At 62.3% G+C, this 57,671-nt stretch carries 49 protein-coding genes and 2 pseudogenes (2 of these 51 cut by a window edge); 35 read left to right on the forward strand and 16 right to left on the reverse strand.

From position 1 onward, the window contains the following. The 4 genes from HCN58_RS02840 to HCN58_RS02855 form a co-directional block, all read right to left on the reverse strand. Positions 1 to 299: the beginning of an MFS transporter gene (locus HCN58_RS02840; RefSeq protein ID WP_171577833.1), read on the reverse strand. The gene continues 931 nt to the left of window position 1, outside the view; only the first 299 of its 1,230 coding nucleotides appear in the window; the start codon lies at positions 297 to 299; its stop codon lies off the left edge, out of view. Positions 300 to 419: 120 nt separating this feature from the next. Next, positions 420 to 911 (reverse strand): cupin domain-containing protein, encoded by a 492-nt coding sequence (locus HCN58_RS02845; protein WP_171577834.1) that lies wholly within the window; start codon positions 909 to 911, stop codon positions 420 to 422. A 133-nt stretch (positions 912 to 1,044) separates the two neighbouring features. Then, positions 1,045 to 2,406: a dihydrolipoyl dehydrogenase family protein gene (locus HCN58_RS02850; protein WP_171577835.1), complete on the reverse strand. Its 1,362-nt coding sequence runs from the start codon at positions 2,404 to 2,406 to the stop codon at positions 1,045 to 1,047. 56 nt (positions 2,407 to 2,462) lie between these two features. Then, on the reverse strand, positions 2,463 to 2,954 hold the full coding sequence (locus HCN58_RS02855; protein WP_171577836.1) for a DUF302 domain-containing protein: 492 nt from the start codon (positions 2,952 to 2,954) through the stop codon (positions 2,463 to 2,465). A 232-nt stretch (positions 2,955 to 3,186) separates the two neighbouring features. Between HCN58_RS02855 and HCN58_RS02860 the strand changes: the two genes are divergently transcribed. Both HCN58_RS02860 and HCN58_RS02865 read left to right on the forward strand, forming a co-directional pair. Next, a complete protein-coding gene (locus HCN58_RS02860; protein ID WP_171577837.1) occupies positions 3,187 to 3,471 on the forward strand; it encodes a hypothetical protein in 285 nt (94 codons plus the stop codon). Between the two features lie 81 nt (positions 3,472 to 3,552). Next, positions 3,553 to 4,272: a peroxiredoxin-like family protein gene (locus tag HCN58_RS02865; protein WP_235983310.1), complete on the forward strand. Its 720-nt coding sequence runs from the start codon at positions 3,553 to 3,555 to the stop codon at positions 4,270 to 4,272. An 88-nt stretch (positions 4,273 to 4,360) separates the two neighbouring features. Here HCN58_RS02865 and HCN58_RS02870 read toward each other — a convergent pair whose 3' ends face one another. The 3 genes from HCN58_RS02870 to HCN58_RS02880 form a co-directional block, all read right to left on the reverse strand. After that, the gene (locus HCN58_RS02870; RefSeq protein WP_171577839.1) at positions 4,361 to 4,930 is read right to left on the reverse strand and encodes a NuoB/complex I 20 kDa subunit family protein; all 570 of its coding nucleotides are present in this window, start codon (positions 4,928 to 4,930) and stop codon (positions 4,361 to 4,363) included. A 168-nt stretch (positions 4,931 to 5,098) separates the two neighbouring features. Then, positions 5,099 to 5,428: an antibiotic biosynthesis monooxygenase family protein gene (locus HCN58_RS02875; protein ID WP_171577840.1), complete on the reverse strand. Its 330-nt coding sequence runs from the start codon at positions 5,426 to 5,428 to the stop codon at positions 5,099 to 5,101. A gap of 807 nt (positions 5,429 to 6,235) precedes the next feature. After that, positions 6,236 to 7,138 (reverse strand): LysR family transcriptional regulator, encoded by a 903-nt coding sequence (locus tag HCN58_RS02880; RefSeq protein ID WP_171577841.1) that lies wholly within the window; start codon positions 7,136 to 7,138, stop codon positions 6,236 to 6,238. 188 nt (positions 7,139 to 7,326) lie between these two features. On the opposite strand from HCN58_RS02880, the gene HCN58_RS02885 reads away from it, so the two are divergent. After that, positions 7,327 to 8,151, forward strand: a complete 825-nt coding sequence (locus HCN58_RS02885) for a 3-hydroxybutyrate dehydrogenase (protein ID WP_171577842.1) — start codon at positions 7,327 to 7,329, stop codon at positions 8,149 to 8,151. Between the two features lie 27 nt (positions 8,152 to 8,178). Further along, the gene (locus HCN58_RS02890; RefSeq protein WP_171577843.1) at positions 8,179 to 9,333 is read left to right on the forward strand and encodes a DUF3734 domain-containing protein; all 1,155 of its coding nucleotides are present in this window, start codon (positions 8,179 to 8,181) and stop codon (positions 9,331 to 9,333) included. Here the strand turns inward: HCN58_RS02890 and glgA are convergent. Next, on the reverse strand, positions 9,311 to 10,768 hold the full coding sequence (gene glgA / locus HCN58_RS02895) for a glycogen synthase GlgA (protein WP_171577844.1): 1,458 nt from the start codon (positions 10,766 to 10,768) through the stop codon (positions 9,311 to 9,313). The genes HCN58_RS02890 and glgA overlap by 23 nt on opposite strands. Positions 10,769 to 10,964: 196 nt before the next feature. Between glgA and HCN58_RS02900 the strand changes: the two genes are divergently transcribed. From HCN58_RS02900 to HCN58_RS02935, 8 genes are all read left to right on the forward strand, one after another. Next, positions 10,965 to 12,146: a CaiB/BaiF CoA transferase family protein gene (locus HCN58_RS02900; protein WP_235983312.1), complete on the forward strand. Its 1,182-nt coding sequence runs from the start codon at positions 10,965 to 10,967 to the stop codon at positions 12,144 to 12,146. Between the two features lie 174 nt (positions 12,147 to 12,320). Beyond that, on the forward strand, positions 12,321 to 13,865 hold the full coding sequence (locus HCN58_RS02905; RefSeq protein ID WP_171577845.1) for an ABC transporter substrate-binding protein: 1,545 nt from the start codon (positions 12,321 to 12,323) through the stop codon (positions 13,863 to 13,865). A 6-nt stretch (positions 13,866 to 13,871) separates the two neighbouring features. Continuing rightward, complete coding sequence (locus tag HCN58_RS02910; RefSeq protein ID WP_171577846.1) at positions 13,872 to 14,822, forward strand: ABC transporter permease; 951 nt, start codon at positions 13,872 to 13,874, stop codon at positions 14,820 to 14,822. Then, positions 14,809 to 15,681: an ABC transporter permease gene (locus tag HCN58_RS02915; protein WP_171577847.1), complete on the forward strand. Its 873-nt coding sequence runs from the start codon at positions 14,809 to 14,811 to the stop codon at positions 15,679 to 15,681. Before HCN58_RS02910 ends, HCN58_RS02915 begins: the two co-directional genes overlap by 14 nt. Continuing rightward, positions 15,678 to 16,673: an ABC transporter ATP-binding protein gene (locus HCN58_RS02920; RefSeq protein WP_171577848.1), complete on the forward strand. Its 996-nt coding sequence runs from the start codon at positions 15,678 to 15,680 to the stop codon at positions 16,671 to 16,673. The genes HCN58_RS02915 and HCN58_RS02920 overlap by 4 nt, the downstream gene beginning before the upstream one ends. After that, positions 16,670 to 17,650, forward strand: a complete 981-nt coding sequence (locus tag HCN58_RS02925; RefSeq protein WP_171577849.1) for an ABC transporter ATP-binding protein — start codon at positions 16,670 to 16,672, stop codon at positions 17,648 to 17,650. The genes HCN58_RS02920 and HCN58_RS02925 overlap by 4 nt, the downstream gene beginning before the upstream one ends. Positions 17,651 to 17,769: 119 nt before the next feature. Further along, on the forward strand, positions 17,770 to 18,840 hold the full coding sequence (locus HCN58_RS02930; protein ID WP_171577850.1) for an alcohol dehydrogenase: 1,071 nt from the start codon (positions 17,770 to 17,772) through the stop codon (positions 18,838 to 18,840). A 134-nt stretch (positions 18,841 to 18,974) separates the two neighbouring features. Further along, positions 18,975 to 20,057, forward strand: a complete 1,083-nt coding sequence (locus tag HCN58_RS02935; protein ID WP_171577851.1) for an isocitrate/isopropylmalate dehydrogenase family protein — start codon at positions 18,975 to 18,977, stop codon at positions 20,055 to 20,057. A gap of 127 nt (positions 20,058 to 20,184) precedes the next feature. Here the strand turns inward: HCN58_RS02935 and HCN58_RS02940 are convergent, their stop codons facing one another. Both HCN58_RS02940 and HCN58_RS02945 read right to left on the reverse strand, forming a co-directional pair. Further along, entirely contained in the window at positions 20,185 to 21,006 is an 822-nt protein-coding gene (locus HCN58_RS02940; RefSeq protein WP_171577852.1) for an enoyl-CoA hydratase, read from the reverse strand. 388 nt (positions 21,007 to 21,394) lie between these two features. After that, positions 21,395 to 21,790 carry a helix-turn-helix domain-containing protein gene (locus HCN58_RS02945; RefSeq protein WP_028347342.1) on the reverse strand — a complete coding sequence of 132 codons (396 nt, stop codon included), beginning with the start codon at positions 21,788 to 21,790 and terminating at the stop codon, positions 21,395 to 21,397. 899 nt (positions 21,791 to 22,689) lie between these two features. Between HCN58_RS02945 and HCN58_RS02950 the strand changes: the two genes are divergently transcribed. The 3 genes from HCN58_RS02950 (at position 22,690) to HCN58_RS02960 (ending at position 25,601) form a co-directional block, all read left to right on the forward strand. After that, positions 22,690 to 23,688: a TRAP transporter substrate-binding protein gene (locus HCN58_RS02950; protein ID WP_171577853.1), complete on the forward strand. Its 999-nt coding sequence runs from the start codon at positions 22,690 to 22,692 to the stop codon at positions 23,686 to 23,688. A gap of 81 nt (positions 23,689 to 23,769) precedes the next feature. After that, on the forward strand, positions 23,770 to 24,285 hold the full coding sequence (locus tag HCN58_RS02955) for a TRAP transporter small permease (protein WP_171577854.1): 516 nt from the start codon (positions 23,770 to 23,772) through the stop codon (positions 24,283 to 24,285). Next, positions 24,282 to 25,601, forward strand: a complete 1,320-nt coding sequence (locus HCN58_RS02960) for a TRAP transporter large permease (RefSeq protein ID WP_171577855.1) — start codon at positions 24,282 to 24,284, stop codon at positions 25,599 to 25,601. The genes HCN58_RS02955 and HCN58_RS02960 overlap by 4 nt, the downstream gene beginning before the upstream one ends. Here HCN58_RS02960 and HCN58_RS02965 read toward each other — a convergent pair whose 3' ends face one another. Both HCN58_RS02965 and HCN58_RS02970 read right to left on the reverse strand, forming a co-directional pair. Beyond that, positions 25,602 to 27,110: a sensor histidine kinase gene (locus HCN58_RS02965; protein ID WP_171577856.1), complete on the reverse strand. Its 1,509-nt coding sequence runs from the start codon at positions 27,108 to 27,110 to the stop codon at positions 25,602 to 25,604. A gap of 282 nt (positions 27,111 to 27,392) precedes the next feature. Beyond that, positions 27,393 to 28,667 (reverse strand): serine hydrolase domain-containing protein, encoded by a 1,275-nt coding sequence (locus HCN58_RS02970; RefSeq protein ID WP_171577857.1) that lies wholly within the window; start codon positions 28,665 to 28,667, stop codon positions 27,393 to 27,395. 136 nt (positions 28,668 to 28,803) lie between these two features. Here HCN58_RS02970 and HCN58_RS02975 point away from each other — a divergent pair, with 136 nt between their 5' ends. From HCN58_RS02975 to HCN58_RS03005, 7 genes and pseudogenes are all read left to right on the forward strand, one after another. Then, complete coding sequence (locus HCN58_RS02975; RefSeq protein WP_171577858.1) at positions 28,804 to 29,718, forward strand: intradiol ring-cleavage dioxygenase; 915 nt, start codon at positions 28,804 to 28,806, stop codon at positions 29,716 to 29,718. Positions 29,719 to 30,045: 327 nt separating this feature from the next. Further along, positions 30,046 to 31,362, forward strand: a complete 1,317-nt coding sequence (locus HCN58_RS02980) for a CmpA/NrtA family ABC transporter substrate-binding protein (protein ID WP_171577859.1) — start codon at positions 30,046 to 30,048, stop codon at positions 31,360 to 31,362. A 62-nt stretch (positions 31,363 to 31,424) separates the two neighbouring features. Next, positions 31,425 to 32,333 (forward strand): nitrate ABC transporter permease, encoded by a 909-nt coding sequence (gene ntrB / locus HCN58_RS02985; RefSeq protein WP_171577860.1) that lies wholly within the window; start codon positions 31,425 to 31,427, stop codon positions 32,331 to 32,333. An 11-nt stretch (positions 32,334 to 32,344) separates the two neighbouring features. Next, complete coding sequence (locus HCN58_RS02990; RefSeq protein ID WP_171577861.1) at positions 32,345 to 33,139, forward strand: ABC transporter ATP-binding protein; 795 nt, start codon at positions 32,345 to 32,347, stop codon at positions 33,137 to 33,139. Positions 33,140 to 33,227: 88 nt separating this feature from the next. Further along, positions 33,228 to 33,653 carry a globin family protein gene (locus HCN58_RS02995; RefSeq protein ID WP_171577862.1) on the forward strand — a complete coding sequence of 142 codons (426 nt, stop codon included), beginning with the start codon at positions 33,228 to 33,230 and terminating at the stop codon, positions 33,651 to 33,653. 13 nt (positions 33,654 to 33,666) lie between these two features. Next, a pseudogene (locus tag HCN58_RS03000) lies at positions 33,667 to 34,883 on the forward strand (NAD(P)/FAD-dependent oxidoreductase). 13 nt (positions 34,884 to 34,896) lie between these two features. After that, positions 34,897 to 37,598: pseudogene (locus HCN58_RS03005) on the forward strand (nitrate reductase). Between the two features lie 251 nt (positions 37,599 to 37,849). On the opposite strand, the gene HCN58_RS03010 reads toward HCN58_RS03005, so the two are convergent. Together HCN58_RS03010 and HCN58_RS03015 are read right to left on the reverse strand one after the other, a co-directional pair. After that, positions 37,850 to 38,779 (reverse strand): response regulator, encoded by a 930-nt coding sequence (locus HCN58_RS03010; protein WP_171577863.1) that lies wholly within the window; start codon positions 38,777 to 38,779, stop codon positions 37,850 to 37,852. After that, positions 38,769 to 42,140: a hybrid sensor histidine kinase/response regulator gene (locus tag HCN58_RS03015; protein WP_171577864.1), complete on the reverse strand. Its 3,372-nt coding sequence runs from the start codon at positions 42,138 to 42,140 to the stop codon at positions 38,769 to 38,771. The genes HCN58_RS03010 and HCN58_RS03015 overlap by 11 nt, the downstream gene beginning before the upstream one ends. Before the next feature lie 172 nt (positions 42,141 to 42,312). Between HCN58_RS03015 and urtA the strand changes: the two genes are divergently transcribed. The 11 genes from urtA (at position 42,313) to HCN58_RS03070 (ending at position 53,674) form a co-directional block, all read left to right on the forward strand. Then, the gene (gene urtA / locus HCN58_RS03020) at positions 42,313 to 43,572 is read left to right on the forward strand and encodes an urea ABC transporter substrate-binding protein (RefSeq protein WP_171577865.1); all 1,260 of its coding nucleotides are present in this window, start codon (positions 42,313 to 42,315) and stop codon (positions 43,570 to 43,572) included. A 127-nt stretch (positions 43,573 to 43,699) separates the two neighbouring features. After that, entirely contained in the window at positions 43,700 to 44,626 is a 927-nt protein-coding gene (gene urtB / locus HCN58_RS03025) for an urea ABC transporter permease subunit UrtB (RefSeq protein ID WP_171577866.1), read from the forward strand. Positions 44,627 to 44,643: 17 nt separating this feature from the next. Further along, positions 44,644 to 45,789, forward strand: a complete 1,146-nt coding sequence (gene urtC / locus HCN58_RS03030) for an urea ABC transporter permease subunit UrtC (RefSeq protein ID WP_171577867.1) — start codon at positions 44,644 to 44,646, stop codon at positions 45,787 to 45,789. A 10-nt stretch (positions 45,790 to 45,799) separates the two neighbouring features. Then, positions 45,800 to 46,555 (forward strand): urea ABC transporter ATP-binding protein UrtD, encoded by a 756-nt coding sequence (urtD, locus tag HCN58_RS03035; RefSeq protein ID WP_171577868.1) that lies wholly within the window; start codon positions 45,800 to 45,802, stop codon positions 46,553 to 46,555. A 68-nt stretch (positions 46,556 to 46,623) separates the two neighbouring features. Continuing rightward, complete coding sequence (gene urtE / locus HCN58_RS03040) at positions 46,624 to 47,313, forward strand: urea ABC transporter ATP-binding subunit UrtE (protein WP_171577869.1); 690 nt, start codon at positions 46,624 to 46,626, stop codon at positions 47,311 to 47,313. Between the two features lie 36 nt (positions 47,314 to 47,349). Beyond that, on the forward strand, positions 47,350 to 48,579 hold the full coding sequence (fmdA, locus tag HCN58_RS03045) for a formamidase (protein WP_171577870.1): 1,230 nt from the start codon (positions 47,350 to 47,352) through the stop codon (positions 48,577 to 48,579). A gap of 84 nt (positions 48,580 to 48,663) precedes the next feature. Further along, positions 48,664 to 49,005 carry an FmdB family zinc ribbon protein gene (locus HCN58_RS03050; RefSeq protein ID WP_171577871.1) on the forward strand — a complete coding sequence of 114 codons (342 nt, stop codon included), beginning with the start codon at positions 48,664 to 48,666 and terminating at the stop codon, positions 49,003 to 49,005. Positions 49,006 to 49,041: 36 nt separating this feature from the next. Next, complete coding sequence (locus HCN58_RS03055) at positions 49,042 to 50,082, forward strand: aliphatic amidase (RefSeq protein ID WP_171577872.1); 1,041 nt, start codon at positions 49,042 to 49,044, stop codon at positions 50,080 to 50,082. A gap of 217 nt (positions 50,083 to 50,299) precedes the next feature. After that, the gene (locus tag HCN58_RS03060) at positions 50,300 to 51,142 is read left to right on the forward strand and encodes an aldo/keto reductase (protein WP_171577873.1); all 843 of its coding nucleotides are present in this window, start codon (positions 50,300 to 50,302) and stop codon (positions 51,140 to 51,142) included. A gap of 397 nt (positions 51,143 to 51,539) precedes the next feature. After that, a complete protein-coding gene (locus HCN58_RS03065; RefSeq protein WP_376701139.1) occupies positions 51,540 to 52,481 on the forward strand; it encodes a DMT family transporter in 942 nt (313 codons plus the stop codon). Positions 52,482 to 52,591: 110 nt separating this feature from the next. Further along, on the forward strand, positions 52,592 to 53,674 hold the full coding sequence (locus HCN58_RS03070; protein ID WP_171577875.1) for a zinc-binding dehydrogenase: 1,083 nt from the start codon (positions 52,592 to 52,594) through the stop codon (positions 53,672 to 53,674). 138 nt (positions 53,675 to 53,812) lie between these two features. On the opposite strand, the gene HCN58_RS03075 is transcribed toward HCN58_RS03070, so the two are convergent. Further along, entirely contained in the window at positions 53,813 to 54,961 is a 1,149-nt protein-coding gene (locus tag HCN58_RS03075) for a DJ-1/PfpI family protein (protein ID WP_171577876.1), read from the reverse strand. A 208-nt stretch (positions 54,962 to 55,169) separates the two neighbouring features. Here HCN58_RS03075 and HCN58_RS35525 point away from each other — a divergent pair, with 208 nt between their 5' ends. Then, positions 55,170 to 55,748 (forward strand): FAD-binding protein, encoded by a 579-nt coding sequence (locus HCN58_RS35525; protein ID WP_235983314.1) that lies wholly within the window; start codon positions 55,170 to 55,172, stop codon positions 55,746 to 55,748. Beyond that, positions 55,705 to 56,607, forward strand: a complete 903-nt coding sequence (locus HCN58_RS35530) for a hypothetical protein (protein WP_235983316.1) — start codon at positions 55,705 to 55,707, stop codon at positions 56,605 to 56,607. The genes HCN58_RS35525 and HCN58_RS35530 overlap by 44 nt, the downstream gene beginning before the upstream one ends. Positions 56,608 to 57,566: 959 nt before the next feature. Here the strand turns inward: HCN58_RS35530 and HCN58_RS03085 are convergent. Continuing rightward, a protein-coding gene (locus tag HCN58_RS03085; protein WP_065730768.1) for an Lrp/AsnC family transcriptional regulator crosses the window boundary here: on the reverse strand, positions 57,567 to 57,671 show its end. Its footprint extends 357 nt past the window's final position; 105 of the gene's 462 nt are visible here — the last part of the coding sequence; the start codon falls outside the window, past its right edge — the gene reads right to left on this strand; it ends in the stop codon at positions 57,567 to 57,569.

Below are 57,671 nucleotides of genomic sequence, written 5' to 3' on the forward strand. Positions count from 1 at the left end.
GCGAGCACGACCAGGCTGACGAGAATGCCGAGCCGGCGATCGATGTGTGGGCTCAGGAAGCCGACAACGAGGCCGGCGACGGCCATACCGATGGTGCTGGCATTGACCGCAATACCCATGGCGGCCGGCGTTACATTGTAGTGCCGGGTCAGCGAGGGAAGAATCGCCTGTGTCGCGAACAGATCGACCACCGTCAGGAAGGCCGTGAGACCAATAACGAGAGATCGCAGGACCATGCCGGGTGACTGACCGTGCATTTCCGTCGCTTCCGATTTCATTTGCGCGGTCGTGTCGGTCATGGCGCTTCTTAATGCTCTTGAAGAAAGAGGATGTGACGGCCCCGGGCATGTGGGGCGACACGGGGACTCCCAGGCCGTCACATCCAGCAATGAGACGTCGGTGGCGCTCGTTACAGCTCCTTACATGTTGTGATCGTGCGGATCCTTGCGAACGTCGCCGACATAGAGAATGACGGTCTCCTTGCCGAGATTCTTCCACCAGTGCGAGGTGCCGGCGACTTCCGGCCTGATCTCGCCGGCCTTGTGCACGATCGGCTCCGAGCAGTTGCTGGCGTATTCGACGATCTCGCCCTGCTGGATGTAGATCAGCGCAGGCCGGTCGTCATGGCTGTGCCAGGGCACGACGCCGCCGGGCTCGATGGTCAGCTTGCGGAAACGCAGCTCGCGATCCCTGATATTGGCCGGCTGCTTCTCGAGGTTGATCGAGCCGAGCGTGACGTCGGTGACGCCGACCGGCTTGTGGTCGACCATCGGGCGGACGTTCGCCTGCATCTTGCCGGCCGGGCATTCGCCCGCCACGGCGCTTGAGGCGGTCGCGACCGAACCTGCGATGATGCCGGCAAGGGCGAGGCCCTGCCAAACCGTGTGTGACGTGACGTTGGATATGGACATGTCGTTGGTCTCCTCTGTTTGTGTCTTGCCTTGGCCTCGAATGGTCCGGCCGGCTACGTCACGACAATCACGGAAATTGCACACGAGAGGAAATGCCGGTTAGCTTTTGACTCGATAGCTCGGCGCTATGCGGCTAACCGTGGCCGAGCATGTGTTTGATGTCGGAGGAGAACGTCGGATAGGCGTAGACATTGTCCCGGATCTGGGTGGCCGTGATGCCGAACCGCATCGCCAATCCGAAGATGTTCACCAGTTCCTGCCCCGAATGCCCGACGAAATGAGCACCAAGGATGCGGTCCGTGGCCCGATCGACGATTACTTTCGACCACGCCACGGTTTCGGCATAGGTTTTCGCGGAGAACCAGTCGAGCATGTCGTTGACGTGGACGTCGATCGCAAACCCCGTCTGCCGCGCGGCGGTCTCCGTCAGACCGACCGAGGCGAGCGGCGGCACCGTGTAGACAGATGTCGCCATGCTGGCGTAGTCCGGGGTGTATTTTGGGCCTTCGACGATGTTGCGGCCGACAATGTCACCCTCATAGGTCGCGATTGGCGACAGTTGCGGCGAAGTCGGAACGGCATCGCCGCAAACGGAGACACTGGGGTTAGAGATCGAGCGCAAATGTCTGTCGATCGCGACGCGACCATTGGCGTGCTCGACCTGGCCCGCGGCGAGATCCAGTGTATCGACGTTGGCGACGCGTCCCGCGCCGTTGACGATACGGTCAGCCTCGGCCGCATGCTCGGCGCCGTCATGGCTGAAGACGATGCGCAGTCGGCCGTTCGCCTTTTCAATTCGTTTGACGCTCACAGAGGTCCTGGCGCGCATGCCGATGCGTTCGCTCTCTGCCTGCAGACGCGCGACGGCCTCGGCATCCATGGCGGGCAATAATTGCGGCAGCGCTTCGAGAACCGTGACTGCAGCGCCGGAGCGGGCATAAATGTGGCCGAATTCCAGCGCGATGACGCCGCCACCGACGAAGATTACCGAGCCGGGCAGTTCGCGCTCGCTCAGCATTTCGTCCGAGGTGATCATCAGTTCGGCTCCCGGAATGGGTAGCGGCCGCGGCTTCGATCCCGTCGCGATCACGATGTGCCGGGCCTCGAGTTCGCGGTCTCCGACCCGGATGGCATTCGGACTTGCAAAGGCGGCATGGCCCTTGATGACCTCGACATGGCGCCTCGCCATCGCGCGGGTGAGATTGGCGGGGATGTCCTTGATCATGTTCTTCTCGCGGTCGATCAGCGCCGCCCAGTCGAGTTTCGGCTTGCAGACGCCAATGTGATGAATGGATGCGCGTTCGATCTCATGCAGCGCGTGACCGGCTGCAACCAGCACCTTCTTCGGCGTGCAGCCCCGGTTCGGGCAGGTGCCGCCGAGCAGATCGGCCTCGATCATTGCGACCGACATGCCGGCGCGCCTGACCGGTCCGGTGACGCCGATGCCGGCATTGCCGCCGCCGAGAATGACCACGTCAAATTTCTCCGGTGTCATCGAACTAAATCCTCTGTTGGCAACGCCTGACGCTAACGGCAAGCAGGCCGTCACCGTTACTTGGTCGTGATGGTCGAGGTGATCGAGCTCACCACTTTGGTAGCCATTTCGAACTGCGCGACACGATCCCTGATCTTGTGGCGCCTGGCGATCCAACTGAAATCGGTCCAGACTGCCCAGACGTCGCCATTGTCGTCCTTCGTCAGCAACAGCCGGACCGGCCAGTCGAGCCCGGCGTTCGGGTTCGATGTGATGAACTGCGTCCCGAGCGGCGGATTGCCGAACACCAATAACGTCGAGGGACGCAGCTTGATGCCGGCGTCGGCCGCGAGTTTCGACTGGTCGATCTCGCTGAAAAACTTGATGCCCTTCGCAGCGATGTCGGCCTTGATGCGGCTGATCGCCTCCGCCATCGGCACCGCGCTCTTGACGCGAACGATGCCATCGTCGCCGTCGGCCCGTGCCGCCGAGACGACGGACAGGACCAGCAAGGCCAGAAGCAGCAAAGCGCAGAAATTTGCAACGCGGTTCGTCAAATGAGCTATCATCGGAAATCTCCTGTTGATGGGCGCATGCCTTCGACGACAGGATGAAGGCTCAGCCGGCCGATATGAAATGCGCATTCGCTCTGAAGTCGATAGCGCTTCGCTATTGGCCATCTCTCAATACGTCGCGGCTATCGAACCGATTGTGAAACGGCATTTCTCATTCAGCTCAGGCGGTCCTCTGATGGGACAGCGCCCGATTGGCGGGCGTCACCACCATCCAGAGGAATCCCCCATGAAAAGCTTTTCCAAGACCCTGATTGCCGCTGCGGCATTTGCCGCCATTGCCACTACGGCCTTCTCGCAAGTTCCCTGGGAATTCAATCCGGGCATGGCCTACATGTATGCCGGCCCCGGGAAGATGTCGGCGATGGCCATGGCGGCGACGCCAAAGAATCATGACGCGATGATGAAGAACGCCAAGAAGGTGCCTGATAACACCGTGTTCTTCATGGACAAGGGCCAGCTCTACTCGACCTCTGGCATGCTCGACCCGACCGGCAATTTCTATCTGCCCTGAAGCGGGAGCGCTGTCAGCGCTCGAGCCGCCCTTGCGCGGCGGCCCGGGCCGGAAAATAATACGGAGATGCCGGAGCAAGCCATGACGACAACGCTATCGCCAGTCAACGCCGAACGCCTCAAGGAGGCGTTCCAGCAATGCCGCGACATGGAAGGTACCTTGCGCGAGCAGCTCGAGGCCTATGCCGCGGCGGGACGGGAGATCTTTCCGGCCTATGGCGAAGCGGTCGACCGGCTGGTGGCGCGGCTCAATGAGAACGGCGGCGGCGAGAACGCGCCGAGACCGGGCGAGATGATGCCGCCGTTCCTGTTGCCAGACGAGACCGGCCGGCTGGTCAGCCTGAAATCGCTGCTCGAGCAGGGACCCGTCGCGGTGATGTTCTACCGCGGCCATTGGTGCCCCTATTGCCGGCTGAATGTGCGGGCGGTGATCCAGGCCCAGGACCGGATCAGGGCATTGGGTGCGCAGACGGTTGCGATCATGCCGGAGACGCAGGCCTATGCCGAGAAATTCAAATCCGACGCCAACGCGCCGTTCCCGGTGTTGACCGATCTCGACAACGGCTACGCGCTGTCGCTCAATCTTGCGATCTGGCTCGGCGCTGAAATCCAGCGGCTGCTTTCCTACCAGGACATGGCGGGTTTCCAAGGCAATGACGGCTGGGTGCTGCCGATCCCGGCCACCTTCGTGGTTGGCCGTGATGGATTGGTAAAAGCCCGCTTCGTCGATCCCGATTTCCGCAAGCGCATGGAGATCGACGACCTGATCGCCGCGCTGAAGCGTGCAAGCGAAGAGCGATAGCAGAAATCCGCTCGCCGGCTTGCGGATCGCGCCCAGAGCATTTTCGCGCGAAGTTCCGGCAAGGTTCCCGTTTTCCGGGCGTTCGACGTCAGCGTTCGATGGTGCCTGAACGCCGAATCTTCTGCTGCAGCAACAGCACGCCATACAGCAGCGCTTCGGCAGTCGGCGGGCAGCCCGGAACGTAGATATCGACCGGAACGATGCGGTCGCAGCCACGCACGACGGAGTATGAATAGTGGTAATAGCCGCCGCCATTGGCGCACGAACCCATCGAAATCACATATCGGGGTTCGGGCATCTGGTCATAAACCTTGCGCAGCGCAGGGGCCATCTTGTTGCACAGTGTACCGGCCACGATCATCACATCCGACTGCCGTGGACTGGCACGCGGCGCAAATCCAAACCGCTCGGCGTCGTAGCGGGGCATCGCCATTTGCATCATTTCGATCGCGCAGCAAGCGAGGCCAAATGTCATCCACATCAACGATCCGCTGCGGGCCCACGTGATCAAATCATCGGCGGCGGTAACGAAGAAGCCTTTATCGCTGAGCTCATCGTTCAATCCGGCAAGAAAGTAGTCGTCACTTATGGGAGCTCCGGTCCCGGGATCCAGGATTCCCCTCCCGGAGGGCGTGATCAAAGGTCGAGAGCCCTGCATCAGATTGTTCCCACTGGTTCAGCCAGGCCGCAATCGCGTTCGGATTACCTCGCCGGTCCTGACATTCGTCGCGGTCGCTGATTTCAGCATCACTGGATCGGCTCTGTTATGGTACACCTGCACCCGTTCCCCATCGAAAGCGGTGATGCGTGTAGGGACGGAGCTGCGTTATTTAGCTCCCCCGTCGATGACTGCCGAAACTTCATAGAGATGTGGATCGATCTCGCTCGTGATTTCGTCAAAGTGGCCCCACTGCCTGCGAAACTCCGGCGATTGATGGGCCGATCGCAGCATCTCGCTGTTCTGCCATTGCACATAGTTGACGATACGGCGTCCATCCAGACTGCGATGCAGGCTGATCGAAATGAACCCCGGCTGACGCGCCATGAAGCGGGCGCGCTCGGTCATGACTGACAACGCCTCCGCCTGCTTCTCGGGCTCCGACTCGACGATCGTGATCTGGGTAACGGCTTGTCTGTCGGCGTGGATCTGCGGCATGGTTGATCTCCCTTGATCGAAACCGAACTTGGCGCAGCTTCGGGGGCAGCGCCTGGCGCAGGTCCCATACGTTGCCGGGCGAGCCGACGTCCGCAAGCTCGACGACGCCGGCGTTCGGTCATGGCGACCTTGCCTCAACTACGGAAATTCCGGGAAGGGAAAGCAGTTCCGTGAATTACCCCAAGCGTGCAAGACGCGCGAAGGGATCGCTGCCGAACACAACCGGAGGCTCGCCGACCGAATGCAAACCTTCACGGAGGTGGAACCGGTGGAAAATTTTCAGGGAAGAAAAAAGCGCCGAGGACCAAAAATCTTGAAGAAGCCCGGGACGTGATCACGCCTCGAAGGTTTTGCCTGCCCGGAGCAGGAAGCCTTCATAGAAGGCGAAATACCCCGAACGCCCCGTCATTTTTCGGCTTTTGCGACTTCAAATGGCGGGGTCGCTCTTTATCGAGCAGGCATTCACCCCGATTCTGGCGGGCGGAGCACCGCATCAGCGGGGTGGTTGCATGCCTGGGGAAGTCAGCCAATTTCTGATTTCGACTGCCTTCCTCATTTGCAACGCCTTGCGTTCGGCGGCTTCCTTGTCGTCACCGGGCGGAAGCCTATCCGCAGTCTCCTGCAAATCCTCGGCGATCTGTTCCCAATCTTTGCGGTTCGGGCGCGGATGAGGTCTCATCGGTCCCTCCAATTCCCAGCCACGTTCCCCTATGTGGTGCGCTCGTCCCCGATTAAAAGGGGCCGATAACCAGCGGAAATGCGGCGGAAAGCGAGGGGAGCCGATTGGGGCAGATTCCGGCGGAGTTCTTAGGGAGTTCCATTCCTGTCAATGAATTGCTGCCAGTTGGCGCCGCGCAGCATCCGCATCACGGCGGATGCCACGGCAGTCCGTTCACGCCCCGCCACGCCGTAAAGATTCACCGTTCGCCGCGCATCCAGCCCTTCGACGCTGGCGCGCTGCAGCGTCGGCGGGATCGACGCTGTATCGGGCACCACGGCGATGCCGATATTGGCCTCCAACAGTTCGATCAAATCGCGCTCGGATGCGATCTCGTGGCTACGATCGACGTCGAGGCCATGTTCGCGAAGCGAAGAGTTCACCCGCGCCGCATGTTCGCAGTAGTTCCGCGACAGCAATTGTTCGGCGCGAAGATCGCCGAAATCGATCGTATCGCGCGACGCCAGCGGATGATTTTTGTTGACGACGAGCTGAAAGTTTTCGGTAAACAGCGGCCAGGTGTCGAGCCGGTCCCACTCCTCGCTGATTTCGGCGGCAATGCCGAGTTCAGCTTCGCCCTTCTTGAGATATTCCGCGACTTCGCGGGCGTTGCCGCGCAAGAAGCGAAACTCCAGACGATTGAACATCCGCTTGATCTGGTCGAGATGCGGAATCAACAGCGACAGATCGACGGAATGGGTCAATGCGATCCGGAGCGCGCCGACTTCGCCGCTCTTGAAGGATGAGGCAAGTTCGCGCGCCCCAGTCGCCGCCTCATAGCATTGCTTGAGCAGCGGGTGCATGCGCTGGCCGAGTTCGGTCAATTGCGCAGCCGGGCGCTCACGGCGAAACAGATCTCCGCCGAGTTCGGCCTCCAGCTGCTTAATGGCCCGCGTCAGCGATGGTTGCGTGACGTTGCACTCGTCGGCGGCGCGCGTGAAATTGAGCACGCGCGCGACCGCAAGGAAGTAGCGAACCTGATGCATCTCCATGGCTGTGCCCCGGTCTGTCGTGCAGGAAAGCTACCCGATTGCGCCCCCCGATGACTACCCAAACCGCCATAGCGCCGGCGTATGGTTTTGGAAGCCAAACGGCATTTCCTCAAAGCCGTGCCCGGCGTGCAGATTGCGGTGGAAATGGTCTCGTTACGACGCGGACCAGCCACGCGAAAGGGCGGCCCATGAATATTCAGCTCAAGACACAGGACGCTCCGGCCTTACGGCCGCTGACAGGCAAGGTCTCACTGGTCACCGGTTCGACCAGCGGTATCGGGCTCGGGATCGCCCGCGCGCTGGCCGAGGCCGGCTCGGCGGTGGTGCTGAACGGTTTCGGCACCGCGGCCGAGATCGCCAGGACCCGCGATCAGCTTTCCGCCGATTTCGGCGTCGAGGTCAGCTATTCCGCGGCCGACATGACCAGCCCCGCGGCAATCGCCGAGATGATCGCGGCCACGGTCGCCAGTCACGGCCGGCTCGACATCCTGGTCAACAATGCCGGCATTCAGCATGTCGCGCCGCTCGACCAGTTTCCGGTCGAGAAATGGGATGCGATCCTGTCGATCAACCTGTCATCGGCGTTTCACACCTCGCGGCTGGCGTTGCCGGTGATGCGCCGGAACAAATTCGGCCGGATCATCAACATCGCCTCGGCGCACGGATTGGTCGCTTCGCCTTTCAAGGCGGCCTATGTCGCGGCCAAGCACGGCGTCGTCGGCCTGACCAAAGTGGCGGCGCTGGAGACTGCGGAGGACGGCATCACCTGCAACGCGATCTGCCCGGGCTACGTCTACACGCCGCTGGTCGAGGCGCAGATCGACGGCCAAGCCAAGGCGCACGGCATTTCGCGCGAGCAGGTCATCCACGATGTGTTGCTGGCGCAGCAGCCCAACAAGCGCTTTGCCACGGTCGAGGAGCTCGGCGCGCTGACGGTGTTTCTCGCCAGCGACGCAGCCGCGTCGATCACCGGCATCGCGCTGCCGGTCGATGGCGGCTGGACCGCGCATTGAGCGCGAGAAGAATCTCAGGAGCGCAACATGAATGACATCGGTTCTTCACGGAATATAAAATCGCTGGCGAGATCCGAGCCGGGGCAGGTCGTTCTGGTGCTGCAGGGCGGCGGTGCGCTCGGCTCCTATCAGGCGGGCGTCTATCAGGCGCTCAACGAGGCCGGCATCGAGCCGGACTGGATCATCGGCACTTCGATCGGCGCCATCAACGCCAGCCTGATCGCCGGCAACGCGCCGCAGAACCGATTGTCGCGGCTTCGCGAGTTCTGGAAGAAGATGGAACAGAGTCCGGTCTGGACCTTTCGCGACATCTTTCCGGGTTTCAACGAAAAGCTTTCTTATTGGTCGACCGTGACCAACGGCATTCCCGGCTTCTTTCGGCCCAACCCGCTGGCCCATGCCGGCGACCGCTATCCGCTTGGCGCGGACAATGCCGGCTATTACTCGACCGCGCCGCTGGAGCGAACCTTGAGCGAGCTGGTCGATTTCAACCTGGTCAATCAATGCTCGCCGCGCCTGACGGTCGGCGCCGCCCATGTCCGTACCAGCCAGATGCGCTACTTCGACAGCCGCGACTGCGAGCTTGGCGTCAGGCATATCATGGCGTCGGGCGCGCTGCCGCCGGCATTCCCGGCGATCCGCATCGACGGCGAGCTTTTCTGGGACGGCGGCATATTGTCGAACACGCCGACGGAGGCCGTATTCGACGATAACCCGCGCAAGAACTCGCTGATCTTCGCCGTGCATCTGTGGAATCCGTCCGGCGCCGAGCCGACCACCATGGCGGAGGTGCTGAACCGGCATAAGGACGTGCAGTATTCGAGCCGGATCGCCAGCCACATCGAGCGACAGCAGCAGGCGCATCGCTTGCGCCATGTCATCAACCAGCTCGCCGCGCGGCTTCCCGAAGCTGAGCGCAACAGCGAGGCGGTGAGAGAGCTGACGACCTATGGCTGTCCGACCCGGATGCATGTGGTGCGGCTGCTCGCGCCGCAGCTCAGCCGGGAAGACCACACCAAGGATATCGATTTCAGTCCGTCCGGCATCATGCAGCGCTGGGACGCCGGCTATCGCCACACCAAAAACGTGCTCGGGCGCAAGCCGTGGGTCGGCGAGTTCGATCCGCTATCCGGCGTTATCCTGCACGAGCAGATGGAAGTTATGCCGGAAGCGGCGGAGTAGCTGGGCGTAACGTGACGATTGAAGGCGCGACTGTCTTCTTGTAGAGCGCGTTGTAGCAAGCCGCCGAAAGATCCCAGCTAAACGAACGCGCCATTGCGCTGCGCCGCATCGCGTCGAGCCGGTCCTTGGCGCGGAAAGCTTCGAATGCCCGTCGCACGCCGCCGAGAAACGACTCCGGCGACGGTTTCGAAAACAGGAATCCGGTTTCGCCGTCCTTGATGGTCTCCGCCAGCCCGCCGGTCTGGTGGCCGATCGGCAGCGATCCGAACCGCTGCGCATACATCTGGCTCAGCCCGCACGGTTCGAACCGCGACGGCATCAGCGTGAAATCGCTGCCGGCAAATATCCTTCGCGCCTGTCCGTCGTTGAAGCCGATGGTAACGCTGATCGCGTCCGGCCGGCGCAGATGTGCCTCGACCAGCGCCTTCTCGATGTGGGGCTCGCCGCTGCCGGTCACGACGATCTGCCCGCCGGCCTCGAAGATTTCGTCGGCGGCTGATAATACGAGGTCGACGCCCTTCTGGTGGACGAGGCGGGCGACAAGCGCGAATATCGGTCCGCGTGACAGTGCCAGTCCAAACTGCTTGCGGACATAGTCCGCGTTCGCCTGCTTGCCTTCCCAATCGCCGGCGCCAAAAGTCTGCGCCAATTGTGCACAGGCGCGTGGATCCCAGCTTTCATCAATGCCATTCAGGATGCCGGTCAGTTGATCGGCGTCCGAGCGGCGCTTCAACAGGCCTTCGAGCCCGCAGCCGAGCTCGCGCGTGGTGATCTCCTTCGCGTAGGTCGCGCTGACGGTGGTCAGATGCGAGGCGTAGACGAGGCCGCCTTTCAGGAACGACACGTGATCGTAGAATTCGAGCCCATCAATGTGGAAGGAGCTTTCGGGCGCCCCGATCCGGCGCAGCGAGTCCGGGGGAAACAGCCCCTGATAGGCGAGGTTGTGGATGGTCAGGATCGAAGGAAGTCTTGCGTTCTGCCAGGCCAGGTAGGCCGGCGTCAATGCGGCCTGCCAGTCATTCGCGTGAACCAGGTCCGCTGCCCAATTCTTGTCCACCTTGCCCAAGGCAAGTTCGGCGGCGGCTGATGCAAATCGTCCGAAGCGGATGTCGTTGTCGGGCCAGTCCTGGCCGGATTCATCGCCATAGGGGTTGCCGGGCCGGTCATATAATTGCGGGCAGATCAGGACGTAGACCGGCAGGCCGTCCTTGGTCGCTGCCCGCCCGACCGAGCAGGCCGGCATCTCCGCCAGCGCGTCACATTGTCCAACAATATCAACGTGGGTGAGTTGCTCGACGACGTCCCGATAGCCGGGCAGCATGACACGGACGTCGCTCCGGCGGCGAAGCGCGCGGGGCAGGGCGGCGGACACGGCGGCGAGCCCGCCCACCCGGACGAAATCATCCATTTCCGTGGTGATGAATAAGACTCTCAAAGGAATGCCCTCTACCAGCCTTGATGAGGGGAAATGCAAGAAAGGGTCCAGTTTACTTAAGGGTCCAGTTACTGGTGATAATGCCGGGCCCTCGCTATCGGTTCCTAGTGCGAAAGGCTTTCCCGCCGCGGCGGCGCCCATTAGGGTCACGCCGCGCCAACAACAAGTGCCGTGAGGCCCGAGGAGCTACAAGATAATGACTAATACCGGTAACGATCAGAGGAATATGACAGGCAGCTTCGCAGGCCTACGCGTCCTCGATTTCTCAACCACGATTGCCGGGCCTCACTGCACGCGCATGTTAGCCGATATGGGCGCGGAGGTCATCAAGATTGAAACCGAGGAAGGCGAGACGATGCGGACCCGTCCTCCGGTGCGGAATCATTGTTCGACCGCTTTCGGCCAGCTCAATGTCGGCAAGAACAGCCTCGTGCTCGATCTGAAATCGCCCAAGGGTGTCGAAGCTGTTCGCCGATTGGTCGCGACTGCCGACGTGGTGGTGGAGAATTTCCGTCCGGGCGTGATGCGGCGATTGAAGCTCGATTATGCCTCCCTGCACGGCCTCAACCCAAAACTGGTCTATTGCTCGATCTCCGGATACGGCCAGACCGGGCCGTCGGCGGAGCTGCCGGCCTATGCGCCGGTGATTCACGCGGCATCCGGCTATGAGATGGCGCACCTGGCCTACCAGCCGGGACGAAGCCGGCCGGACTATTGCGGCATCTATCACGCCGACGTGCTCACCGGAGTCTATGCGTTCGGCGCGATCTCGGCCGCATTGTATCAGCGTGCGGCAACCGGACAGGGCCAGCATATCGACGTCTCGATGCTGGAATCGATGCTGAGCCTGACGCTGAACGAACTGCAATGGTCGCAATTCGAGGTGAAGCCGACGCAGCGGCCGATGTTCGGTCCGATCGAGACGACCGACGGCTATGTGATGATGGCAATCGCCAGCGAGAAAACCTTCCAGAGCCTGATGCAGGTAATTGGACATCCTGAATGGGTGAGCGATCCGCGCTTCGCGAAGTATTCCGACCGCCGGGAAAACTGGACCAGCCTGATGGAAGGCGTCGAGGCGTGGTCGCGCACCGTGGCGACCGCGCAGTGCCTGGCCGCGCTCAATGCGCATGGCGTTCCATCATCGGCCTATCGCACGGTAGCCGAAGCGCTGCGCGATCCGCAGATTGCCCATCGTGGCGCATTGGCCGAAGTCGAGGACGGCGGCGGCAGCTTCAAGGTCCTCAATCTGCCGTTCCGCATGTCGGGCGCCAAAGTGTCGGCGGCGCGGCGCATGTCGACGCTCGGCGAACATACGCGCGCGTATCTGAAGGAGACCGGTCTATCGGAGGATGAAATCGCAGCCTTTGCCGGCTAGGCGCAGGTCACCGCGCGCGGCTGAAAGAACGCGATCCGCATAGCGAAACGTTAAGCTGCGGCGTTTCATCCGCAGCTTGCGAACGGCCTTGCCCGCAACGGTGATTCCAGACAATCTTACCGCAGTGATCACGATCCGGAATACCGGACGGACGACATGTCGGAGGAAACATCAATGAAGGCGGCGATCCGTTCGAGCGTGCTGGCGCGAATATTTCTTGTGGCGGGATTTGGCGTGGCGCTGTCGACAATGCCCGCCAGCGCGCAGAAGGCGGGCGGCAGCATCACCGTCGGACTCGAACTCGATATCCCCGGTTTCGATCCGCTCAAGGTTGGTGTGTACGACACCGCGGCACTGACTGCGTCATCCGCGCTCTTCGATACGCTCACCTATCTCGATGCCAACGGCAAGCCGCAGCCCAAGCTCGCTGTGTCCTGGAGCAGTTCGGAAGACTTCAAGACTTGGACGTTCAAGCTGCGTCCAGGCGTCAAGTTTCACGATGGCACGCCGTTCAACGCTGAGGCTTACAAGGCGAATTTCGACCGCCAGAAAGATCCTGCGAACAAGTGCCGTTGCGCATTCTATATCTCCAACGTCAACAATGTGCAGGCCCCCGATGAACTGACGTTGGTCTATAACCTCAACGATCCTTCGGTGAACTTCCCTTCACTACTGATTTCTTACGCAAACCAGAATGCCGCGGTTCACTCTCCGACGGCCTGGAAGACCAAGGGCGACGATTATAACCGCAATCCCGTCGGCACCGGGCCCTATATACTGAAGTCGTGGACGGCCGGTGATCGCATGGTCCTGGAGAAAAATCCGAACTACTGGGACAAGGATAAGGTTTACTTTGACCGCATCACTCTGAAGCCGCTGCCCGACGCCCAGTCGCGCTTTGCGAGCCTGCAATCGGGCGAGGTTGACCTGATCTGGGATGATGAGTACGACCCCGACAACATTCAGAAGGCACAAAAGGACTCAAAGCTCGCGGTACACACATACGAGGGGTCCGGTGCCGTAGTTTACGCCTTCAACACCAAAACCCCTCCGTTCGACGACGTGCGCGTGCGCCAGGCCATTGTCATGGCGCTCGATCGCAAGAAGTGGTCCCAGGCGATCACCAACGGTCTGGCTCGCCCGGCCAGCAATCCCTACGGCGACGGCTCCTGGATCAAGTGCAAGGACGACGGCGCGCTGCCCGAGGATGTCGAGAAGGCGAAGGCGCTAATCAAGGATTACGGCAAGCCCGTCGAGTTCAAGACTCTCTTTACCGCAACCCCACGCGGCCGCGCCAATGGGCAGGTGCTGCAACAGTTCTGGAAGCGTATCGGCGCCAACATGGAGATTGAGCAGGTCGATCAGGCCACCATTCCGCCGCGCGCCTTCATGCGCCAGTTCCAGATGACGCCCTGGCGCATCGTCGATTTCGCCGATCCTGATACGCAGATGTACGCCAACTTCAAGACCGGAAGCCCGGTCGCGCTGGCCAACTACTCCAATCCGGAACTCGACAAGCTGCTCGATCGCGCCCGTACCACGGCCGATACCGCCCAACGCATCGAGGACTATTGCGCGATCAGCCGACTGATCAACAAGGAGGCGATTTGGTTCTGGGCCTTCCAGAACACCTATTACGCGATATCGAGCGCCAAGGTTAAGGGACTTCCCAAGATGTATAGCGGGGTGATCGACGTATCGCGTGCCTGGAAGGAATAGCCGCCTATGGCGTTCTTCGTCGCACGCCGGCTGTTGTATCTGTTGCCGGTGCTGATCGCGGTTTCTCTGTTGACGTTCTCCATCGCGTCGCTGCTTCCGGGCGATCTTGCGTACACCATCCTTGGTGATCAGGCGACGCCGGAGAACGTGGCGGCGTTGCGGCGCGACATGGGGCTGGATCAGCCGATCTGGTGGCGCTATTTGAACTGGCTCGGCGGGGTGCTGCAGGGCGATTTCGGCCGCTCGTTCCGCACTGGTCAAACGGTGCTTCAAGCGGTCGCCGAGCGGCTGCCGGTCTCCATCGAACTGATGCTGCTGGCGCAGCTCGGCGCGCTCGGAATTGGCGTTCCCCTGGCGATCATCTGCGCGGCGCGCAGCGGCGGACCGTTCGACCGCTTCATGACCGGTACTGCGTTTGGCATGCTGTCGGTGCCGACCTTCCTGTCGGCGATCCTGCTGATCTATTTTTTCGCGGTCGAACTGCGCTGGCTGCCGGCGACCGGCTATCTGCCGTTCGGCGAAGACCCGCTCGCCAACCTGCGCTTCTTCGTTCTGCCGTCGCTGACGCTGGCCTTGGCGGAATGGCCGGGCATCATGCGCGTGCTGCGTTCCGACATGATTGCGACGCTGCAGGAAGACTATATCGCGCTGGCAAAAGCAAAAGGCCTGCCTCCGGCGCGCATCCTCTTCGTGCATGCCCTCAAACCATCGTCGCTGACGCTTGTTACGATCACCGGCATCAATATCGGTCGGCTGATCGGTGGCGCCGTCATCGTCGAAACGATCTTTGCGCTCCCGGGCATCGGCCGGCTGCTGATCGGCGCGATCCTTACGCGCGACCTGATTATCCTGCAGGGCGTGGTGCTGCTGGTCGGTGCGGGCTTCGTCATCACGAATTTCGTGGTCGACATGCTTTACGCCGTTCTCGATCCCAGGATCCGCCATGGCCACTCTTGAACTTGAAGTAGCCGAGGAGGCCGTAACCCAGCCTGCGCGCAAGGCCCGGCGGCTTGGCATTCTGTTCTGGGTGGCGATCGGCTGGATGACTCTCGTGTTCGCGGTGGCGGTCTTTGCACCTGTCCTGCCGCTGCCGAGCCCGACCGACATGGACATGCTGGAGCGGCGCGCACCCTTTTCCATGGAGCATTGGCTTGGCACCGACGGTTTTGGCCGCGATGAACTGTCCCGGCTGATTTTCGGTGCGCGGATATCGCTTGTGGTCGGGCTTTGCGCGCCCGTGATAGGGCTCACCATCGGCGGCGCGCTCGGCATGCTCGCGGGCTATTTCCGCGGCCGGTTCGAGTCGGTGGTGGTCGGCAGCATGGACGTGCTGCTGGCGTTTCCGCCCTTGATCCTGGCGCTGGCCGTGACCGCCTATCTCGGGCAGTCGATTCTTAATCTCACCCTCATTCTGGGCGTCCTCGGAATTCCCGCCTTCATGCGGGTGGCGCGGGCGGCAACGCTGACGCTGGCGCGCCGTGAGTTCGTCATCGCGGCGCAAGCCCTCGGCGCGACGCATGCGCGGATACTGCTTCGCGAATTGCTGCCAAACGTCATGCTGCCGCTGCTCGCGTTCTTCCTGCTTGCCGTTGCCGTCACTATCGTGGTCGAAGGCGCCTTGTCCTTCCTCGGGCTCGGCGTGCCGCCGCCGATATCGAGTTGGGGCAGCATGATCGGGGAGGGGCGTGAGAGCCTCGATGTGGCGCCGCGGCTCGCTTTCATGCCCGCGGCGGCAATGTTCCTGACCGTCTTGTCCTTCAATCTCGTCGGCGACACGCTGCGTGCGCTCACCGATCCACGTCAGGGCGCGCTGTGACCGGAACTACGCTGCTTTCCGTCGAGGACGTCATTGTCGATCTGCCGACGCCGCGCGGCAATCTGCGCGCCGTCGATCATGTCGACCTTGTCGTCGGCGCCGGACGCACGCTCGGCATCGTCGGCGAATCCGGCTGTGGCAAGACCATGCTGTCGCGCGCGATCCTGCAGTTGCTGCCGAAGAAGGCAAAGCTCTCCGGCCGCGTGATGTTCGACGGGCAGGACCTGCTGCAGCTCTCACCGGAGAAACTGCGCAAGCTTCGCGGCCGGTCGCTGGCGGTCGTGTTCCAGGATCCGATGACCTCGCTCAACCCGGTGCTGACGATCGGCACCCAGTTGATCGAGACGCTGCAGGAGCATCTCGAATTGGACGATGCCGCGGCTACCAGACGCAGCGTCGAACTGCTCGCGGCGGTCGGAATACCTGCGCCCGAGCAGCGGCTGGCGCAGTATCCGCACCAGCTCTCCGGCGGCATGCGGCAGCGGGTAGCGATTGCAATCGCGCTGTCGTGCGAACCAAAACTCCTGATCGCCGACGAGCCGACCACCGCGCTCGACGTGACGATCCAGGCGCAGATCCTCGACCTCTTGGCGCGGGAGCAGCGCCGCCGGCACATGGCGATGATCATCATCACCCACGATCTCGGCGTCGTCGCCGGCCGTACCGACGAGGTCGCGGTGATGTATGCCGGCCGCGTGGTCGAGCGCGCGCCGACGCCGGCCTTGTTCAAGAAGATGCGGATGCCCTATACCGAAGCGCTTCTGGCGGCGCTCCCCAAACTCGATGCTGCACCCCACACCCCGCTGCCGGCGATATCGGGACGTCCGCCCGATCCGACCCGGCCGCTCAAGGGGTGCTCGTTCTCGCCGCGCTGCCGCTATGCGTTGGCCCGTTGCCAAAACGAGAAGCCGGCGCTGGAAGCGGCCGAGACGAGCGCGCATCAGTTCGCCTGCTTCCACCCGATAGAAGCCCACGCGGATGCCAACGCATGATGCTGCGATCCGCTCCATCGATTTCGTCTGACGCATTGCTCGAAGTCGACAATCTCGTTGTCGAATATCCTGTCGGCTCCAGGATCGTTCATGCCGTGTCCGGCGTCTCCTTGCAGATTGCCCGCGGCGAAACGCTCGGGCTGGTCGGCGAATCCGGTTGCGGCAAATCGACGCTCGGCCGTGCGGTGCTGCAACTGCGCCGCCCGACCTCCGGGCGTGTGCTGTTCGACGGCCACGATCTCACGGAGATGCAAGGCGACGCCTTGCGGTTGATGCGCCGGCGCGTGCAGTTGATCTTCCAGGATCCGATCGCCTCGCTCAATCCGCGCCGCAAGATCGGCGACATCGTCGCCGAGCCGCTGGTGATCGCGGGCGTCAAGGATCCGGAGAAGCGCAAGCAGCTCGTCCACGAGGTGCTGAGCGCGGTCGGGCTTGACCCGACCCCGGTGGTGGGACGGTTGCCGCATGAGTTTTCCGGCGGCCAGTGCCAGCGCATCTGCATCGCGCGCGCGCTCATCCTGAACCCGGAGTTCATCGTCTGCGACGAGCCGGTCTCCGCGCTCGATGTTTCGATACGCGCCCAGATCCTCAACCTGCTCGAGGAGATGAAGGGCCGGTTCGGACTGACGCTGCTGTTCATTGCTCACGACCTTGCGGTGGTGAAAGCCGTGAGTGACCGCGTCGCGGTGATGTATCTGGGGCGGCTCTGCGAGGTCGGGCCTTCCGAGCAGCTCTTCGTCAAGCCAGCGCACCCCTATACCGCGCTCCTGATCGAGGCGATTCCGATGCCCGACCCGGACGTGCGCCCCGCCGAGACCGTGCCCGTGGGGGAGCCGCCGTCGCCGATCGCGCCGCCGTCCGGCTGCCGGTTTCGTACCCGCTGCCCCCGCGCCGATCAACGATGCAGCGACGAGATGCCGGAACTGCGCGCTGTGGCGCCGAGCCAGTTCGTGGCTTGCCATCACCCGCTGATCTGAATACCCGGGGAAGCGCCGCCCGCGTTTGTCTCGATCGGACGGACGTGGCAATGTCCGTTCTCAGGAACGGTCTAGCGTTCAAGAAATGGTTCAAGAACAAGAATAACGGGAGAGAAGCGATGAAAAGTTTTCAGGTCGCCGAGTTCAACGCACCGCTGAAAGAGGTGGATCAGGAGACGCCGCAGCCTACGGGTACGCAGGTGCTGATCAAGGTGAAGGCCGCCGGCGTCTGCCATAGCGATCTTCACATCTGGGAAGGCGGTTACGATCTCGGCCATGGCCGCAAGCCGCTGTCGTTGAAAGACCGCGGCGTGTCCCTGCCGCGCACGATGGGCCACGAGACCGTCGGCGAGGTGGTGGCGTTCGGGCCCGATGTCACCGCCGCCGACAAGGGCGATCTCAAGGTCGGCGATGTCGCGCTGGTCTACCCGTGGCTCGGCTGCGGCAAATGCCCGACGTGTATTGGCGGCGATGAGAACATGTGCGTGGTGAAACCAAATTCGCTCGGCGTCTATTGCGACGGCGGCTATGCCGACCACATGACGGTGCCGAACCCGAAGTATCTGTTGAACCTGAGGGGGCTCGATCCCGTCACCGCGGCACCCTATGCGTGTTCAGGTGTCACAACCTATAGCGCGCTGAAGAAGGTCGAATTCGCCTTCGACTCGCCGATCGTCATCTTCGGCGCCGGCGGTCTCGGCCTGATGGCGCTGTCGCTGTTGAAAGCGATGGGCGGCAGGGGCGCCATCGTCGTCGATATCGATGCGCGCAAGCGCGAGGCGGCCGAGGCCGCCGGTGCGCTTGCAACCGTCGACGGCAAGGCACCGGACGCGCTGGAGCAACTCGCGAAGAAGGCCGGCGAACCCATTCGCGCCGTGATCGACCTCGTCGGCAACGCCGCCACCACGCAACTCGGCTTCGACTGCCTGACCAAAGGGGGCAAGCTCGTCATCGTCGGCCTGTTCGGCGGCGGCGCGCCCTGGGCGCTGCCGCTGATCCCGATCAAGGCGATCACGATCCAGGGCAGCTATGTCGGCAATCTGCGCGAGACGCAGGAACTGCTCGAACTCGTGCGCAACAAGATGATCGCGCCCATTCCGGTGACGACGATGCCGCTCGCGAAGGCGAACGAAGCTCTCGCCGATTTGCAGAAAGGTAAGCTTGTCGGCCGCGCCGTGCTGATGCCGTAAGTTTCGCTGTTGCCACCGTCATTGCGAGGAGCGTAGCGACGAAGCAATCCATCCATCCGTTATGCCGCGCGATGGATTGCTTCGCTTCGCTCGCAATGACGAGGAAAATTCCCAAATCTCTTTCAAGGAACCCCATGTCCGCAAATAACGCCTTTCACATCGCCGTGCTCGGCGGCGATGGCATCGGCCCTGAAGTGATGGTGCCGGCGCTGGAAGTCCTGCGCAAGATCGAGGCGACGTCGGGCCTCAAGTTTCGCTTCACCGAGGCACCGGCCGGCGCCAACAATTATCTCGCGACCGGCAAGTCGATGCCCGACAGCACCGTGCGGCTGTGTGAGGAGGCGGACGCCATCCTGCTTGGCGCCTGCGGCCTGCCATCGGTACGCTACCCTGACAACACCGAGATCGCTCCGCAGATCGAGCTGCGCTTCCATTTCGATCTCTATGCCGGCGTGCGCCCCGCGCGGCTGATCCCGGGCGTGCCGAGCCCGATCGTCGGCGCCGACCAGCGCGGCATCGATCTCGTGCTGATCCGGGAATCGACCGAGGGCCTGTTCGCCTCGATGGGCAAGGGCGTGGTAACGGACACGGAGGCGCGCGAGACGCTCGTCATCACGCGCAAGACCTCCGAGCGGCTGTTCGAGTTTTCGTTCAAGCTCGCCGAGCGCCGCAAGGCGCGGGGACGAGCGAACGGCGGCTTGACCTGCGTCGACAAGGCAAACGTGTTCAGGGCGTTCGCGTTCTTCCGCGAGATGTTCGACGAGGCGGCCAGGCGCCATCCCGATGTCAGGGCCGACCGGCTCTATGTCGATGCCTGCTCGCTGATGATGGTGAAGCGCCCCTGGGACTTCGATGTCATGGTGACGGAGAACATGTTCGGCGACATTCTCTCCGACCTCGCCGCTGGCCTGATCGGTGGGCTCGGCATGGCTCCGTCGGCCGATATCGGCGACCGCTACGCCGTATTTCAGCCGTGCCACGGCACCGCGCCCGATATCATGGGGCAGGGCAAGGCCAATCCCACCGGGATGATCTTGTCGGCGGCGATGATGCTGGACTGGCTCGCCGACAAGCACGGCCTCGAAAGCGCAGCGGAAGCCGGCGAGCGCATCGAGCGCGCGGTCGACAAGGCGTATGCGGGCGGAATCAAGCCGATGGAATTCGGCGGCAGCAACGGTACGGCGGATATTGCGAAGGCGGTAATCGAGGCATTGTGACGCCGGGCCGTCATTGCGAGGAGCGCGGCGACGAAGCAATCCATTCTTTCTTTTCGCGGAGACGTGGATTGCTTCGCTTCGCTCGCAATGACGGATAGTTTTTCGCTGATTGGCGCATCGAGGCCGGTTACTTCCCCTTGAACTGCGGCTTGCGCTTTTCCATGAAAGCCGTTCGGCCTTCGCGAAAATCTTCGCTGTCCATGCAGGCGCGGCCGATCGCCTTGATCGCCTCCATGTCGCGCTTGCTTTCGTCCTTGAGCACTTCAGCGATGGTGATCTTGGCAGCCTTGATGGCGAGCGGCGCGTTGCCGGAGATGGTGCGGGCGATCTCCATGGTGGCCTCCCACAATTCCGTATCCGGCAGCACGCGGTCGACCAATCCGATGCGCAATGCTTCCGCAGCCTCAATCCGCATGCCCGTGTACATGATGAGCCGCGCCCAGGATGGGCCGACCAGCGAGACCAGGTGCTTGAGCCCGTCATAACCATAGGCGATGCCGAGTTTGGCGGCTGGAATGCCGAACTGGCTGCTGTCAGAGGCGATACGGATATCGGTGAGCATCGCGACCTGCATGCCGCCGCCGAGACAGAAGCCCCGAATGCAGGCAATGGTCGGCTTGGGGTAACTTGCGAGCAGCGCGCGCTGCGCCTCGCTTCGCTTGGAATATTCTTCCGACGCCGCAGCGTTATGGCGGGTCTTTTCGAACTGGCTGATATCGGCGCCCGAGACGAAGGCCTTGTCGCCGGCGCCGATCAGGATCACGACGCGCACGTCAGGATCGTCGCGCAGCGCCGTCAGCGCGTAGCCCAGACCTTCCCACATCTCGAGCGACATCGCGTTGCGCTTGTCGGGATTGTTGAAGGTGATGACACCGACGCCATCGCTGACGCTGTGCAGGATCTTGCCGTCGGCTTGGGATATTTCGGCAGGTTTTGGGATGTCGAGCATCGGTTGCGGCTTTCAGTCGTGAGGCGTGGTCCATTGTCGGACAAGCTTCGCGCCGAGGTCAATCGCCGCATTTGCAGGTGCTACCAGCAGAGGGCGCCGGCCAATGGTGAGGTCGTCAGGGCACGAGCGGACTCACGCGCATCGCGTGTGGCGGGCATCGGCGTGACGGTAATGCAATCGTTGTTGATGGTCGAACCTGGGTGGTCGTCGCAGACCTGCCGCGTCGGCTTTAGCTGTGGTGCACCCGGACACCGCCATCCCCATCCTGATGGCGTCGCAGTCTAGTCCCGGCCAGCTCAAGATTGGCCCAGCGCAGCAACAGGCTACCCGGCGATTTCTCGCGTCGATTGATCGGGTCCGCGGTGCTGCGATCCAGGCGCGATAATGCCTAGCCCTCGTTGGCGGCGATCGATTCCATCAAAGACACCAACTGACGCTGTACAGTCTGGTCCTTGATCTTGCTGTAGGCGCGCAGCAGCCTCAGGCTGAACGCGCTGTCCAGGAAGAGCAGGCTCTCGACTTCGCGCGCCTTGCCGTCGCCGTCATAGAAGAACGTCACCGGCACGTCGAGCGCGGTAGCGATTTGCTGAAGACGAGCAGCGCCGACACGATTGACGCCCTTCTCGTACTTCTGAACCTGCTGGAAGCTGACGCCGAGCTTGTCGCCAAGCTCCGCTTGCGAGATTTTCTGTTCCACACGCCGCAGGCGAATCCGCTTACCCAATTCGATATCGGGTTTGCCGGCGCTGCGCTGTTTCATCTTTTTCGCTGCTGATCTGTTCATTCTGGTTTTACCGTCCTTCAATCGGGAAACCCTGGCAAGAGTAGGTCAGGGGTTCATCCATATGTACCGCGTTAAAGTCAGTCCGGTCCGTGAGTTGCAGAGGGAACCACGGAATTCCTGAGATTGCGGGATGGTAGCCAAACGCCTGAGCGTATTGGAAGCATCCTGATACCGGCACCGGCAACTACCTAAAGCTGTCGGCACCCGGGGCGTGTTGACAAAAACCCCGCCCGCTACATTTGGCAAAATATTTGACAAACCACAACCACCGCGAGTTCAAAGGCCACAGATTTTAGCCACATGCATACTGTGTCGCGATCAAGCACCGGATTTCCACGGGTTTTGCGGGCTGATTGTGCAGTCGTTCGCAGCGCATCGGCGGTTGTTGCTGAAAATTTCCGCCGCCACTGATGCCTGATAAAATGCAGCAGAGTTCAGCTCCGCTTTCTGATCGGGCGTGCCGGGAAATAGCGGCAAACCGCGTGCTCGCCGCGCTATCGGAATCCTGCAAATTGATCTGGTGCAGCGTCGTTCGAATGGGAATGTCGTGCATGCGGGCCGGCCGGATCCGACGTCGCGCAATATTTGCGCCGTGTCGGTTGGCTGCACCGTGGCGCCGGCATCCATCGTCGATGTCGCGCGGCGACGCGCATGCCGCGAGGCCGTGTCGCGCCTACGGCTATTGGCGCCAGGGGACGCAGGTTCGGCCCGAGCCCGGGGCGGGATTTGCCCAAAATGTTGCATTCATCGGACTGACCGTCTGCGGCTTATTGGCCTTGGTACTACTTAAATTGGCTTCCACAGCCGCACCGTTTTGCATACGCTTTGCGGTAGTGGCCGCGTCGTCGGCCAGGCCAAAGTCCCGCTTACAAGGGACGGGCTTTACTGGGGAGGAAGCTATGAAACGAAGAACCCTACTTGCGGGCCTTGGTGCGACGGCTGCGGCCGGCGTCCTGGGCATGCCGTCGATCCTGCGGGCGCAGACGTCAATCTCGCTCAACGGCGCCGTGCAGTTCAACGACGATCACGCCTTCAACCGGGCGCTGCTCCGCTTCGAAGAACTGGTGAAGAAATATTACGGCAAGCCGATCAACTTCACGCTGCACCGCAACTCTTCGCTCGGCCTCGAAAAGCAGTATTTCGAGTACATGTCGCAAGGCAAGGCGGTCGATTACGGCATCGTCTCGCCGGCCCACATGTCGACATTCGCCAAGGCAGCGCCGTTCATCGATGCGCCCTTTGTTTTCAAGGGCATCGAGCATATGAACAAGGTGGTCGAGGCGAACATTCTGGCGCCGATCGCCGATGAAGTCGCGGCCAAGGCCGAGGTGGTTCTGATCGGCTATGCCGGCGGCGGTGTCCGCAACATCTTCGCCAACAAGCCGCTCAAGAACCTCGCCGATCTCAAGGGCCTCAAGGTGCGCGTGCAGGGCGCGCCGATCTGGTCGAAGACGTTTGCCGCCGTCGGCATGAGCCCGACCGTGATCGCCTATAACGAAGTCTACAACGCCATCCAGAACGGCGTGATCGCCGCCGGCGAGAACGAGGCGGCAGGCGTCGAGGCGATGAAGTTCTACGAAGTCGCGCCCCATCTCAACCTGACGCAGCACGCGGTATCGATCCGGCCGATCTGTTTCTCGGTGAAGACGCTGAAGACCCTGCCGAAGGATCTGCAGGACGCGATCATGAAGGCCGGCAAGGAAGCCGGCGACTACGGCCGCCAACTGGAGTCGAGCGAGGAAGTCGTCAAGCTCGACACGCTAGAGAAGGCGGGCAAGCTCAAGCGCATTCCCTTCGAGGAGCGCGACGCCATGAAGAAACTCGCCGATCCCGTGATGGCGACCTACGCTAAGGAAATCGGCGCTGAAGCCATCTTCGAGAAGATCAACGTCGCCTGAGAACTGTCGCGCCGAGCGACAGGACGTGGGGCAAGCCATGCGGCTTGCCCCATTCCGTGATCGTTACCTCCCGGAGCCACGATGACTGAAATATCGATGCCGCCGAACCCGTCGCTATGGCGACGCGCGACGGCGGCCTATGCAAAACTATTGGAAATCCTGCTCGCCGCATGCGTTGGCATTCTGGTTGTTCCGGTCACCCTGCAGGTCATCTCGCGCTATACGTCGCTCATCCCGTCCTACATCTGGACCGAGGAGATGGCGCGTTTCCTGTTCATCTGGACCATCATGATCGGCGCCATGGTCGGAATCAGAGAGGCGCAGCACTTCGAAGTCGATGTGTGGCCGGACCTGTCGCGCCGAAGCGAAGCCGCCGTGCGGATCCTGGCGCGTCTGGGCATTCTGGCGCTGGCGCTGGTGTTCGTATGGGCCGGACTCGAATTCACACGGTTTGCGTGGAACAGGACGTCGGAACTGGCCGATCTGCCGCTCTGGATGATTCATGTCGCATGGCCGGTGGCGGGCATGACCTGGATCGTGTTTGCGGGCGAACAGATCCTCGACGAAATGCGGATTCTGCTTGGGGCAAAGCAATGAGCGGTAATGTTTTTTCTGCCGGAGAAGCCGCGCTCGTCCTGTTCGGCGTCTTCATTGGCCTGCTCATCGTGCGCGTGCCGGTCGCGTTTGCGCTCGGACTTGCCTGCGTGCCGATCCTGCTGATCGAGCCGCGCCTGTCGATCATGACGCTCGCGCAGGAGACCTTCAACGCCTACAACTCGTTCATCCTGCTGGCGGTGCCGTTCTTCCTGTTGACCGCCAACCTGATGGGCATCGGGGGCATCACCGACCGCCTGGTGGCGTTGTCGCGCTCGATGGTCGGGCACTGGCCGGGATCGCTGGCGCAGATCAATGTCGTTCTGTCGGTTTTCTTTGCCGGCATTTCCGGCTCTTCCACCGCGGATGCCGCCAGCCAGTCCAAGATCTTCATCGATGCGCAGACCAAGGAAGGCTACGACCTCTCGTTCTCGATCGCCATCACGGCGGTATCGGCGGTGCTCGCCGTCATTATCCCGCCCTCGATCCTGATGATTGTGTGGGGCGGGCTGATCTCGACATCGATCGCGGCGATGTATCTGGCCGGCATCGTCCCGGGCCTGTTGATCGCGGGCGCCCAGATGGCGACCGTGCATGTCTACGCGGTGCGCCGCGGCTATCCGACTTACCCGAAATCCAGTTGGACCGACATCGGCTACGCCATCTGGCGATCGATACCGGCATTGATGACGCCGTTCATCATCGTCGGCGGCATCCTGCTCGGCTGGTTTACCGCGACCGAATCCGCCTGCGTCGCCGTGCTCTATTCCGTGGTGTTGTCGGCGTTCTTTTACCGCGAGACCGGCGTCCGCGAACTTTACAAGGCCTTGCTCGATACCGGACGCCTCGCCGGCGTCGCGCTGTTCTGCGTCGGCACCGCAAGCGCGTTCGGCTGGCTGCTGGCGTATTACAAGATCCCGCAGGAGCTTTTGGCCAATGTCTCGACCTGGGGCATGGGCACGATGGGGGCGGGCTTCTTCATCGCGTTCTGTTTTCTGGTCGTCGGTTGCTTCCTCGATGCCATTCCGGCGATCGTCATCGTCGGAACCGTGCTGGAGCCGCTGGCAAAGTCGGTCGATCTGCACCCCGTGCAGTTTGCGATCATCTCGATCGTGTCGCTGGCGTTCGGCCTGGTGACGCCGCCCTATGGCCTGTGCCTGATGATCGCCTGCTCGATCGCGGGCGTGCGGCTGCGCTACGCGTTGAAAGACACGGTGATCATGCTGATACCGATGCTGCTGGTGCTCGCCGCCGTCATCATCTGGCCCAGCGTTTCGCTGTTGCTGCCGCGTCTGATCGTGCCGGAGATGCTTAAATAGCTATTCTTCCCTGTCGAGCGTGCAGCTTACCGTGTAGACGACTCCGCGCGGCAGGAAATCGACGGTTGCTTCGCCGCCAAGCTGGTCGCGTGCGCTGCGCTCGATCAGCCGCGAGCCGAAGCCGCGCTGCACAGGTGCCGTGACGGGCGGGCCGCCGGCCTCGGTCCAGATCAAGCGCAACTTGCGCCCGTCGCTTTCTTCGAGCATCTCCCAATCCACCGCCACGGTCCCCGTGTCGTTCGACAGAGCGCCGTATTTGGCGGCATTGGTCGCGATCTCGTGCACGATCATCGACAGCACCACGGCGAGCCGTGGCGACAGCGGAACCTGCGGTCCGAACATCCGCACCCGCTCCGGATTGTTGAGCAGATAGGGCTGCAGCACCCGCGCAATCACCTCCCGCAGTTCCGCGCCCTGCCACTTCTCCTGGCTCAGCAAATTATGCGCCTCTGCCAGCGCGCCGAGCCTTCCCTCGAACTTCTCGCGCTCCGCCCGGCTCGCGCTGCGGAAGGTCTGGGTGGCGATCGACTGCAAGACCGCGAGCGTATTCTTGACGCGATGGTTGAGTTCCTCGATCAGAAGATTGTGGAGCATCTCGCCGCGGGCGATCTGGGTTGCCATCCGCACCGCGAAGGCGAGACCGACCATCAGGAGAATGGCGCCCATCACGCTCGTGATCGCGAGGTTGCGCCAGAGCGGCGCGACCAGCGAGCTTTCGGCGATGCCGGCGGCAACCGTCCAGCCGGTGAGCGAGGAACGGGCAAAGCTCGTAATCAGCGGCACGCCCTCGAGCGATACCGTCGGCAGGGTGGCTTCCGGATTGCTGAACATCTCCGCATAGAGCGAGGGCGATGCACGTTTGCCGACGGTCTCCTGCGGGTTAGGCACACGCGCGAAGTTGGTGCCTTCGCCGTCGAAAATCGAGATCGTCCAGTCCTTGCTTGGCCGCTGCTGCTCGACCATCGCCTGGAAGATCTCAATCGGTGGACTGAAGGAGATGTCGTAGAGTACTTCGCCATCGACGATGACGGGCACTTCGACCGTTACGATCAAGCGTTTCTTGACGGCACCGAAGAACAGGTTCGAATAGACCGGCTTCTTTTCCGCGAACACCCTGTCCACCATGGCGAGGTTGTTGCGCGGTGGCAGGCTTGCGGTATCCGAGGTGAGCGACGAGAACAACTGGCGACCATCGCGGCCCGCTACCAGCACGACGCCGCCTTCGCCGTACTGGTCAAGGAAGCCTTGGGCGATGCGACGGAAACCGTTGAAATCACCGTTGCGCAAAGAGTTGGTCAGCGACAGCACCTGCAGCGCGCCTGTCATGCGCTGCATCTCGGCGTCGAGCACGAGGCGAATGCTGTGCACGGTTTCAAGGACCCGTTGCGTCGCGTTCTGGCGGTCCTGCTTGTATTGGTTGAAAACGATGCCGGCCGCGAAAAGGATCAGCGGCAGCGTGGTTCCCGCAACCAGAAGGGCGAGACGCACTGGCAATGAAAGTTTCGGCAACGCAAGCCCCGGATCGACGCCCAATCGACGCAAGCATAGGAGAAGCCGCCGAATTTCGCCAAGAATATTAGAGCGATGTAAGCCTGCTCTCGGGAAAAGTGCCGGACTGCAGCGCGCTCGTCCTCGCGCGTTGGAACCAGGACTTACCTTGGGTCATTCCGGGGCGGCGCGAAGCGACGACTAGAATGCGCAATTGCACATCCGAGAATCTCGAGATTCTCGGATGTGCAACTGCGCACCATGGTTCGATGCTTTCGCATCGCCCCGGAATGACCGTGTGTCTCAGAGATTGCTGTCCATGATCGCGGCATACACCATGGTGCGCAGCTCGCGCCGCAAGGGATAGGCGCTCGACGGCAGCACCTGCGTCATGAAGATCGTGATCAGTTCTTCCACCGGGTCGATGAAGAACGACGTCGTCGCCGCACCGCCCCAGTTGAACTCGCCGGGACTGCCGGCAATCAAGGTCTGCGCCGGGTTCATGGTGACGGCGAAGCCGAGGCCGAAGCCGATGCCGTTATAGGCCGCTTCCGAGAACAGCGAGCGCGACATCGCCGGCAGGTCGACGCCGCCGGGCAGATGGTTCGACGTCATCAGCTTCAGCGTCTTCGGGCCCAAAAGGCGGACGCCGCCGAGTTCGCCGCCATTGAGCAGCGCGCGGCAGAAAGTGAGATAGTCGGCCGCGGTGGAGCACAGGCCGCCGCCGCCGGAGATGAAGGAGGGCGGCTCCAGGAACGAACTCGTCGCCGGGTCGTCCTGCAGCGTCAGCGTGCCCTTGCGCTCGGTGGCGTGGAACGTCATGCCGCCTTGCGCATCGGCTGAATAACACGCCGCGAACCGATGCGCCTTGTCCTTGGGCACGAAGAAATCGGTGTCGTTCATGCCGAGCGGATCGAGGATGCGCTCCTTCAGGAACTGCTCGAACGGCTTGCCGCTGATCAGACCGATGAGATAGCCGATCACATCCGTGGCGACGGAGTAATTCCAGGCTTCGCCCGGCGAAAATTCCAGCGGAATTTTTGCGAGATCGTCGATCATGCCTTGCAGCGTGCCGGCCTTGATGACTTCGCCGATCTTGTTCTCGCGATAGGCGGCATCGACATTGCTGCGCTGTTGGAAGCCGTATGTCAGGCCGGCGGTGTGACGCAACAGGTCCACGATCAGCATCGGCCGTGACGGCGGCCGCGTCAGAAAGGCCGGGTTCGTACCGGCCACGAACACGCCGAGGTTCTTCCATGCCGGAATATATTTATGCACGGGCTCGTCGAGCGCGACGCGGCCTTCCTCAACCAGCATCATGAAGGCGACGGAGGTGAGCGGCTTGGTCATCGAATAGATGCGGAAGATCGTGTCGTCCTTGACCGGCACCTTCCGCTCGAGATCGGCAAAGCCCTGCGCGGTCGAATGGACGACCTTGCCGCGGCGATAGATCAGGAGCTGCGTCCCCGGGAAGCGGCCGGCATCGACGTAGCGCTGCTTCAGGTGATTTTCGAGGCGATCGAGCGCCGCCTTGGACATTCCGGCTTGTTCGGGCGAGGCGTGGGTAGGGGCTAGCATCGGCGCTGATCTCCGGCTGGGCGAGGTGGGTCTTGATAGCCGAAAAGTGTCCTCCGTTCCAACCGGCCATGTTTATGTGGAGTGGGGCGCTGGTGTAGGCTGACGCCAGCTTCATCTATCCCGCAGGACAGCAAAAATGCGCCAATTCAGCGAGACCGAACTGACCGCCGCCGTGATCCGCAGCTTCGACAATACGCCGGATCCGCGCGCCAAATTCCTGCTGCAGGAATTGGTGAAGTCGCTCCACGACTATGTCCGCAAGACAGACCTCACTTTCGAGGAATGGGAATACGCGATCGATTTTCTGACGCGGACCGGCCAGAAATGCACCCCGATCCGGCAGGAATTCATTTTGCTCTCCGACGTGCTCGGCGTCTCGATGCTGGTCGATGCCGTAAACCACCGGGAGCGTGAGGGCGCCACCGAGACCACGGTGCTCGGCCCGTTCTATGTCGGCGAGCACAAGGTGATGCCGCACGGCACCGATATCTCGGCCACGCTACCCGGCGAGCGGATGTTCGTGCAGAGCCGCGTCACCGACCTCGAGGGCAAGCCGCTGGCGGACGTGCCGGTAGATATCTGGCATGCCGACGATGATGGCTTCTATGATTCCCAGAAGTCGGACTATGCGACCGAAGGGCCGTCGTCGCGGGCGCGCTTCATCACCGACGCCGATGGAAGGTTCTTCTTCCGCACCATCCTGCCGTGTAGCTACCCGATTCCGACCGACGGTCCGGTGGGCGAGATGATTGTGCAGACCGGCCGTCACCCGATGCGGCCGGCCCACGTCCATTTCCTGGTCGATGCGCCCGGCTATCAGCCGCTCATCACCCACGTCTTCATCGACGGCGACAAATATCTCGATTCCGACGTGGTGTTCGGCGTCAAGGACGAGTTGGTCGCCAGAATCGAAAAGCGCACCGATCCAACGATGCCGGACGGCAAGCCCGCGGGCGAGCCGTGGCACCTGATGAGCTACGAATTCCGCGTGAAGCCAGGCGAGGGAAGCGCGCCGAAACCGATGATGGCGAAAGCCGTCGAGGGCGCGTAGCACGTCTGTTTTTGCGTTTGCTCAATTCTTGTGCGCCGCACAAGAATTGAGCGAATCGCAATTTTAGAATGCCGTGACTGGTTCGTGACCGCTGCCGCTTTTTGCCGCGATGATCAATCAATTCGTTGATGAAACTGCGCTTTTTTCACCGCGCGATCCTTGGCACGATGCTTGAATAGCTAGTGCTGACGCCATTGATGCCGTCCCTTGAGACCACTCATCCGAATTGTGACGCCGCACTCCGGGCCTCCCCGGAACGCGCCCTCCTGCGCCTCGCGCGGTGACCCAGTCGGACGGCCCCGTTTCCAACGAAGGATAGAAATACCTATGACGAAGCCCATTATTCCGACCTCACGTGGTTTCAGCCGCCGTCAGCTCCTGAAGGCGACCGGCGGTACGGCGGCATTGCTCGCGGCGGCCAAGCTGAATTTCCCCGCCGGCGCGTTTGCGCAAGGGGCGGGGCCGGAAGTGACCAAGGCGACGCTCGGGTTCATTGCGCTGAGCGACGCCGGGCCGCTGTTCGTCGCTAAGGACAAGGGATTTTTCGCCAAGCACGGCATGCCCGACGTCGAGGTCGCCAAGCAAGCGTCGTGGGGCACGACCCGCGACAACCTCGTGCTCGGCTCGGAAGGGAACGGCATCGATGGCGCGCATATCCTGACGCCGATGCCCTACCTGATCTCGGCTGGCAAGGTGACGCAGAACAACGTGCCGACGCCGATGTACATCCTGGCGCGGCTCAATCTCGATGCGCAGTGCATCTCGATTGCCAAGGAATATGCCAACCTCAAGATCGGCACCGACTCTTCGCCACTCAAAGCCGTGTTCGAGCAGAAGAAGGCCGCCGGCAAGGCGGCCAAGGTCGCGATGACCTTCCCGGGCGGTACCCACGACCTGTGGATCCGCTACTGGCTCGCCGCCGGCGGCATTGATCCCGACAAGGATGTCGAGACGATCGTGGTTCCGCCACCGCAGATGGTTGCCAACATGAAAGTAGGCACGATGGACGCCTTCTGCGTGGGCGAACCCTGGAATCTGCAGCTCATCAACCAGGGCATCGGCTACACCGCCGTCAACACGGGCGAGCTCTGGAACAAGCACCCGGAGAAATCGCTCGGCATGCGCGCGGCCTGGGTCGACAAGTATCCGAAGGCGGCCAAGGCGATCCTGATGGCGATCATGGAGGCGCAGCAATGGGCCGACAAGGCCGAGAACAAGAAAGAGCTCGCCACCATCATGGGTAAGCGGCAATGGATGAACTGTCCGGTCGACGACGTCTACGACCGTTCGGCGGGCAAGTTCGACTACGGCATCCCCGGCAAGGTCGTCGAGAATTCGCCGCACATCATGAAGTACTGGCGCGATCACGCCTCCTACCCGTTCCAGAGCCACGATCTCTGGTTCCTCACCGAGGATATCCGCTGGGGCAAATATGAAGCGGGCTTCGACACAAAGGCGCTGATCGGCAAGGTCAACCGTGAGGATCTCTGGAAGGAAGCAGCCAAGACGCTGGGCGTCCCCGCTGCAGAAATTCCGACTTCGACCTCGCGCGGCAAGGAGACCTTCTTCGACGGCAAGGTGTTCGATCCGGAGAATCCGGCTGCGTACCTGAAGTCGCTCTCGATCAAGCGTGTCGAAGTCTGATCAAGCTCGGGCCGCGCGCGGTTGCGGGCGGCCCGCCTATTGAACACGGAGATGCATTTTCAATGACGATGCCCGCGATCAAAGCTGAAGCCACCGCCGTGGCCATTCCGACCGCTTCGCCGACCTCTGCGGCGCCGGTGGTGACGATGACGCCCAAGCAGGCGCCGCGAGCCGAGAAATACGTCAAGATGGGCAAGGAGATCGCGGTGCGCGTCGTGCCGCCGCTGATCGTGCTGGCGCTGCTGATGTTGTTCTGGGAGCTGGTATGCCGCCGCACCGGCTCGACCCTGCCGCCGCCGTCGCGCGTCTTCAAGGACACCAAGGAGCTGATCCTCGATCCGTTCTTCGATAACGGCGGCATCGACAAAGGCCTGTTCTGGCACTTGTCCGCCTCTCTGCAGCGGGTCGCGTATGGCTATTCGATTGCGGCCATCGTCGGCATCGCGCTCGGCACGCTGGTTGGCCAGTCGGTATGGGCGATGCGCGGGCTAGATCCGCTGTTCCAGGTGCTGCGCACCATTCCGCCGCTGGCCTGGTTGCCGCTGTCGCTGGCCGCGTTCCGCGACGGCCAGCCCTCGGCGATCTTTGTGATCTTCATCACCTCGGTCTGGCCGATCATCATCAACACCGCGGTCGGCATCCGCAACATTCCGCAGGATTACCGCAACGTCGCAGCCGTCGTGCAGCTCAATCCGCTGGAGTTCTTCTCCAAGATCATGATCCCGGCCGCAGCGCCCTACATCTTCACGGGGCTTCGCATCGGCATCGGCCTTTCGTGGCTTGCGATCGTTGCGGCGGAGATGCTGATCGGCGGCGTCGGCATCGGCTTCTTCATCTGGGACGCCTGGAATTCCTCGCACATCAGCGAGATCATCCTGGCGCTGTTCTATGTCGGCATCATCGGCTTCGTGCTCGACCGCCTGATCGCGGGAATGGCGAAGATCGTGACCCGCGGCACCGCGCTGAACTGAAGGATCAAGTCATGCAGGCCTATCTGAAGCTCGACCATATCGACAAGGCCTTCAGCCGCGGCAACGCCACGACGGAGGTGCTGAAGGACATCAACCTGACGATCGAGAAGGGCGAATACGTCTCGATCATCGGCCATTCCGGCTGCGGCAAGTCCACGCTGCTCAACATTGTGGCCGGCCTCACCGGCGCCACCAATGGCGGCGTGCTCTTGGAGAACCGCGAGGTCAATTCGCCGGGACCGGATCGCGCAGTGGTGTTCCAGAACCACAGCCTGCTGCCGTGGCTGACGGTGTACGAAAATGTCAAGCTCGGAGTCGACAAGGTGTTTTCGTCGACCAAGACCCGCGCCGAGCGCGATGCCTGGGTAATGCACAATCTCAACCTCGTGCAGATGGCGCATGCCAAGGACAAGCGCCCGTCGGAGATTTCCGGCGGCATGAAGCAGCGCGTCGGCATTGCGCGGGCGCTCGCCATGGAGCCGAAGGTGCTTTTGCTCGACGAGCCCTTTGGCGCGCTCGATGCGCTGACCCGCGCGCATCTGCAGGACTCGGTGATGGCGCTGCACCAGAAGCTCGGCAACACCATCCTGATGATCACGCATGACGTCGACGAGGCCGTGCTGCTATCGGACCGCATCGTGATGATGACCAACGGCCCGAGCGCGCGGATCGGCGAAGTGCTGGAAGTGCCGCTGGCGCGGCCGCGCAAGCGGCTCGAGCTCGCGACCAACCCCGGCTATCTCAAGTGCCGGCAGCGGGTGCTCGAATTCCTCTACGAGCGGCATCGCTTCGTCGAGGCGGCGTAGGCGCCTCTCTTATGGAGTTCTGGCGGTGAACTATTGTTCCCGCCGCGCGACCAACTGGATTGTCCTTAACATCACGAGGAGAGTTTCGGTGAATCCAACGCAAATCAATCTGGTTCAGGAGAGCTTCGCCAAGGTTGCGCCGATTTTGGAGCAGGCCGCCGTTATATTCTACGATCGCCTATTCGAGGTCGCGCCAACGGTGAAGGCGATGTTTCCTGTCGACATGAAAGAGCAGCGCAAGAAGCTGATGGCGACGCTGGCCGTGGTGGTGAACGGGTTGAGCAATCTCGAATCGGTGTTGCCGGCCGCCAGCGCCTTGGCAAAGCGTCACGTCAGCTACGGCGCCAAGGCCGAGCACTATCCGGTCGTTGGCGGTGTGCTGCTGTGGACGCTCGAAAAAGGTCTTGGCGCGGCCTGGACGCCTGATGTCGCCGCAGCCTGGACCGCAGCCTACGCCACGCTGTCCGGCTACATGATCTCGGAAGCCTACGGCAGCGCTCAAGCCGCCGAGTAAGGAATGCGCCATCATGAGCGAGCCGCTAGTCATCGTCGGCAACGGCATGGCCGCCGCCCGCCTGGTCGATGAACTCGCCAAGGTGGCTTTGGGCCGCTACGCCATCGCCGTGATCGGCGACGAACCGCGGCTCGCCTATATCGCGTGCTGTTGTCATCGGTGCTGGCCGGCGAGACCACCTCGCAGGACATCGAGCTGCGGCCGGCGTCGTGGTGGCGCGACCGCGGCGTCACCCTGAAATATGGTTGCGTGGCGACCGAGATCGATCTCGGTCGCCGTGAACTCAAGATCGAGAACGACGAGAGCATTCCGTTTTCGAAACTGGTGCTGACCACGGGCTCGTCGCCGCTGCGGCTCAATATACCCGGCGCCGATCTCGCCGGCGTGCACACGTTTCGCGACAGCAGGGACGTCGACCTGTTGCTGACGCTGGCCGCCCAGAAAAAGCGTGTCGTCGTGATCGGCGGCGGACTATTGGGTCTCGAAGCGGCCCATGGCCTCGCCAAGGCCGGCGCACCGGTGACGCTGGTGCACCTGATGGACCGCCTGATGGAGCGTCAGCTCGACGCGCCTGCAGCCGAACTTTTGAAATCCCTCGTCGAGAGCAAGGGTATCGAGATCCTGCTCAACGCCAACACCGCGTGCATCCATGGCGTGACGCGCGTCGAGGGCGTCGAACTGACGGACGGCCGTCGGATCGAGGCCGACGCCGTGATTTTTGCCGCGGGCATTCGTCCCAACATCGCGCTAGCCATGGAAGCTGGTATCCCTGTCAACCGGGGCATCGTGGTCGATGACCGTCTGCAGACCGGCGCAGCCGACGTATTCGCGATCGGTGAGTGCGCCGAACATCGCGGCGTCTGCTACGGCTTGGTCGAGCCGGCTTATGAACAGGCGAGGGTGCTGGCGCGGCATCTCGCCGGGCGTGAAGCGTTGTACAGCGGGAGCATCGTTGCGACCAATCTGAAAGTTTCAGGCGTCAGTGTATTCTCCGCCGGCGATTTCATGGGCGGCGACGGCAGCGAGGCCATCGTGCTCTCCGACATCAACCACGGCACCTACAAGAAGCTGGTGATCGCGGACGGGCGACTGACGGGCGCGGCGCTGATCGGCGATGTCGCCGACGCGCTCTGGTATCTCGAATTGATCCGCACGCGTCAGCCCACGGCCAGAATCCGTGCCGACATGATGTTCGGCCGCTCGCTGGCGACGCGGTCGGAAGCTGCATGAACCGGTTGCTGCCATGACCGTCGTCGATCCCGATCTCCGCGCAGTCAAAACCACCTGTGCCTATTGCGGCGTCGGCTGCGGCATCCTGGCGACGCCGGACGGGCGGGGCGGGGCGGCAATATCGGGCGACCCCGAGCATCCCGCCAATTTCGGCCGGCTGTGTTCGAAGGGCTCGGCGCTCGGCGAGACGCTCGGCCTGACCAATCGCCTGCTGTATCCAATGATCCGCTGCGGCGAGGGAAACATGGAGCGGGTCGCCTGGAGCGACGCGCTCGACCATGTCGCACATCGTTTTCAGCACATTGTCGCGCGCGACGGCCCGGGTGCGGTTGCCTTTTATTTATCCGGTCAGTTGCTGACGGAGGACTACTACGTCGCCAATAAGCTAATGAAGGGGTTTATCGGCAGCGCCAATGTCGACACCAATTCGCGGCTGTGCATGGCCTCGTCCGTCGCCGGCCACCGCCGCGCCTTCGGTGCCGACACCGTGCCGGATGTTACGAGGATCTCGACGACGCCGACCTTTTGGTGCTGGTCGGCTCCAACGCGGCATGGTGTCACCCAGTGCTGTACCAGCGCATGCTGGTCAACAAGCAGAAGCGCGGCGCGCGAATCGTCGTGATCGATCCGCGCCGGACCGATACTGTCGGCGATGACGATCTATTCCTGGGCCTGAAGCCGGGCACGGATACGGCGCTGTTCAGCGGCTTGCTGGTTTACCTCACTGACAACGGCGCGCTCGACCGCGATTACATCGCGCTCCACACCACCGGCTTCGACAACGCGATCGCCCGCGCGCGCAGCATCGCCGGCAGCGTCGGAGCCACGGCGCTGGCGACCGGCCTGTCCGAGCAGGACGTCGCCACGTTCTTCCAGATGTTTGCCAATACGCCGCGCGTGGTGACCCTCTATTCGCAGGGCGTCAACCAGTCGGGGCAGGGCACCGATAAAGTCAATGCCATCCTTAATTGCCACCTCGCCACCGGACGGATTGGCCTTCCGGGCGCGTCGCCGTTCTCGTTGACCGGACAGCCCAACGCGATGGGCGGGCGCGAGGTCGGCGGGCTCGCCAACCAGTTGGCCGCTCATATGGGCTTTACACCACCGGACATCGATCGCGTGCGCCGGTTCTGGAAGGCGCCGTGCATCGCCACCCATGAAGGGCTGAAGGCGGTGCAGATGTTCGAGGCGATTGCGCGCGGCGAAATCAAGGCATTGTGGGTGATGGGCACCAATCCGGCGGTGTCGCTGCCGAACGCGGACGGTGTTCGCGAGGCGCTGAAGAAGCTCGATCTCTTCGTGGTTTCCGAGAACGTGATTTCCAACGACACGGTGGATGCCGGCGCGCATGTGCTGCTGCCGGCGCAGGCGTGGGGCGAGAAATCCGGGACGGTGACCAACTCGGAGCGGTGCATCTCGCGGCAGCGCGCGTTCCTTTCCCTCCCGGGAGAAGCCAAGCCCGACTGGTGGATCATGGGCGAGGTCGCCAGGCGCCTCGGCTTCGGCGCCGCCTTCAGCTTCACCTCGGCAGCGGATATTTTTCGCGAGCACGCCGCGCTCTCGGCCTTCGAGAACGAGGGCGCGCGAGACTTCGACATCGGCGCGCTGCAATCGTTGTCGGACAACGATTTCGACGCGATGGCGCCGGTGCAATGGCCGGTCCGCCAGGGTGCCGAGCCGCAGGCGCGCTTCTTCGCTGAAGGCGGTTTCTTCGCCAACGATTTCAAGGCCCGCTTCGTCGCGCCGGAAATGCCGGCGTTGCGGACCGAGACCACGGCCGCGCGACCGCTGCGGCTCAACACCGGACGCATCCGCGACCAGTGGCACACCATGACGCGCACGGGGGAAAGCCCGCGGCTCGGCCAGCATCTGCCGGAGCCGTTCGTCGAGGTCCATCCCGACGACGCCGCGCGGTACGGCGTCGCTGACGGCGATTTCGCGCGGGTCATCACCGATTACGGGCAGTGCACGCTTCGTGTTATCGTCAGCGAACGCCAGCAGCGCGGCATGCTGTTCGCGCCGATCCACTGGAGCGAGGCGAATGCGACCGGTGCACGCGTCGGCTCGCTGGTGGCGCCGATAACCGATCCGTTCTCGGGCCAGCCCGAGAACAAGGCGACGCCGGCCTCGGTTGCGCCTTACGACTATGTCTTCCGCGGTTTCGCGCTGTCGCGCAAGCCGCTCGGACTGCCCGCACATGCCTGGGTGGCGCGCGTCGCCGTCAATGGTGGGCACGGCTACCTGTTTGCCGACAATGCCGATGTCGCAGACTGGCAGTTCTGGCTGAAATCCTTCCTGCGCGACGATGTCGCCGAATACAAGGACTTTGGCGGAGGCGTCTACCGCGCAGCATCCTTTGACGGCGACCGCATCGACACCTGCCTGTTCATCGGCCCGGCGCGCGATGCCGGCGACTGGAACGTGGTCAAGGACCTATTTGCAGCCGATAGACTGGATCACGATCAGCGCCGCATGCTGCTGTCGGGCAAATCGGCCGACGGCCTCGCCAACACCGGCCCGATCGTGTGCGCCTGCTTCGGCGTCGGCCGCAACACGATTGGCGATACGGTTGCCGCCGGCGCGCGTTCGGCTGCCGAAATCGGCGCCAAACTCAAAGCCGGCACCAATTGCGGCTCCTGCATTCCGGAACTGAGGCGGCTGATTGCGCAGATGGAGTCGAGCACCGCGCCGGAGAAACTGGCGGCGGCGAACTGATCCGCTCGACCCTCATGGCGAGGAGGCGCGTCAGCGCCGTCTCGAACCATGTGGCCCGAGCATGGCCTTCATCCTTCGAGACGCGCGTTCCGCGCTCCTCAGGATGAGGGGGTTTCCTCTCCCTCGCCCCCGCTCTTGCGGGCAGAGGGTCGGGGTGAGGGGCTCTCTCCGCGAGTCGAATGTGCGTAGGCAGCCCCTCACCCCAACCCTTTCCCCGTTAAGGACGGGGAGAGGGAGCGGCAACCAGTCCCTCACCCCCTCCTGTTCTTGGCATTCACCGCAATCGCGGCGGCTGCGGTGCGGTTCTCGACGCCGAGCTTGGAATAGATCTGCTCCAGATGCTTGTCGACCGTGCGCGGGGAGAGGCCGAGGATCTGCGCGATGTCGCGGTTGGTCTTGCCTTTGGAGAGCCACGACAGCACTTCGCCCTCGCGCGTCGTCAGCCCCAACTCGCTGGAGAATTCCGCGGGCGTTTCGGTGCTGGAATCCTTGGCCAGCCGCAGCAGGAATTCGTTCGCGCCGAGCTTGCCCATATATTGCAGCCGAAGCTGCTCGTTGCCGGGTAACGCCGCCATCACGGCCGTCTTCGTGCCGGCCTTGCCCTTGCGCGCCTCGTCGAGCCATTGCGGGATCGGGTCCGGCAGCACGACGTCGTCGTCGCTACCGGCGGAGAGCGTATCCGAAAGCAATTTCTGCGCCTGCGGTGTCGCCCACATGATCTTGCCCGCGGCATTCACGGCGAGCAGATAACGGCCGGAGACGTCGAGCGCGGCGCGGGCGCTCTGGGTCAGCCGCGCATTGGCGAGGTGGACGCGGATGCGCGCCAGCATCTCCTCGACCGCGATCGGTTTTGTCACATAGTCGACGCCGCCGGCTTCGAGGCCGCGAACGATGTGTTCGGTCTCAGCCAAGCCCGTCATGAAGATGATCGGCACGTGGTCGAGCCCGGCATCGCGCTTCAGCCGCCGGCAGGTCTCGAAACCGTCCATCCCCGGCATGACCGCGTCGAGCAGCACGATATCGGGCGTGATCTGGTCGACGATCCGCATCGCGGAAGCACCATCGAGCGCGACCATGACTGTCATGCCCGCGCCGTCGAGCGCGTCGGTCAGTAGCCGCAGCGTCTCCGGCGAGTCGTCGACGACGAGGGCGACGTCGCGCTTTTTGGGTTCAATGATCATAGCTATGCAAAGTCTTTAAAGTCGCCATGTATTGGTCGAGATCGAAGCGGTCGATCAGCGAGCGCATTTGCGACACGAAGTCGGCATGTTCGGGATAGTCATTGCCGATCTCGTCGAGCTTGACCTGGATCGCGCGGACATAACCCAGTTGCCCGAGCCCGATCAGTTCCTCGACGTGTTTCACCGGCGGTCGCGAGCCGGTCTCCGGCCTCCAATGCGGGACAGGGACGTCGTCAGCCTCATACTGCCATTCGAGCTTCAGCAATTGCCGGATGGTTTCGAGGAGCTTGGGAATATCGATCGGCTTCATCAGGTAACCGTCGTGGAACGGCTGCGCCAGCGGCGTGCCATGCGCTTCCAGCGCGCTCGCCGACACCATCAGGATGCGTGCCTGGTGATGGCCGCTCGTGCGCAGCGTTTCCGCGACCGTCCAGCCGTCCATCCCAGCCATCGAGATATCGAGCAAGAACAAATCAGGCCGGCAATGCTGCGCCAGCGCGAGACAGCCGGGTCCATCGGGCGCGCTGAGCAGGATAAAGCCGAGCGGCGTCAGCACCTCGCGCAGGAGATCGCGGTGGATCGGATCGTCGTCGGTGATCAGGATCGTCTTGCGCGGGCCATGATAGCCGAAGATCGGCGCCTCGACCGGCGCGATCCGGGTCGGATTAGTGACTTCCGAGAGCAGGATTTTAACCCGAAACGTGCTGCCGCTGCCGACCTCGCTGGTCACCTTGATGTCGCCGCCCATCACGCCCGCCAAGAGCCGGCTGATGGTGAGCCCAAGGCCGGTGCCGGTCTGCGGCTGCGAGACGCCGAGCGCGCCGCGCTCGAACGGGGCAAAGATGCGTTCGAGGTCGTCCGGCTGGATACCGGGCCCGGTATCTATGATCTCGAACTCCGCAACGGGGCTGCGGTAATGCACGACGAACTGCACGCTGCCGGTCTGCGTGAACTTCAGCGCGTTCGACAAGAGGTTGATCAGAACCTGCCGCAGCCGCTTCTCGTCGGCATAGACGACGAGCGGCAGCACCGAAGGACGCTTGAACACGAAATCGATGCCCTTAGTCGTGGCCTGAACGCGAAACATGCCGACGAGCTGATCGAGAAATTCGCTCAGGCGGACCTCGTCACGCGACAGATAAAGCCGGCCGGCCTCGATCTTGGAGATATCCAAAATACCGTCGATCAATCCCGAGAGATGATCGGCGCTGCGGCGAACCACGCGCACCTGATCGCGCGGTTTTGTGGCGAGGCCGGTGTCTTGCTCCAGCAATTGCGCGTAGCCCGAGATGGCATTCAGCGGCGAGCGCAGTTCATGGCTCAGCCCGACCACATAGCGGCTCTTGGCAAGATTAGCTGACTCCGCCACTTCCTTGGCGCGCTGCAGCTCGGCATCGGTCCGCTTGTGCGCGTCGATCTCCTGGATCAAGAGCGCAGTCTGCCGTCGCGTCTCCGCCTCTGCCGCGCGGCGGCTTTGCTGCGCCAGCACGAACAGCCACGCCACCACGCCGATGATGATGGTGAGCGCGAAGAACACCTTCCACAGCACGTCCGATAGCGCGAATTCCTCGACGGGCATTGCCGCCGAGGTCTGCAGGTAGATCAGCCCGAGCGTCAGCCCGACCAGCCCCGCGGAAACCGCGAACACACCGAGATAGTGCCCGAATTGCGAATTGATCCGGGCGTAGATCGTCTCTGGCAGCAGTTTGCCCAGCATGTCAGACACCTGTGCGCCGGCGCGTGCATGTGGCTTGCAGAGATCGTGGCAGCGCGCATCGAGCGAACAGCACAGCGAGCAGATTGGCCCGGCATAGGCCGGGCAGGACGCCATGTCCTCCGGTTCGAACGAATGCTCGCAGATACAGCACTGGATCGCTTCCAGGTTCTGCCAGCTCCGCCTCGGCTTTCGCGCGATGTAATATTTGCCCTCGGTCGCCCAGGCGATCAGCGGCGCGGTGACGAAGGCAACCGCGAGCGCCACGAAGGCGGAGAGAGCCTTCGCCGTCGGGCCGAACAGGCCGTAAAAGGCCGAGATCGAGACGATCGTCGCGATCGTCATCGCGCCGACGCCGACCGGGTTGATGTCGCAGAGATGCGCGCGCTTGAACTCGATGTGCTGCGGCCGCAGGCCGAGCGGCTTGTTGATGACGAGATCGGTGACCAGCGCGCCGACCCAGGCAATCGCCACGTTGGAGTAAAGCGCCAGCGTCTGCTCCAGCGCTTTGTAGACGCCGATTTCCATCAACAGCAGCGCGACCAGGACGTTGAAGACGAGCCACACCACACGGCCGGGGTGGCTGTGCGTCAGCCGCGAGAAGAAGTTCGACCAGGCGATCGAGCCGGCATAAGCGTTGGTGACGTTGATTTTGATCTGCGAGAGAATGACGAACGTTCCGGTCAGCGCTAGCGCCATGTCCGGCTGCGACAGCACGTAGCGAAACGCCTCGAGATACATATGCGCGGGCTCGGCTGCCTGCTCGTTGGAGAGCCCGTGGCTCAACGCGAAAAAAGCGAGGAACGAGCCCAGCAGCAGCTTGAGCGCCCCAAAGATGATCCAGCCTGGGCCTGCGATCAGTAGCGAAATCCACCACGACGTCCGCGATGTGCGGCGGTCGCGGGGGAGAAACCGCAGGAAGTCGACCTGCTCGCCGATCTGCGCAACAAGCGAAAACACCACCGAGGCAGCGGTGCCGAACAGCAGCAGATCGAGATGGCCGGTTGCGTCTCCATGCTCGCCAGCGAATTTGCGCCACTCCGTGAACGAGTGCGGGTTGGCGTAGGCAATCGCGACGAAAGGGAGGATGTGCAGGACGATCCAGAGTGGCTGCGTCCACAATTGAAAGCGGCTGATCAGCGTGATGCCGTAGGTCACCAGCGGAATGATGACGACGGCGCTGATGAGATAGCCGAGCGGCCGCGGGATTCCGAAGCACATTTCGAGCGCGCTCGCGAGAATGACCGCCTCGATCGCGAAGAAGATGAACGTGAACGAGGCATAGATCAGCGAGGTAATGGTCGAGCCGATATAGCCGAAGCCGGCGCCGCGGGTCAGCAGATCAATATCGATGCCGCATTTGGCGGCATGATAGGCAATCGGCAGGCCGCAGAGGAAGATGATGACGCTGACGACCAGAATGGCTGACGTGGCGTTGGCGGCGCCATAATTGAGCGTAATGGTGCCGCCGATCGCTTCCAGCGCCAGAAAAGAGATGGCGCCGAGCGCGGTATTGGCGACGCGGGCGGCGGACCATCGCCGCGCGCTCTTGGCGGTGAAGCGCAGCGCGTAATCTTCCAGCGTCTGGTTGGCAACCCATTGATTATACTGGCGCCTGACGCGGTCTATCCGCTGCCGCCCTGCCACTGTGATGCTCCTGCCCGGCTCGACTGACCCACGCTAGCCAGCAAACTCCGTACCAAAATCTACGTCGCTATTTTGCGGTGCAGTATACGCGATCCCACGTATCTGTGCAGTGCACAATTCTGGGCAATCCTCGCCTGACCAATAAGCGTTCTTGAACAAAAATGGGGTGCTCATGTCAGACGAACCAAACAAGGGTTTGCAGTCGCCGCTTCGCCGAAAACTGCTGATGGGGGCGGCGGCATTGCCGTTCGTTTCGATCCTTCCACGGCCCTCATTCGGGGCAGGTCCCGCAACCGCCACCGTCAACACTACGGGCCTTGCAGTGACTGATACCGAAGTCACCGTCGGTATCCTGCACTCGGCGACCGGCACGATGGCGATTTCGGAGACCGGTTCGATCCAGGCCGAAAAGCTCGCGATCGAACAGATCAACGCCGCCGGTGGCGTGCTCGGGCGCAAGATCAAGTTTATCCAGGAAGACGGCGCCAGCGACTGGCCGACGTTTGCGGAAAAAGCCAAGAAGCTGCTCGTCAACGATAAGGTCGCGGCGATCATGGGCTGCTGGACCTCGGCCTCCCGCAAGGCGGTGCTGCCGGTGGTCGAACAGTACAATGGCATGCTCTACTATCCGACCTTCTACGAAGGTCTCGAGCAGTCGAAGAACGTCATCTACACGGGTCAGGAAGCGACCCAACAGATCCTCGCCGGGTTGAACTGGATCGCCAAGGAGAAGGGCGCCAAATCGTTCTTCTTCATCGGTTCGGATTACATCTGGCCGCGCACCTCGAACAAGATCGCGCGCAAGCACGTCGAGAACGTGCTGAAGGGCAAGGTCGTCGGCGAGGAATATTACGCGCTCGGCAGCACCCAGTTCAATTCGGTGATCAACAAGATCAAGCTGACCAAACCTGACGTAATTTTCACCGACGTTGTCGGCGGCTCCAACGTCGCCTTCTACAAGCAGCTCAAGGCAGCCGGCGTCGACCTTTCGAAACAGGCGCTGCTGACGATCTCGGTGACCGAAGACGAAATCGACGGCATCGGCGGCGAAAACATCGCGGGCGCCTATGCCTGCATGAAATACTTCCAGTCGCTCGACAATGCCAACAACAAGGCCTTCGTCGCCGCCTTCAAGAAAATGTGGGGCGAGAAGACCGTGATTGGCGACGTGACGCAGGCCGCCTATCTCGGCCCGTGGCTGTGGAAGTTGACGGTCGAGAAGGCCGGCAGCTTCGACGTCGACAAGATCGCAGCCGCATCGCCAGGCATCGAATTCAAGGGCGCGCCCGAAGCTTACGTGCGCATCCATGAAAACCATCACCTCTGGTCGAAGACCCGCGTCGGCAAGGCCAAGCTTGATGGCCAGTTCGAACTGATTTTCGAGACATCAGATCTGGTCGAGCCCGATCCGTTCCCGAAGGGCTATCAGTAAGGGCTGCGGAACTTCCCGCAACTTCCCAAGCAGCTCCCTGGCGTGGACCGTCAATCCGCGCTCACGACCCCGCGTCGCGAATATTCTCGCGGCGCGGGGGACCCTTCCCCTCGACGGAGAAGTTCAGATGTTCGGCGAATACTCGATCGGTGACCTCGGCTCCATCTTTGTCATGCAGGGTTTTGCGGGCCTGATCCTGTTTTCCGTCTACGTTCTGATGGCACTCGGTCTTGCGATCATCTTCGGCCAGATGGGCGTCATCAACATGGCGCATGGCGAGTTCATGATCCTCGGCGCCTACGTCACCTGGATGACGTCGAACCTGTTCCAGTCCTATCTGCCAAGCCTGTTCAGCGGCTATTTCTTTCTCGCGATGATGCTGGCCTTCCTCGCCTCCGGCGCGCTCGGAATGCTGGTGGAGTGGGTGTTGATCCGTCATCTCTACAAGCGGCCGCTTGATACACTGCTCGCTACCTGGGGCCTCAGCCTGATGCTGCAGCAGGCCTATCGCTCGGTCTTCGGCGCGCGTGAAGTCGGCGTCGAACTGCCGCAGTGGATGCTGGGCTCCCTCAAGGTGACCGACTCGATCGAGGTGCCGATCAACGGCGTCTTCGTGATGGCGCTGACGGTTTTGATTACATGTGCGGTCGCCTACGTCATGTACAAATCGCGCTGGGGTCGGCAGGTCCGCGCCGTCGTGCAGAACCGCATCATGGCGGGCGCTGTCGGGATCAACACCGCGAAAGTCGATCGTTATACCTATGCGCTGGGTTGCGGCATCGCTGGCGTCGCCGGCAGCGCCTTTACCATGATCGGCTCGACCGGGCCGACATCAGGCCAGCTCTATATCGTCGATACCTTCCTGGTCGTCGTATTCGGCGGCGCCGCGAGCCTGCTCGGCACCATCGCATCCGCCTTCTCGATCTCGCAGACGCAATCGACGCTCGAATTCTTCATGTCGGGATCGATGGCGAAGGTGCTGACGCTGCTCGCGGTGGTCGGAATTCTGATGCTGCGGCCGCAGGGGCTATTTGCCCTGAAGGTCCGCAAGTAACAAAAGGGGCTGACGCCATGAACGCCAATCGCTTTACCAACCGTTCAGAGCTGATCGGCATTCTGGTGCTTGCCGCCTTTCTCGTGGTCATCCTGCCGCTCTGCCTCGACGTCTTCAGGCTCAATCTCGTCGCCAAATATCTGACCTACGCCTTCGTGGCGCTGGGATTGGTGATCTGCTGGGGCTATGGCGGCATTCTCAGCCTGGGACAGGGCGTGTTCTTCGGCCTCGGCGGTTACTGCATGGCGATGTTCCTCAAGCTCGAGGCATCGAGCGTCGAGAACACCAAGATCCAGTCGACCCCCGGCATCCCGGATTTCATGGACTGGAATCAGATCACGGCGCTGCCGTTCTTCTGGAAACCGTTCCATAGCCTCACCTTTACCATTGCCGCCGTTATTCTGGTGCCGGGCATCTTCGCGCTGATTATTGGTGCAGCGATGTTCAAGCGCCGCGTCGGCGGCACCTACTTTGCCATCATTACGCAGGCGGTGGCGGCGATCCTGACCATCCTGATCGTGGGTCAGCAGGGCTACACCGGCGGCATCAACGGCATGACGGACCTCCGCACGCTGAAGGGGTGGGACATCCGTCCCGACCACGCCAAGATCGTCCTCTACTTCTTCGAGGTAGGCTGCCTGTTCATCTGCATCTTCATCGCCCAGTTCATCAGGCATTCGAAGCTCGGCCGTATCCTGGTCGCGATGCGCGACCAGGAAGACCGGGTTCGCTTCTCCGGCTACAGCGTTGCCAACTTCAAGATCTTCGCGTTCTGCGTCGCCGCCATCCTGTCTGCCATCGGCGGCGCCATGTTCGCGCTGCAGGTCGGATTCATGTCGCCATCCTTTGTCGGCATCGTGCCGTCGATCGAGATGGTGATCTACACCGCGGTCGGCGGCCGGCTCTCGATCCTGGGCGCCGTCTACGGAACCCTGCTCGTCAATTTCGCCAAGACCAGCCTTTCGGAATCTTTCCCCGAGCTCTGGCTGTTCGGTCTGGGCGGACTGTTCATCGCGGTGGTGCTCGCTTTCCCCAATGGCCTCGCCGGCATCTGGCAGGATCACGTCCAGCCGCGGATCGACCGGCTGATCTCGTCACGCAAGCCGAAGGCCGAAAGCGCCTGGACCGACAACTCCGTCGCCGACGGCGCGCCGGCAGAGTGAGGAGGACATCATGCTGATTGGTCATCAACCCAAACCTTTCCTACTCGCGGTCGAAGGGCTCACCGTATCCTTTGACGGCTTCAAGGCGGTCAACGATCTCTCCTTCTATGTCGAGGAGAACGAGATCCGCGTCATCATCGGCCCCAACGGCGCCGGCAAGACCACGGTTTTGGACCTGATTTGCGGAAAGACCAGGGCGACGTCAGGCAAGATCGAGTTTCGCGGCAAGGAGCTGACGAAGCTGAAGGAGAACCAGATCGTGAAGGCCGGGGTAGGGCGCAAATTCCAGACCCCGTCGATCTACGATGACCTCACGGTGTTCGAGAATCTCGAGATTTCGTTTCCACGCGGACGTACCGTTTTCGGCGCGCTGACGTTTACGCGCGACGCCACCGTGCGCGACCGCGTGCATGAAGTAGCCGAAATGATCTTCCTCAAGGACCGCCTCGACATGAGCGCGGCGCTGCTCAGCCATGGGCAGAAGCAGTGGCTGGAGATCGGCATGCTGCTGATCCAGGACCCGGATTTGCTGATGCTCGACGAGCCCGTCGCCGGCATGAGCGTCAGCGAGCGCGCCAAGACCGCCGAGCTCCTGAACCGCATCATCAAGGACCGCTCGGTGCTGGTCATCGAGCACGACATGAAATTCGTCGAGGACATCGCTCACAAGGTCACGGTGCTGCACCAGGGCCAGATCCTGTCGGAGGGCACCATGGAGAAGGTCAAGAACGATCCGAAGGTGATCGAAGTTTACCTGGGACATTAGCGCATGATCCCGGAAAGTGGCGTCCGGTTTCCGGACCAGATCATGCGCAGGGATTAAGGAGCACGTTCATGCTGGCTATCTCCGATCTTCACGTCGCCTACGGCCAGAGCGAAGTGCTGCACGGCCTCAATGTGTCGGTCGCACCCAACGAGATCATTGCGATCATGGGTCGCAACGGCATGGGCAAGACCACGCTGATGAAATCGCTGATGGGCATTGTGCCGACCAAGAGCGGCTCGGTGACCATGGATGGCGCCGAGCTCAGGGCTCTGCCGAGCTACGAACGCGTCGCCAAGGGGCTCGCCTACGTGCCGCAGGGCCGTATGATTTTCTCGACCATGACGGTGAAGGAAAACATCGAGACCGGTCTCGTGGTGTCGGGCGGCTCCGAAGTGCCCGAGGACATCTACGAGCTGTTTCCGGTGCTGCTGGAGATGAAGAACCGCCGCGGCGGCAATCTCTCCGGCGGCCAGCAGCAACAGCTCGCGATTGCCCGCGCGCTCGCCACCAAGCCGAAGGTGCTGCTGCTCGATGAGCCAACCGAGGGCATCCAGCCGTCGATCATCAAGGACATGGCGCGCACCTTGAAGCGGATCCGCGACGAGCGCGGCCTGTCGATCGTGGTCTCCGAACAGGTGTTGAGTTTTGCGCTCGATATCGCCGACCGCGTGCTGGTCATCGAGAACGGCGAGATCGTCCGTGATGATCCGCGCGAGCTCGTCGATGCCGCGCAAGTCTCGAAATTCTTGTCTGTGTAAACCCGCAAACCGTGCTGTCTAAAAGGGGAGCTATCGATGCCAGAGACACTGATCAAGGTCGATCTTTCGAAGTCGGCCTACGACAACGACATGATCCACAACCGCTGGCATCCCGATATTCCGATCGTGGCATGGGTCAATCCGGGCGACGACTTCATCATCGAGACCTATGACTGGACCGGCGGCTTCATCAAGAACAACGATTCTGCCGACGACGTGCGCGACATCGATTTGTCGATCGTGCACTTCCTTTCCGGCCCGATCGGCGTCAAGGGCGCCGAGCCCGGCGATTTGCTGGTAGTCGACCTGCTCGACGTCGGTCCACTCAAGGAGAGCCTGTGGGGCTTCAATGGCTTCTTCTCCAAGCAAAATGGCGGCGGCTTCCTGACCGATCATTTCCCGCTGGCGCAGAAATCGATCTGGGACATCAAGGGTCTCTACACCTCGTCGCGCCATGTGCCGGGCGTGAACTTTGCCGGCCTGATCCATCCCGGCCTGATCGGCTGTCTGCCCGATCCGAAATTGCTGGCGACCTGGAACGAACGCGAGACCGCGCTGATCGCGACCAATCCGACGCGGGTGCCGGGCCTCGCCAATCCGCCGTTCGCCGCGACTGCGCATGCCGGCCGCGCGAAAGGTGAAGCCAAGGCCAAGGTCGGCGCCGAAGGCGCGCGCACCGTGCCGCCGCGCGAGCATGGCGGCAATTGCGACATCAAGGATCTGTCGCGCGGCTCGAAAATCTTCTTTCCGGTCTATGTGCCGGGCGGGGGGCTCTCGATGGGTGACCTGCACTTCAGCCAGGGCGACGGCGAGATCACCTTCTGCGGCGCCATCGAAATGGCCGGCTGGCTGCATTTGAAGGTCGATATCATCAAGGACGGCGTCGCCAAATATGGCATCAAGAATCCCGTGTTCAAGCCGTCGCCGATCACGCCGAACTATAAGGATTATCTGATCTTCGAGGGCATCTCGGTCGACGAGGCCGGCAAGCAGCATTACCTCGACGTCCACATCGCCTACCGCCAGGCGTGTTTGAACGCGATCGAATATCTGAAGAAGTTCGGCTACTCCGGCGCGCAGGCTTATTCGATCCTCGGCACCGCGCCGTGCCAGGGCCACATCTCCGGCGTGGTCGACGTGCCCAACGCCTGCGCCACGCTGTGGCTGCCGACGGAGATCTTTGACTTCGACATCATGCCGTCGTCGGCAGGTCCGATCAAACACATCACGGGCGACATCCAGATGCCGATCTCGCCGGACAAGTGATCTAGCGCGCGAAGGATGCAGGACGGCATGCGTGCCGGCCGCCCGCATCCGCCGCTGAACGATGACACTGCGCAAGGAAACCAGATGCCCGTCTACGAATACCTCTGCAACGGTTGCGGCCCGTTCACCGACATGCGGCCGATGGCCGAATGCGATGAGCCGCAGGACTGCCCACGCTGCGAGAATGAATCGCCGCGCGTGATCCTGACCGCGCCGGCTTTCTTCTGCATGCCCTCGGATAAACGTAAGGCGATCGCGACCAACGAGCGCAGCGCCCACGCGCCGAAGACACTTGGCGAATACAAGGCTTCGCATGGCTCCGGCTGTGGCTGCTGTTCGCGCAAGAAGCCGGCCCGGCTGCTGACCAAGACAAAGAGCGGCGCCAAAGGCTTTCCGACTGCGCGACCCTGGATGATCAGTCACTGATCGACGCAACTCAAACCAAAAGAACAGGCGATTCCAATGCTTCACGGTGATATTTCCAGCAGCAACGACACAGTCGGCGTCGCTGTAGTGAATTACAAAATGCCGCGCCTGCACACCAAGGCCGAGGTGCTCGACAACGCCCGCAAGATCGCCGACATGATTGTCGGCATGAAGCTCGGCCTGCCAGGCATGGATCTCGTGATCTTCCCTGAATATTCCACCCACGGCATCATGTACGACTCCAAGGAGATGTACGAGACCGCGTCGTCGATCCCAGGGACTGAGACGGAAATCTTTGCCGAAGCCTGCCGCAGGGCAAAGGTGTGGGGCGTGTTCTCGCTCACCGGCGAGCGCCACGAGGAGCACCCGCACAAGGCGCCCTACAACACCTTGATCCTGATGAACGACAAGGGCGAGATCGTCCAGAAATACCGCAAGATCATGCCGTGGGTGCCGATCGAAGGCTGGTATCCCGGCAACTGCACCTATGTCTCCGAAGGTCCCAAGGGATTGAAGGTCAGCCTGATCATTTGCGACGACGGCAATTTTCCGGAAATCTGGCGCGACTGCGCCATGAAGGGCGCCGAGCTGATCGTGCGCTGCCAGGGCTACATGTATCCGGCCAAGGAACAGCAGATCCTGATTTCCAAGGCAATGGCCTGGGCCAACAATGTCTATGTCGCGGTCGCCAATGCCGCCGGCTTCGACGGCGTCTATTCCTATTTCGGCCACTCCGCGATCATCGGCTTCGACGGCCGCACGCTGGGCGAGACGGGCGAGGAGGAGTACGGCATCCAGTACGCGGGTCTGTCGAAGAGCCTGATCCGCGACGCGCGCCGCAACGGCCAGTCACAGAACCACCTCTTCAAGCTGCTGCATCGCGGCTATACCGGCATGATCAATTCCGGCGAAGGCGCGCGGGGCCTCGCGGCCTGTCCGTACGATTTCTATGCCAAGTGGATCACCGACCCCGAAGGTACCCGCGAAATGGTCGAGGCGATGACGCGGCCCACGGTCGGCACCGACGAATGCCCGATCGACGGGATTCCGAACGAGGCGACGGCGAGCAATTATTAGCCCTTGTGCGCGCCACGCGCACAATTGTCGTCCCGGCCTTGCGCCGGGACCCATAACCACCAATGTGAGTTTTGGCGCGAACGCCGGGGCCGCGATTTCCTTCCAATCTGATTCTCGTGGTTATCGGTCCCTGCTTTCGCAGGGACGACGATGTGGAGACATCATCGCGTCATTCGTCTAAAGTCAGCACCCGCGACTTTGGACGAACGAGGCAATCTTGCAAACAAGAAAATTCGGCACCAATAACTCCGACGTTTCCGTAATCGGGCAGGGCACCTGGTACCTCGACCGCGGCGACCGCAAGGCGGCGATCGCGGCGCTCCGCCGTGGTATCGAAACCGGCATGACCCATATCGACACCGCCGAGATGTATGGCGATGCCGAACCCGTGATCGCGGACGCGATCGCAGGCCTGCCGCGGGAACAACTCTTCGTGGTCTCAAAAGTGCTGCCGAGCAACGCCTCGCGGCGCGGCACCGTTACCGCCTGCGAGCGCTCGCTGAAGCGGCTAAAGACCAATTATCTCGATTGCTATCTCCTGCACTGGCGAGGTTCCTATCCGTTCGAGGAGACGGTCGCCGCATTCGAGGAGCTGGTAGCGAGCGGAAAGATCCGTTCCTGGGGCGTCAGCAATTTCGATTGTGACGATCTCGACGAACTGCTCGACGTCGCGGGCGAGGGCAAGATTGCCTGCAATCAGGTGCTCTATCATCTGCAGGAGCGCGCGATCGAGCACGCCGTGATCCCGTGGTGCGAGAAGCATGGCGTTGGCGTCGTCGCCTATTCGCCGTTTGGCCATGATGATTTCCCGTCGCTGCGCAGCAAGAGCGGCGGGGTGCTGCAGGCGATTGCCGAGGCGCACAAAGCGAGCCCGCGCCAGGTCGCGCTGGCGTTCCTCACGCGCGCGCCGTCGGTGCTCGCGATTCCAAAAGCCTCCAGCGCGGAACACGCGGCGGAGAATGCGCGGGCAGGGGATTTGAAGTTGAGCGATGCCGAGATTGTCGCACTCGACAAGGCTTTTCCACGCGGACCCAAACCGCGTGGTCTCCCGATGCTGTAGTCCCTCCCATCTCCCGCTCTTCGCGGGGTCGAGACAAGCGAAGCTTGCTCTTGGAGGGTAGGGGTGAGGGGCTCTCACCGCGAGCACTATGCCTATCGATGGACCTGTACCCCTCATCCGGATTGCTTCGCAATCCGACCTCTCCCTGCAAGCGGGGCGAGGTTGAAGCGGAGTTCGCGCCACCATTGATGCGCCAACGCCGTCAGCGGAACACCGTCCTTAACAAAGTGTTGCAATCGCGCCCTCAGCGCATATCCGCATCCTGTTTTCAGGCCTAGTCGCATCGGGCGAATTGGTGTTTTTTAGAACCTCGCCCGATTCGAAAATTGCTGCCTTCGAGATTGCCGTGACACCGCCCCCCGCCGCAGCCGCGAGGCTGGACAGCGCTCCATTACCTTTGCCATCGAAGAAAACCGCCACCGTCCGCAAGGCGCCCGCGCGCGCCGATCGGCCGTTCAAGGGCATTGCGCTGGTGCTGGCCTCGACGGTGTTTCTCGGCACCTCCGACGTCACCGCGAAATATCTGTCAGCGACGCTGCCCTCGATCGAGATCGCCTGGATTCGCTTCCTGGTGTTCGCGATGATCATGACCCCGGCGATGATGCCGGGTTCCCCGCTGTACGCGCTGCAGACCAAACGCCGCGGCCTGCATCTCCTGCGCGGCGCGGCGCTGCTCGGCTCGTCGCTGTTCTTCATCTCCGGCCTGCGGTTCCTTCCTATTGCGGAAGCCTCCGCCACCGGCTTCGTCGCGCCGCTGTTCGTCACGGCGTTGTCGATCATCTTTCTCGGCGAGAAGGTCGGCTTGCGCCGCTGGATCGCGACCGGCGTTGGCCTGGTCGGCGTGCTGATCATCCTGCGTCCTGGCACCGGCGCGTTTCACCCGGCTGCGTTCTTTCCGCTGGTCTCGGCGCTGGCCTGGGCCTGCACGCTGATCATGACGCGGATGATGAGCGGCAGCGAGCGCGCCATCACCACCATGACCTATTCGTCGATCGCTGGGCTCCTCATTCTTTCGGCGCTGGTGCCGTTCGTCTGGGTGATGCCGACCTGGCACGATATCGCCTTCGGCATCCTGATCGGCATTGCCTCCACCGCGGGGCAGTGGATCGTGGTGCTGGCGTTTCGCTATGCCGACGCCTCCGTGCTGGCGCCGTTCTCCTACACGCAATTGCTGTGGGTCAGCCTGCTTGGCTTCCTGATCTTCGGTGAAGTGCCGGATGCCTACACCATCACCGGCGCCGCTTTCATCGTCGCCTCTGGCCTCTATACCGCCCATCGCGAACGGGTACGGCAGTCACAACTTCTTACGGTCTCGGGTGAGTCGTCACCGAACGCTTGATCCGGGCCACCGACAAGAAGGCACCAATTCCCGCGCCAGCAAGAGGCTTGTACGCTGTTCGTGGTGATCCTCCATGCTAAGGTGAGAAAAAATCACCGGGAGGATCATTCGTGCGCGCAGCCATTTTCCGCAACGGGGAAATTGTCGTCGACGAGATGCCGGAGCCAAAGCCCGGTGCCGGGCAGGTGCTGGTGAAGTCGCTGGCCTGCGGCATCTGCGGCTCCGACCTGCATGCGCGCAAACATGCGCACCGCATGGTGGAGCTCGCCAAATATTTCCCGGGCCGCAAGCCGATGGATCTATCGCGCGACGTCGTGTTCGGCCATGAATTCTGCTGCGAGGTGCTCGACTACGGTCCTGACACCACGGGCAAGTTCAAGGCGGGCACCAAGGTTTGCTCGCTGCCGGCGCTGCTGACCCCGGAAGGCCCGAAGGGCATCGGCTACTCCAACGACAATGTCGGTGCTTACGCCGCGCGCATGCTGCTCAGCGAGGCCTTGCTGCTGGAAGTCCCGAACGGCCTTGCCGCCGAACACGCCGCGCTGACCGAGCCTCTGGCCGTCGGTGTACACGCGGTAGCAAAAGCCGACATCAGAGGCGGCGAGGTGCCCTTGGTGATCGGCTGCGGGCCGGTCGGGCTCGCCGTCATCGCAGCGCTGAAGATCAGGGGACTGCACCCGATCGTCGCCGCCGATTATTCGCCGGCTCGCCGCGCGCTCGCCGAAAAGCTCGGCGCCGACGTCGTCGTCGATCCCGCGCGCACGCTGCCTTACGCGACCTGGGCCGAGCACGCCCAGATGTCGCCGAAGGAAAAAGCTGCACGCCCGCCGCTGCAGGCGCTGTTGCCGGCGCTGAAACCCGCGCTGATTTTCGAATGCGTCGGCATGCCCGGCCTGATCCAGCAGGTGTTCGAGGGCGCGCCGCGCGACGCCCGCATCGCCGTGGTCGGTGTCTGCATGGAAACCGACCGCTCCGAACCGATGCTGGGCATCATGAAGGAGCTCAACGTTCAATACGTGCTGGGCTACACGCCCGAGGAATTCGCCTATTCGCTCCGCTTGATCGCGGAAGGGCAGGTGGATGCCGCCTCGATGGTAACCGCTACCGTCGGTATCGACGGCGTCGCCAAGGCATTCGCCGATCTCGCCAACCCGGAAGTGCATACCAAGATTATCGTCGAGCCGTGGCGGTGAGGGCAGCGTAGCGATGTAGGGTGGGCAAAGGCGCGTCAGCGCCGTGCCCACCATTCATCCACATTCTCATGTTTGATGGTGGGCACGCGGAACCTGTCATCGGGCGCGCATTCGCGAGACCCGTTGGCTTTGCCCACCCTACGGCAGTTGACGTTTCGGATACTCAAGCTGCATCGCGACGAAGTCGGCTGTATCTGTTCCGTAGCGCGCGGCAATACCCGCGAGCGCGTTGTCCAGCGCTTCGGTCGGTTTCGCATCCTCGGTCGCTGGCAGCAATCGCGCGGCGGGCCAGTTCGCCGCGACCTGATCGGGAAGGATGCGCAAGCCGCCGCGGCTCTGCTGCGCGCCGGCAGAGCTGGCGAACGTCACCGCCTGCGAGCGGTAGGTCCGCGACCACGCGTCGGTTACTAGCGCCAGCGACACTTCATCAACGTCGTCCTTGAGCTCGATGCCGAGCTGCTCGTGCGCCCAGAACGCGGCCGTGTTACGGATGGCGGTCAACGCAAACGGGCGCGTGAACTTGAACGCGTCGCTCTCGTGGCGCGCATTCCACTCGGCGAGCCCGATCTCGCTGCCAACGGCGCGCGCCTTGTCGGGGCCGGCAATCGCCTCGATCAAGGTGAGCGACATCGGCATCGACGCCGTTATCCCGGTGGTCGTCGCCACGCCTTTGTCGACCACCAGCCGCCGATCCCTGACATAGCGCATCGTCGGATGCTTGCCGCGAAGCTCCTTGACGAAATACCAGTGCGTGGTGGCCTGCTTGTCGTGCAGTAGCCCGGCATCGCCAACCACCTTGGCGCCGGCGCAGACGCCGATCACGATTGCGCCCTTGGCCGACTGGCTCCGGATCCATTGCAGCGCCTCCGGATCGTCGTCGCGGCTCATGGCAGGGACGATGACGTAGTCGGCGCCATCAAAATGCTGCGCATCGAACTCCGCGACGGTCGCCTGCGGTTCGACCTTGAGCGTCGGATAGAGCGTCACCGGTCCCGGTTTCGTCGCCAGCGTGACCACATCGGCGACGTCGGCGCGCTTGAGGATGCCATAGGGCATGAGGTAATCGGTGGTCTCGGTGGCGTCGTTGATCCCGATGATCGCGATCAGCGGCCGCTGTCGCTTCGGCGGCTTCAGCGCCGCGACCGTCGCATCGCGCTCTTGTTGCGTGATCGCTGGCGGGGCTGCGGCCGAAGGCGCCGGCGGCAGCGAGAAAATCCAGGCTCCGCCGATCACGGCGACAAGCGCGACCGCGCCGAGCGCGCTCCACAATACACGTCGCGAATTCATCGGTTTGCCGGCACGCGCCTCACTCATCTCAATCAACCGCAGTCTACTGCCGCCGTGGTCCGTCTGAAATGACGTAAATCCGGCGAAAACGGCCATGCGTCCGCTTCAGTCCAACCGGCGCGGCGGCCATTGCCTCACGCCGCGTGAGGCCGCAGCTTTGCGGACGAGCGTAGCCAAGCTTTGACGCCCTCTGGACAAGGAGGGCTTCATGCCATCGGACAGACGTATGTTTTTGGGCGCAGGCCTCGGCGTCGCCGCCGCGCTCGCTTCGCGCGCCAGCGGGTTGACGACGTCGGCGCAGACGGTCTCGGCAGACGATCCGTCTCTGCCTGCCAATGTCCGCCTTGATCCGGAGGGTCGCGCCGCTGCCGCCCATGATTTTGGCCGCCTCATTCACAAGCAACCGCGCGGCGTGCTCAGGCCCGCATCGAGCGCCGACATTGCCGGCCTGATGCGATGGGCGAGACAACAGGGCGTCAAGGTGGCGGCGCGCGGGCAGGGCCACTCGATCTATGGCCGCTCCCTGGCCGAATGCGGCATCGTGGTCGATATGAGCGCGATGAACTCGGTCCGCGATGTCGGGCACGATCGCGTCGTGGTCGACGCCGGAGCGCCGTGGCGAGATCTGCTTGACGCGACCTTGGCGGAGAGACTTACGCCGCCCGTACTGACCAATTGTCTCGGCCTCTCGGTCGGGAACGATCGCGGTGGGAGGCATCGGAGCCACGTCATCCCGGCATGGCATGCAAACAGACAACGTCATCGCGCTGGACGTGGTGACGGGTGATGGCAATGAACTGAGTTGCTCGGCGGTCGCTAACCCGGATCTCTTCGATGGCGTCCGCGCCGGCCTCGGCCAATGCGGCATCGTTACGCGGGCAACGCTGCGTCTGGTGCGCGCGCCCGAGCGTATCAGGCGCTTTCAGCTCTTCTACCGCGATTTGCCATTGTTGACGGCGCACCAGCGGCGCGTGCTGACGGAAGGACGCTTCGACCAGTTGCAGGGGGCCATTCTTCCCGATGGAAGCGGCGGTTGGCGGTACCAACTCGACGGCGCAATAACCTATGGCAGCGGCTCGGCGCCCGACGACAAGGCTGTGCTTTCCGGATTGTCAGATGAGCGCGGCGCCGCCGTCATCGCCGACCTGACCTATCGCGAGGATGCCCTGGCGTTTGGAAAGTTCGAAAATCTGCTTCGGTCGAAGGGCCTGTGGTTCAATCCGCAGCCTTGGCTTTTGACGTTCCTGCGCGGCAGCAACGCCGAACGGATCGCAGGCGATGCCTTGACCGGCTTGACGCAGGACGATGTCGGCCCATTCGGCCGGATTACCTATTATTCCGTGCTAACAGCAGCGTTTCGGACTCCGTTGGTCCGACTGCCGGCGGAGGACGTCGTCTATGCCTTCAATCTCATTCGCATCCCGGTGTCGAACGATCCGGCGGCGGCGCAGCGGATGATCGCGGCGAATCGTACGTTCTACGATCGCATTCGAGAAGCCGGCGGCGTTCAGTACCCGGTCGGTGCCTTTGCGATGTCGCCCGAAGACTGGGAGGCTCATTTCGGATCAGGCTGGCCGCAGTTTCGCGAAGCCAAGCGGCGCCATGATCCCGGACATCTGCTGGCGCCCGGCTACAACATATTCTGACGCGCGGATATTCTAGAGGCTAGAGAAGATCCGCCTTCAGGCTGCTCGCCAGAAAATCCAGGAATCGCCGGAGGCGGTCCAGCGGCGCCCGTGTCGGCGGCCAGACCAGTTGGATCGGCATTCCCTTGGCTAGTAATTGCAAGATCGGCAGACTTCGCTTCGATAAACAGCTGACGATCGGCAAATCACTTCTGATTTTCCGAAATCGTGTCAAGCCCAGGAATCAAAAAGAATCAAAAATATTCCGCTTAACGCGAGAGGCAAATCAGTCGCATAACTCCGCCCGTCTCACCCAATTGAGGGGCGGCTCGCGATCGTCACGAACGTGCGGTGAGATGCGATGGACGCTGAATGCGCAAGACGTACGCGCAGGAAGCGTACGGCGAAGTCGTGTGGTCCTGATGTCGCGGTGCTGGCATTAAGTTGCGCAGATTTCATTTTGCGCAGCGACGGTGGCAAAAGAGCCGTTCACCGGGGAGAGCTCGAAGTAAGCCGTAAAGCCATCGCGCAGGGAAGGCCGGGATGCTCCCGCTGTACCTGTATGCTCGTGTGCGTTCTCTTTTGCGCACTTTGCACACGAGACCGCGGGTGCAGCCAGCACCCGGTCTTCCCTGCGCCCTCTGATTGGAGAGGGCGGGAAGTTGATAGCAAACCTCGGGCGCCATGCGTCGCGAGATCGCGAAGTCACATTCAGTTGTCATCGTCCGTGAAGGCGGACGATCCAGTATTCCAGAGACAGCCAATGATCGAACCGAGAAGCCGCGGCGTACTGGATCCCCGCCTTCGGGGGAAGACGAACCCATGCAACGTCCAGCGCCGTCGTCCAGGACAAGCGAGCGTAGCGAGCGCGATCCGGGACCCATACGCCGCGGCAGTTGTTATTCTGGGAGGATGGTCGACGGCCTCCCTCAACAATGCACATCTGTGGTTATGGGTCCCTGCGTTCGCAGGGACGACAGCTACACCGGCAGCGCGATCGAATACTTCACCTGGCTCAGCGCAAAGCTCGACTCGATCGAGGCAATGCCGTCGAGCCGCGTCAGCTTGTTCTTCAGGAACGCTTC

The organism is Bradyrhizobium australiense (assembly GCF_013114825.1).
Taxonomy (GTDB): domain Bacteria; phylum Pseudomonadota; class Alphaproteobacteria; order Rhizobiales; family Xanthobacteraceae; genus Bradyrhizobium; species Bradyrhizobium australiense.

What these genes read in the sequence shown, in the direction of transcription:
- HCN58_RS02970 (WP_171577857.1), bottom strand. Translation starts at nt 28,667, where the DNA reads ATGCTAGCCCCTACCCACGCCTCGCCCGAACAAGCCGGAATGTCCAAG.
- HCN58_RS02940 (WP_171577852.1), bottom strand. Translation starts at nt 21,006, where the DNA reads ATGCTCGACATCCCAAAACCTGCCGAAATATCCCAAGCCGACGGCAAG.
- ntrB (WP_171577860.1), top strand. Translation starts at nt 31,425, where the DNA reads ATGACGATGCCCGCGATCAAAGCTGAAGCCACCGCCGTGGCCATTCCG.
- HCN58_RS02900 (WP_235983312.1), top strand. Translation starts at nt 10,965, where the DNA reads ATGACTAATACCGGTAACGATCAGAGGAATATGACAGGCAGCTTCGCA.
- HCN58_RS02865 (WP_235983310.1), top strand. Translation starts at nt 3,553, where the DNA reads ATGACGACAACGCTATCGCCAGTCAACGCCGAACGCCTCAAGGAGGCG.
- urtA (WP_171577865.1), top strand. Translation starts at nt 42,313, where the DNA reads ATGTCAGACGAACCAAACAAGGGTTTGCAGTCGCCGCTTCGCCGAAAA.
- HCN58_RS03075 (WP_171577876.1), bottom strand. Translation starts at nt 54,961, where the DNA reads ATGAATTCGCGACGTGTATTGTGGAGCGCGCTCGGCGCGGTCGCGCTT.
- urtC (WP_171577867.1), top strand. Translation starts at nt 44,644, where the DNA reads ATGAACGCCAATCGCTTTACCAACCGTTCAGAGCTGATCGGCATTCTG.
- HCN58_RS02945 (WP_028347342.1), bottom strand. Translation starts at nt 21,790, where the DNA reads ATGAACAGATCAGCAGCGAAAAAGATGAAACAGCGCAGCGCCGGCAAA.
- HCN58_RS02935 (WP_171577851.1), top strand. Translation starts at nt 18,975, where the DNA reads ATGTCCGCAAATAACGCCTTTCACATCGCCGTGCTCGGCGGCGATGGC.
- HCN58_RS03055 (WP_171577872.1), top strand. Translation starts at nt 49,042, where the DNA reads ATGCTTCACGGTGATATTTCCAGCAGCAACGACACAGTCGGCGTCGCT.
- HCN58_RS02850 (WP_171577835.1), bottom strand. Translation starts at nt 2,406, where the DNA reads ATGACACCGGAGAAATTTGACGTGGTCATTCTCGGCGGCGGCAATGCC.
- HCN58_RS02955 (WP_171577854.1), top strand. Translation starts at nt 23,770, where the DNA reads ATGACTGAAATATCGATGCCGCCGAACCCGTCGCTATGGCGACGCGCG.
- urtB (WP_171577866.1), top strand. Translation starts at nt 43,700, where the DNA reads ATGTTCGGCGAATACTCGATCGGTGACCTCGGCTCCATCTTTGTCATG.
- HCN58_RS02990 (WP_171577861.1), top strand. Translation starts at nt 32,345, where the DNA reads ATGCAGGCCTATCTGAAGCTCGACCATATCGACAAGGCCTTCAGCCGC.
- HCN58_RS35525 (WP_235983314.1), top strand. Translation starts at nt 55,170, where the DNA reads ATGCCATCGGACAGACGTATGTTTTTGGGCGCAGGCCTCGGCGTCGCC.
- HCN58_RS02845 (WP_171577834.1), bottom strand. Translation starts at nt 911, where the DNA reads ATGTCCATATCCAACGTCACGTCACACACGGTTTGGCAGGGCCTCGCC.
- HCN58_RS02925 (WP_171577849.1), top strand. Translation starts at nt 16,670, where the DNA reads ATGATGCTGCGATCCGCTCCATCGATTTCGTCTGACGCATTGCTCGAA.
- HCN58_RS03050 (WP_171577871.1), top strand. Translation starts at nt 48,664, where the DNA reads ATGCCCGTCTACGAATACCTCTGCAACGGTTGCGGCCCGTTCACCGAC.
- HCN58_RS02875 (WP_171577840.1), bottom strand. Translation starts at nt 5,428, where the DNA reads ATGCCGCAGATCCACGCCGACAGACAAGCCGTTACCCAGATCACGATC.
- HCN58_RS35530 (WP_235983316.1), top strand. Translation starts at nt 55,705, where the DNA reads ATGCAAACAGACAACGTCATCGCGCTGGACGTGGTGACGGGTGATGGC.
- HCN58_RS02870 (WP_171577839.1), bottom strand. Translation starts at nt 4,930, where the DNA reads ATGCAGGGCTCTCGACCTTTGATCACGCCCTCCGGGAGGGGAATCCTG.
- HCN58_RS02950 (WP_171577853.1), top strand. Translation starts at nt 22,690, where the DNA reads ATGAAACGAAGAACCCTACTTGCGGGCCTTGGTGCGACGGCTGCGGCC.
- HCN58_RS02980 (WP_171577859.1), top strand. Translation starts at nt 30,046, where the DNA reads ATGACGAAGCCCATTATTCCGACCTCACGTGGTTTCAGCCGCCGTCAG.
- HCN58_RS03010 (WP_171577863.1), bottom strand. Translation starts at nt 38,779, where the DNA reads ATGATCATTGAACCCAAAAAGCGCGACGTCGCCCTCGTCGTCGACGAC.
- HCN58_RS02855 (WP_171577836.1), bottom strand. Translation starts at nt 2,954, where the DNA reads ATGATAGCTCATTTGACGAACCGCGTTGCAAATTTCTGCGCTTTGCTG.
- HCN58_RS02960 (WP_171577855.1), top strand. Translation starts at nt 24,282, where the DNA reads ATGAGCGGTAATGTTTTTTCTGCCGGAGAAGCCGCGCTCGTCCTGTTC.
- urtD (WP_171577868.1), top strand. Translation starts at nt 45,800, where the DNA reads ATGCTGATTGGTCATCAACCCAAACCTTTCCTACTCGCGGTCGAAGGG.
- urtE (WP_171577869.1), top strand. Translation starts at nt 46,624, where the DNA reads ATGCTGGCTATCTCCGATCTTCACGTCGCCTACGGCCAGAGCGAAGTG.
- HCN58_RS02885 (WP_171577842.1), top strand. Translation starts at nt 7,327, where the DNA reads ATGAATATTCAGCTCAAGACACAGGACGCTCCGGCCTTACGGCCGCTG.
- HCN58_RS02860 (WP_171577837.1), top strand. Translation starts at nt 3,187, where the DNA reads ATGAAAAGCTTTTCCAAGACCCTGATTGCCGCTGCGGCATTTGCCGCC.
- HCN58_RS02880 (WP_171577841.1), bottom strand. Translation starts at nt 7,138, where the DNA reads ATGGAGATGCATCAGGTTCGCTACTTCCTTGCGGTCGCGCGCGTGCTC.
- HCN58_RS02910 (WP_171577846.1), top strand. Translation starts at nt 13,872, where the DNA reads ATGGCGTTCTTCGTCGCACGCCGGCTGTTGTATCTGTTGCCGGTGCTG.
- HCN58_RS02930 (WP_171577850.1), top strand. Translation starts at nt 17,770, where the DNA reads ATGAAAAGTTTTCAGGTCGCCGAGTTCAACGCACCGCTGAAAGAGGTG.
- HCN58_RS02915 (WP_171577847.1), top strand. Translation starts at nt 14,809, where the DNA reads ATGGCCACTCTTGAACTTGAAGTAGCCGAGGAGGCCGTAACCCAGCCT.
- fmdA (WP_171577870.1), top strand. Translation starts at nt 47,350, where the DNA reads ATGCCAGAGACACTGATCAAGGTCGATCTTTCGAAGTCGGCCTACGAC.
- HCN58_RS02890 (WP_171577843.1), top strand. Translation starts at nt 8,179, where the DNA reads ATGAATGACATCGGTTCTTCACGGAATATAAAATCGCTGGCGAGATCC.
- HCN58_RS02975 (WP_171577858.1), top strand. Translation starts at nt 28,804, where the DNA reads ATGCGCCAATTCAGCGAGACCGAACTGACCGCCGCCGTGATCCGCAGC.
- HCN58_RS02905 (WP_171577845.1), top strand. Translation starts at nt 12,321, where the DNA reads ATGAAGGCGGCGATCCGTTCGAGCGTGCTGGCGCGAATATTTCTTGTG.